The sequence below is a fragment of the Thalassovita sp. genome (assembly GCF_034670005.1).
Lineage (GTDB): Bacteria > Pseudomonadota > Alphaproteobacteria > Rhodobacterales > Rhodobacteraceae > Thalassobius.
This window is the reverse complement of the sequence record NZ_JAXMOH010000001.1, coordinates 387,601-445,271: the sequence shown is the minus strand read 5'-3', so window position 1 is coordinate 445,271 and position 57,671 is coordinate 387,601. Positions and strand designations below refer to the sequence as shown.

The window sequence follows — 57,671 nt, the reverse complement described above, 5'->3', positions numbered from 1 at the left end:
ACTCTTTGCCTGTACGCCCGCCGGTCCGGTCATGGTTGCAGGCTCGGCTGGGGCAGGGAGGGTTCACGCTGGGTTATTCCGTGCTGTCACTGGCCGTTCTTGCATGGCTGATCGAAGCGGCAGGGCGCGCACCCTATCTGCCGCTGTGGGGCTGGGCAGCTTGGCACGCGCTGGTGCCACTGGCGGTCATGCTGGCGGTCTGCCTGATCCTCTCGTTCAGTCTGGCGCGCCCTAATCCGTTCTCTTTCGGGGGAACGCAGAATGATCGTTTCGACCCGTCTCAGCCGGGGATTGTCCGTTTTACACGCCACCCGTTTCTGCTCGCGCTTGCTTTATGGGCCACGGCCCATATCGTGCCGAACGGGGATTTGGCACATGTGATCCTGTTCGGTAGCTTCGCAGGTTTTGCAGTGCTCGGCGGACGTCTCATCGACCGGCGCAAGCAGCGCGAAATGGGCGGAAACTGGCACGATTTTCGGAATTCTGTCGCAGGCGCACCAGTTTTTTCACACTCCATTTCGACGGGGGGTGTGCTGCGCCTTTTGGCAGGTCTGGCGCTCTACGCCATGCTACTCTGGGCACACCCTTATCTGTTCGGAGTCAGCCCGCTGCCCTGAGTGCCAAGCCTTGCTGTTTCGGTCAGGTCCTGAAGGACAGCGCCCTTTGGTCCTGTCGTCACGGTTATGCCAAGTTCCGATTAGCCTTTTCAAAGAACGCCGAAATACTGTTCGGGGATGCTTCTGCCGACATCTGACGATGATCCGTATTCTTCCCGTTCTTCAGGTTGAGAAGTCGTCGATCAATGAATTGGGCTTGGCAAACCGTTCCAGATCGGCCTGATCACCAATTGAAATCCGGGTGCCGTCCACTGTGACGCCGTAGGGTTGGAGGCCCTTGAAGGCCCGGCTCAGGTTTTCTGGCGTCATGCCAAGAATAGATGCAAGTCGACGCTTTTCGAAAGCAAGATCGAAGGCCGCCGCGTCACCTGCGTGCCGCTGTTGCCTAAGCAGATAATTCGCGAGCCGTTCAAGCGAGGTTCTGAGTTTGAGATCCTTCTGCGATTTGATCACCGAACGGTAGCATTGTGCGAGTTCCGTCACCATTGCGCGCGCAAAACCGCCATCAACGTCGAAGATGGCGCGAACATCCTGACTTGGAATGAGCACGATCCGGCTTTTCTCCAGCGTTCTGGCGGACATCAGATAAGGAGCGTTCTTGATCGTTGCGGCAAGAATGAAAGTTGAAATGGGCCGAACGGTCGCCATGCTGGTATCGCGGCCATTCCATGCAGAAAACAGATCGACCGATCCGGACAGGACAACGTGCAGGAAATCACTTGGTTCACCTTCGGTGATCAATTCGATCTGCGGAGGAAAATTTTGCACATAGGCACCACGCATGAGCGTTTGAAAATGCTCAGGCGTCATGTCCGAGAACAGGTCTAACCTTCGGATATCGGGGTAATCTGAATCGGGCATGCAAAGGCGCCCCCTCCGCAGCGCAGCCTAATGATCGTCAATACGATTGATATTTGTCAAGTCGCTGGTTGATTTACGTATGCATAGACTTGATCGATATGAGAAACCGAGGCGACAATTTTTGGTAAGTCATTTATTTTGTTAGTCTTTAATGCGTTTCGTGATCTAGATCAAACTTTTCGGGCCGCTAAGGCAGCAGGTCTGGTGTCGATCCCCCTTTGGGGATGAGCACACCAACTTTGCCGGAGGCCCTGCCATGCAGACCGAAGCCACAGTCTCACCCGCCGATCAGACGCGCGCCCTGAGCCTGAGCACTATCGCCTTCACCGCTTGTTTCGCGGTCTGGACGATCTTTTCCATCATCGGCGTCGCCATCAAGGCCGAACTGAGTCTGAATGATACCCAGTTCGGTCTGCTGGTGGCGACGCCAATTCTGACCGGATCTATTACCCGCCTGTTTCTGGGCGTCTGGACCGAAAAATACGGTGGGCGCCTTGTCTTCTCTTCCCAGATGATCCTGACTGCGCTGGCCACTTGGGCGCTGACGCTGGCGGACAGCTACGTCATGTACCTGATCGCGGCGCTTGGCATCGGGTTGGCTGGCGGATCCTTCATCATCGGTGTGGCTTATGTGAGCCGCTGGTATGATGCGGGCCGTCAAGGTACGGCGCTTGGCATTTTCGGAGCAGGCAATGTTGGTGCGGCGGTCACCAAGTTCGTCGCCCCCTTTGTCATGGTCGCCTTTGGCTGGCACGGGGTTGCCTATGTCTGGGCAGCCGCGCTGGGAACTATCGGCGTTCTGTTTTTCCTGCTGGCAAAGGACGACCCCGAACTGGTCGAACGGCGCAGAACAGGGGCAAAGGCCCCTTCGTTCGCGGAACAATTCGCGCCGCTGAAAAATCTGCAGGTCTGGCGCTTCTCGCTTTACTACTTCTTCGTCTTTGGTGCCTTTGTTGCGCTGGCGCTGTGGCTGCCGCATTACCTTATCGACGTCTATAAAGTCGACGTTCGTACTGCGGGTATGGCCGCCGCATCCTTCAGCCTGTCCGCATCGCTGTTCCGCGCCTATGGCGGGCATCTGGCGGATAAGTTCGGCGCGCGGGCGGTCATGTATTGGACCTTCGGTTTCTCGATGATCTTCCTTTTCATGCTGTCTTATCCGCCCACTAATTATGTCATCCAAGGCAAAGAAGGCCCGATCGCGTTCTCGACCAGCATGGGGCTGTGGCCCTTCGTGGGGACTCTCTTTGCGCTCGGCTTTTTCATGAGCCTTGGCAAGGCGGCCGTCTTCAAGCACATTCCGGTTTATTACCCCAATCATGTCGGTGCAGTTGGCGGTCTTGTCGGTATGATCGGCGGGTTTGGCGGCTTTGTCTTGCCGATCTCTTTCGGTGCGCTGCTGGATCTTACGGGGATTTACACCTCGTGCTTTGCTCTTCTCTTTGTGTTGGTCGGCGTTGCGCTGAGCTGGATGCACCTGTCCGTTCGTAATATGGAACGCGCCGCGCATGGTGAGGTGCTCGATAAGCTGCCGCAATTGCCCGAAATGCAGGCAATTCACCACCCCGACCGCACGGCCATGCCGCGTGTTCTGGAGGATTGGAAGCCTGAAGACGCTCAGTTCTGGGAACAAAAGGGCCGTGCCACCGCGCGCCGCAACCTCTGGATATCGATCCCGGCGCTGCTTCTGGCCTTCTCAGTCTGGATGGTCTGGTCGATGGTTGTGGCCCGTTTGCCCGCAATCGGCTTTGATTTCACATCCTCACAGCTGTTCTGGCTGGCTGCGTTGCCCGGTCTGTCGGGGGCTACCTTACGCATCTTCTATAGCTTCATGGTGCCGATCTTTGGCGGTCGGCTCTGGACGACGCTCTCGACGGCTTCGTTGCTGCTGCCCGCAATCGGCATCGGATATGCGGTGCAAAATCCCCAAACTCCCTATCTGATCTTCCTCACTCTCGCGCTTTTGTGCGGCTTTGGTGGGGGCAACTTCGCCTCTTCCATGGCTAACATTGCCTACTTCTACCCCAAGGCAGAAAAGGGCAACGCGCTCGCACTGAATGCCGGGCTGGGCAACCTCGGGGTGTCTGTCATGCAGTTCCTCGTTCCAATCGTCATTACGGCGGGCGTTTTCGGGGCCATGGGGGGAGATCCCGTCACTTTGGACAATGGTGGCCAGCTCTGGATGCAGAACGCGGGCTTTGTTTGGGTCCCATTTATCATTCTGGCGACAATAGCCGCATGGCTTGGCATGAATGACATTGCTGACGCCAAAGCCAGCTTCCGCGATCAGGCAATCATCTTCAGCAGGTTGCACAACTGGGTTATGTGCGTGCTGTATACAGGCACCTTTGGCAGCTTCATTGGCTACTCGGCGGGCTTCCCGCTTCTGACCAAGCTGATGTTCCCGGAAGTCAACGCATTGCAATACGTGTTCCTTGGCCCGCTTGTCGGGGCGCTGAGCCGCGCCGGGACCGGCTGGATCAGTGACCGGTTTGGAGGAGGGCGGGTCACGTTCTGGACGTTCCTCGGTATGATCGTTGCGGTCTTCGGCGTCATCACTTTCCTGCCTTCGGGTGGGGCCGGTGGCAGCTTCATGGGGTTCTTCGCCTGCTTCATGGCATTGTTCCTTCTGACCGGTATCGGCAACGCGTCAACTTTCCAGATGATCCCGGCGATCATGGGCCGTGAAATCCCGCGCCTGATGCCGGAACTGGACGCAGCGGCCAACCGCAAGCAGAGCGAACGCGAAAGTGCCGCGATCATCGCCTTCACCTCGGCCATCGCTGCCTATGGCGCGTTCTTCATCCCGAAAGCCTACGGAACCTCGATCTCGATGACCGGTTCTCCGGTGGGCGCGCTTTGGGGGTTCCTGATCTTCTATGCGGTTTGTCTTGTCCTGACCTGGGTCTTCTACACCCGGCCCGGTGGCCTGTTGCATGACATCGAACGTGGTCGCGGCAATACCCCTGTTTCCCAACCTGCTGAATAAGAAAGGAAATGACATGAGCCATCTGCTCGACAGATTGAACTTTCTCCGGTCGAAAGAATTGGAACAGTTCTCAGACGGTTGGGGTCAGACCACGCGCGAGAACCGTGATTGGGAAGATACTTACAGAAACCGGTGGCGCCACGACAAGATCGTGCGCTCGACTCACGGGGTGAACTGCACCGGGTCCTGTTCATGGAAAATCTACGTCAAATCCGGGATCGTCACATGGGAAACACAGCAGACCGACTATCCGCGCACCCGTGCGGGTCTGCCCAATCACGAACCACGAGGCTGTGCGCGGGGTGCTTCCTATAGCTGGTACCTTTATTCCGCGAACCGGGTAAAGAACCCGCTGATCCGGGGCAGCCTGATGCGGGCTTGGCGCAAGATGCGCAAGACGATGGCGCCGGTTGCAGCCTGGTCGGCAATCCAGAGCGACCCAGTGTTGCGCGCGTCCTATACCAAGACCCGCGGCAAGGGCGGGTTCGTTCGTGCGACATGGGACGAGGCGACCGAAATCGTGGCCGCAGCCAACGCTTACACCACCAAGACCTATGGCCCTGACCGAGTGTTCGGATTTTCGCCGATCCCGGCGATGTCGATGGTCAGCTATGCCGCAGGGTCGCGCTATCTCAGCCTGCTCGGCGGTACCTGCATGTCGTTCTACGACTGGTATTGCGACCTGCCTCCCGCCAGCCCGCAAACCTGGGGTGAACAGACCGACGTGCCGGAAAGTGCCGACTGGTACAACGCGGGTTTCCTGATGCTCTGGGGTTCGAACGTGCCGCAGACCCGTACGCCGGATGCCCATTTCTACACCGAGGTGCGCTATCGCGGCACCAAGTCTGCCGTGGTCAGCCCGGACTATTCCGAGGCCGCCAAATTCGGCGACATCTGGCTGAACCCGCAGGCGGGAACCGATGCCGCGCTCGCGATGGCGATGGGCCATGTGATCCTGCGTGAATACCACCTTGATCGTCAGGCCGAATATTTCGAGGACTACGCGCGCAAGTACACAGATATGCCAATGCTGGTCCGTCTTGATGAAAAGGACGGACATCTGGTGCCAGGCCGTATGCTGCGTGCCGAGGATTTCGACGACAAGCTGGGTGAGACCAACAATCCCGATTGGAAAACGGTCGCCTATGATGCCGCCTCCGGTCAGATCGTGGTGCCCAACGGTTCCATTGGTTTTCGCTGGGGTAACGAGGGCAAGTGGAACCTTGAATCGCAGGCGAATGGGGCACAGGCTGAGCTGCGTCTGAGCCAGATTCTTGACGAGGATCACGACGAAGTCGTGGGGGTTGATTTTCCCTATTTCGGTGGGGTTGCAACGGGCGATTTCGTAAAATGCGATCACCCTGAAGTGCTGACCCGCAGCATTCCGGCGCGGCGTATCAACCTGGCTGACGGTCAAGAAGCGTTGGTCGCAACCGTGTTCGATCTCTTCTGCGCCAACTATGGTCTTGATCGAGGTCTCGGCGGTGACTGGGTGTCGAAAGATTTCAACGATGACAGCCCCTATACGCCGGCATGGGCCGAAAAGATCACCGGCGTGGATCGTGAAAAGATCATCGCCGTGGCACGGGAATTCGCGGGCAATGCCGAAAAGACCCATGGCAAATCCATGGTCATCCTCGGGGCCGGCCTGAACCACTGGTATCACATGGATATGGCCTATCGCGGCATCATCAACATGCTGGTGATGTGTGGTTGTATCGGACAAGAAGGTGGCGGCTGGTCACATTACGTCGGTCAGGAAAAGCTGCGTCCGCAAACTGGCTGGCAACCGCTGGCCTTCGGGCTGGACTGGAGCCGCCCGCCGCGGCACATGAATTCGACCTCTGCCTGGTATGCCCATACCGACCAGTGGCGCTACGAGACATTGAGCGCGGGCGAGATCCTGTCGCCTACGGCGCCCAAGGGTGATTGGGACATTTCCCTGATCGATTATAATATCCGGGCCGAAAGGATGGGTTGGCTCCCGTCGGCGCCGCAGCTGAAAACCAACCCGCTGGAAGTTTCCAAGGCGGCGCAGAAAGCCGGAAAAGACATCAAGGACTACGTCGCCGAGCAATTGAAATCTGGCGATCTGCAAATGTCTTGCGAAGACCCGGATGCGCCGGAAAACTGGCCGCGCAACTTGTTTGTGTGGCGGTCCAATCTGCTGGGATCCAGCGGCAAGGGGCATGAGTATTTCCTCAAGCATCTTCTGGGCACCGATCACGGCGTGATGGGTAAGGATCTGGGCGAGGAAGGCGGTGTTATGCCAACCGAAGCCGCATGGCACGACGAGGCGCCGAAGGGAAAACTCGATCTGCTGGTGACCATTGATTTCCGCATGTCGACCACCTGCGTCTATTCCGACATCGTCCTGCCCACGGCCAGCTGGTACGAAAAGGACGACCTGAACACCAGTGACATGCACCCGTTCATCCACCCGCTGCAGGCAGCGGTGGACCCGGCCTATGAGAGCAAATCCGACTGGGAAATCTTCAAGTCAATCGCCCGGAAATTTTCGGAAGTGGCCCCCGAGGTGCTGGGGGTCGAGACCGATATCGTGCAGCTTCCGTTGCTGCACGACACACCCGGCGAATTGGCGCAGGCTGATGTGAAGGACTGGAAGAAAGGCGAATGCGACCTGATCCCGGGCAAAACCGCGCCGAACTACATCGCGGTCGAGCGGGATTACCCCAACCTCTACAAGAAGTTCACCTCAGTCGGTCCGCTTTTGGAAAAGCTGGGCAATGGCGGTAAGGGGATCAATTGGGACACCAAGGTCGAGGTCGGCCATCTGCGCGACCTCAACGGTGTCGTAGAGGACGAAGGCGTGTCCAAAGGACAGCCGAAACTCGACACCGCTATCAACGCGGCTGAAATGATCCTGATGCTTGCACCCGAAACCAACGGCGAGGTGGCCGTGAAAGCGTGGAAGGAACTGGAAAAACCGACTGGTCGCCATCATGCCCATCTGGCCGAAGGGGCCCATCATACCAAGATCAGGTTCCGCGATATCGCCGCGCAGCCGCGCAAGATCATATCTTCGCCGACCTGGTCGGGCATCGAAAGCGAAGAGGTCTGCTATAATGCGGGCTATACCAACGTACATGAACTGATCCCTTGGCGGACACTGACAGGCCGGCAGCAGCTGTATCAGGATCATCTGTGGATGCGTGCCTTTGGCGAAGGTTTTGTCAGCTACCGGCCGCCGGTGGACCTGAAAACCATCACCAAGGCCGTCAACAGCGACGCGGCCGAAGGCAGTCCGCATGTGGTGCTGAACTTTATCACGCCCCACCAGAAATGGGGTATCCACAGTACCTATACCGACAACCTGCTGATGCTGACGCTGAACAGGGGTGGGCCGGTGGTCTGGATGTCCGAGGTGGACGCGCAAAAGGCGGGGCTGGTCGATAACGACTGGGTCGAAGCCTATAACGTCAACGGCGCGCTGACAGCGCGGGTGGTGGTAAGCCAGCGGATCAAGCAAGGCACGCTGTTCATGTATCACGCGCAGGAAAAGATCGTGAACACACCCGGATCGGAAAAGACCGGCAATCGGGGTGGCATCCACAACTCGGTCACGCGGGCGACGCTCAAGCCGACACACATGATCGGTGGCTATGCGCAGCTGTCTTACGGTTTCAACTACTACGGCACCGTGGGCAGCAACCGCGATGAGTTCGTCATCGTCCGCAAGATGAAAAAGATCGATTGGCTGGATCAGCCTTCAACCGGAAAAGTGGAGGCCGCAGAATGAGAGTGCGCGCACAAATCGGCAAAGTTCTGAATCTCGATAAATGCATCGGGTGTCATACCTGCTCGGTCACCTGTAAGAACGTGTGGACCAGCCGCGACGGCGTTGAATACGCCTGGTTCAACAACGTCGAAACCAAGCCCGGTACAGGCTACCCTACCGACTGGGAAAACCAGAAACATTGGAACGGTGGTTGGGCGCGCTCGAAATCGGGTAAGTTGCATCCCAAGCAGGGCAGTAAATGGCGAATTCTGGCGAATATCTTTGCCAATCCCGACCTGCCAGAGATCGACGATTATTACGAACCGTTCGATTTCGACTATGACCATCTGAAATCGGCGCCTGACATGAGCGCCTTTCCCACCGCGCGTCCCCGGTCGAAGATTACCGGCGAGCGGATGGAAAAGATCGAGAAGGGTCCAAACTGGGAAGAAATCCTGGGTGGCGAGTTTGCCAAGCGGTCGAAAGATTACAACTTCGAGAATGTGCAGAAAGAAATCTATGGAGAGTATGAAAATACCTTCATGATGTATCTTCCCCGGCTCTGCGAACATTGCCTGAACCCGACCTGTGCGGCGTCATGCCCGTCTGGTGCGATTTACAAGCGCGAAGAAGACGGGATCGTGCTGATCGACCAGGAAAAATGCCGGGGCTGGCGGATGTGCATTTCGGGCTGCCCCTACAAGAAGGTCTATTACAACTGGGACACCGGGAAATCGGAAAAATGCACCTTCTGCTATCCGCGGATCGAATCCGGTCAGCCGACGGTCTGTTCGGAAACCTGTGTCGGGCGCATCCGTTATCTGGGCGTTATCCTGTACGATGCTGACAAGATCGAGGCCGCGGCGAGTTCGGAACGTGAAACCGACCTTTACGGTGCGCAGCTGGACGTGTTCCTTGACCCGAACGACCCCGAGGTGATCGCCGCGGCCCGCCGCGATGGTGTGCCGGAGGACTGGATCGAGGCGGCCAAGGTCAGCCCGATCTGGAAGATGGCGATGGACTGGAAGGTCGCCTTCCCACTGCACCCCGAATACCGCACCCTGCCGATGGTGTGGTACATCCCGCCGCTGTCACCGATCCAGAACGCGGCACAGGCCGGTCAGATTGCGATGAACGACCAGATGCCGGATGTGCGCAGTTTGCGCATTCCGGTTCAGTACCTGGCCAACATGTTGACGGCAGGCGATGAGGAACCGATCGTCCATGCGCTGGAACGAATGTCCGCGATGCGGCTCTACATGCGCGCGCTCAGCGTGGATGGTGTGCGTGACGAAGCCATCGCGGCCCGCGTCGGCATGTCGGGCCGGATGATCGAGGACATGTACAAGATCATGGCGCTTGCCGATTACGAGGATCGTTTCGCGATCCCCACGGCGCACCGCGAACAGAACGAACAAGGTGCCGATATCCGGGGCGGATGCGGGTTCACCGATGGCAATGGCTGTTCCAGCGGAGACACCGGCAAGTCGACCATGTTTGGCGGCAAGAAAAAATCCTTTGCCCTTCCGACGGAGACATTCTGATGCCGGACCGCACATTCAAGGCGCTGTCACTGATCCTGAGCTATCCTTCGTCAGAGCTTCAGGACGCGATGCCGCAAATCGGGGCCGTTCTGGCCGCCGATCCACGTATCAGTCCCGAAACAAAGGTCGCATTGTTGATGCTTGCCGACGAACTGGGGCGGGACGATCTATACGACCTGCAAGAAAGCTATGTGATGCTCTTTGACCGGTCGCGCACACTTTCTCTTAACCTTTTTGAGCATGTCCATGGCGAAAGCCGGGACAGGGGCGGCGCGATGGTCAGCCTGATCGAAACCTACCGGGAGGGCGGGTTCGAACCCGCCACTACCGAACTGCCCGATCACCTGCCGGTGCTGCTGGAATTCCTGTCGACGCGTCCCTTCGCTGAAGTACAGGAAACTTTGGCGGATGCGGCGCATATCCTTGATGCACTCGCGGCACGGCTTGTCCGGCGCGAAAGCGGATATGCCGCCGTGTTCGCCACCCTTTCACAGCTTGCCGATACCGAGGCGGATGCCGAAGTGGTCGCCGACATGCTGGCACAGCCCGACGATGACCCAACCGACCTCGCCGCGCTGGATGCCGTCTGGGAAGAAACCGAAGTCACATTCGGGCCTGATCCAAACGCCGGGTGTCCTCAGGTCCGCGACATGCTGGCCACGATGGACACACCTGTCACCCCCGCGCCAAACGCGCGGCACGTGGCCGAATGAAGGAGATAGAAATGCATGATTTTCTGTTTGGGATATACCCCTACATCGCCCTGTCAATTCTATTGATCGGATCGGTCGCGCGTTACGAACGTGACCCCTTCACCTGGAAATCTTCGTCGAGCCAGTTGTTAAGGCGCAAGCAATTGATCATTGGATCGGTGTTGTTCCATGTCGGTGTGCTGGTCATTTTCTTTGGACATCTGATTGGTCTTTTGACACCGATTGCGATCTTTGATGCCCTTGGCATCAGCCACGGCGCCAAACAGATTCTGGCGGTTGTTGCAGGCGGAATTGCCGGCGCCATGGCGCTGGCCGGCGGGGGGATGCTGTTTCATCGACGCTGGACCGACCCCAGAATTCGCAAGACCTCCAGCTTTGCCGACATCGCCATTCTGGCGCTGTTGCTGGCGCAGCTTGTTCTTGGATTGGGGACAATCTTCGTTTCTTTGAAACACCTCGATGGGCGCGAAATGACCAAGTTCATGTCCTGGGCGCAGATGATCTTTACCTTCCGGTCAGGAGCAGCGGATCAAATTGCGGATGTCGCGTTGGTGTTCAAGCTGCATCTGTTTCTTGGCTTGACCATTTTTCTGCTGTTCCCGTTCACCCGGCTGGTTCACATGCTGTCGGTGCCGATCCGCTATGTCACGCTGCGTCCCGGCTATCAGATCGTACGATCACGCCGCCGTCGTCCTCTAGAGGACCGCCGCAGCGCCCATGATGATCTGCAGGGCAAGCATCGGTCCTCGACCACCACAGCGGCGGAGTAGGAACGATGAACATGGCGCTTTTCCCCGATGTCGTCGTCAACGGCGAAGCCATTCCCTCGGCGGCGATTGCTGCCGAGGCCCAGAACCACACCGCCCCCAAGGACAAGCCGGGCATCGCCTGGCGAAAGGCAGCACAGGCGATGGCGATCCGCGCCTTGCTACTTCAGGAGGCGCGCCGCCGCGATCTTGATCCCGATCCCGAGGAACTTGCCCCAGAACGTTTCGAGACCGAGGACGAGGCCCTGATCCGTGCCCTTCTCGACGAGGCGCTGAGCATCATTCCGGTGACGGATGAGGCGGTTCGCGCCGAATGGGCGAAAGACCCGGGTCGCTACCGATCAGCACCACTGTGGGATGTGTCACATATCTTGTGTGCCTGCGATCCGCGCGATGACGCAGCCCGCGCAATGGCCGAAGCCCGCGCGCAGGGCATGTTAGCGCGGCTGGATGGCGATGCAAAAAGATTTGCCCTGACCGCCCGCGAAAGCGATTGCGGGTCAAAGGCATCAGGCGGTCATTTGGGGCAGCTTGGTCCGGGCGACACTGTGCCAGAGTTCGAGGCGGCGCTGCGGGCAATTGCCGAAGGAAGCATGACGCCAGCGCCGGTTTTGTCACGGCATGGCTGGCATATCATCCGCCTGAATGCCATCGCGCCGGGACAGGTGCTGCCTTATGAAACCGTCCGCCCCAAGATCGCGCAGGCACTGGAGAAAGCGGCCTGGGCCCGGGCATCGCGGGATTTTATCGAGTCACTTGCCAAGGGCGCAGAAATCAAGGGCGCAAGCCTTGCGCCGATCTGAAACACGCGAAAGGGCGTGTCATGAAACAGCCAGAGCCGACGCAGCGCGGAAGCGGCCTGTCCCCGACAGACCTTACCCTGCTTGCGGCACCGCTTGACTTCATCAGCGAAGACCATCTGCACGAACGGCAGATATGCGCGGTGATCGACGGGCTCGTGTCCGCCGCGTCTTTTGATCGATGGGCCACCCTCACGGTGCTGCGGTTTCTGAACGAGGAACTGAACGTGCATATGCGTGATGAAGCCGAGGATCTGTTTCCCCTTCTCGCCCAGCGTTGCACAGCCGAGGATGAGATCGAGCGCACGATCACCCGGATCAGAAGTGATCTGGACGAAGTCTCCTGCCTGCTGCCAGAAGTGCGCACTATCCTTGTACGGTGCCTCGATGAGGCCGCTGGTCCCACGGACAGGGAAAGCGAGACACTTTTGCGGTTTTCCGGTCACGCGCGCCGTCACCTTGCGGCCGAAAACGCGATCCTTCTGCCGATTGCACATGCCCGCCTGACGAAGCGGGATTTGCAGACGCTTTCGCAGCATATGCGTGAAAGACGTGGTCTGCCGTCAAATTCGGAGAAAATAGATGGTGCATGATCTTTGGGAACCTTTCCCACGGCAGGGCTGCGGGTGTGCCCGGCGCGACACCGCTGGCACGTTGATCAGCATCGACGAGGCATCAGTCAGAAAATTGACCGGTGAAACAGGCGGCGCCGCCCTCAGGAGGAATGTCGTCGCGGCGCGGGCCATATCCCGAAAGGCTGGAGGCTGTGAATTGCGCCCGGAGATCTACACGGGTTTCGATCTGCAGGGACGCGAAGTCGCTACCTTTGAGGCTGAAACCTATTCGGCGCATGTCAGGTCTCTGCCCGACGCGGACGGACTGATTTATTTGCCCACAGAGGCCGAAGCGCTGCCTGCGGGCGCATTTGTCGAATTCCAACCCTTTTAACCATTCTGAGGACGAGAGAGATGAACCTTGCTTACACCATGGCGCCCGGACGGGGCGATACTGACCTGATCCTTTTCAAGCTGGCCAGTGCGCTTGCCTCACGTGGTCTCAGATGCTGTGGCACCGTTCAGATCAATTCTGAACGCGAAGATGCCGGTCCATGTGACATGGATGTTCAGGTGCTGCCCGACGGGCCGATTCTGCGGGTAAGTCAGGATCTTGGTCGGTCATCACGCGGATGCAGGCTTGACCCGGCGGCATTGGAAACCGCCGTTGGCTTGGCCGCGGCACGTCTTTCGTGTGGTGCAGACGTGCTTATCATCAATAAATTTGGCAAACACGAAGCCGAGGGACGCGGATTCCGGGGGCTGATTGCCGACGCTCTGGTCATGGATATTCCCGTCATCGTCGGTATAAATGCACTGAATCTCCCGGCTTTCGAGGAATTCGCAGCAGGGTTGGCCATGTGTTTGCCCCCCGAAGGCGACGCGCTGGAAAAATGGGTGGCCGACGTGGTCGGGGCCGCTGTGGAAACGGCTTGATCCCGCGCTTGTCGACGCTCAGGATCAACTCTGCCTGACCGAAATACGTCCGTCCGATCATTTCAATCGTCACGGTGGCCAAAGTCGGGAATGCGCTCTTGAACACTGATTTCCAAGATACAAGGTGCCCGTTCGCGGCCCGGTCCACAGCTATCGACTTGACCAGCCCGGTCTCATGGCTTCACGTTCTGCCATAGGCTTTTTCCGAGGTGGGACCGTGGCATTCAAGTTTGTTCATACAGCCGACATTCACCTTGATTCTCCATTGAAATCGCTGGCGCTGCGTGACGCGAACTTGGCTGAAATGGTCGGTAGCGCCACCAGGATTACATTTTCGCGTATCGTAGATCTGTGTCTTGCCGAACAGGTCCAGGCGCTCGTGATCGCCGGCGACCTTTATGACGGCGGTCAGACATCGATGAAAACGGCCCGGTTTCTGTCACAAGAGATGGAGCGGCTGACAGTGGGGGGTGTTCAGGTTTTCATCATTCGCGGCAATCATGATGCTGCTTCGAAAATTACCCGTGAATTGGTTTTGCCAGATGCGGTCAAGGTGTTTTCCGGTCGTGCCGAGGTCGAGGAGGTCACGTGGAACGGTCACTCTGTTGCTGTGCATGGCATTTCATTCCGGCAGCCGCATGCGCCTGACAGCCTGCTGGACCAATTCCACCCGCCAGTGCCAGGGGCTTTCAACATTGGCCTGCTTCATACCAGCCTGGCCGGCGCATCGGGACATGACCCATACGCACCCTGTACGCTCGCTGATCTGCAAAACATGAGCTTCGACTATTGGGCGCTGGGACATATCCATAAACGCGCCGTTTATCCGGGGCCGACAACCGTCGTGATGCCCGGCATCCCGCAAGGCAGGGATATCGGAGAAGCCGGGCGGAAATCTGTTACCTTGGTTTCGGTGACTGACGCGGGCAGGGTGAACCTGCAAGAAAGGCATCTGGCCGTTGCACAGTTTGAGCGCCTAGCGGTTGAATGCAGCGCGATTGCAGATTGGAGTGACGTTGTGGAGACCCTGAAACATGGGCTGAGATCGGCCCGGCGGGACAACGAAGGCGAACATCTGATTGTCCGGCCCGTGCTGGAAGGAAAATCACCACTGACCTGGCGCGCGCACAGGGATGCGGACCTGTTGCGTTCCGAGGCGCAGGTCGTTGCTGAACAGATTGGGACGCTCTGGATAGACAAGGTCGAGATCGCGTTGGATGCCGAGGCAGCCAGCAAGGCTGGCGGCGCAGTCGGCGAAATGGCGGCCCTCGTGGCCGATGGGCCGCTTCGTGCGGACGATCCCCGGGTGCAGGCCGAGTTGGACCTAATGCTCAAACATCTGCCACGTGAATTGCGCGGGATCATTGGAGACAATGAAGAACAGGTTATCGAGGCGCTGGGCGATGCTATGCGACAAGGTGCGATGGACATACTTGCCCGTCTCGAAGAATCGGAGGGCTGAGCGATGCGCCTGACTTGTTTCGATCTGACGCGGTACGGCAAATTCACCGACCTGAGCCTGCCCTTTGGCACCGCAGTCAAAGGCAGCCCCGATTTGCATGTGATTTATGGTGCCAACGAGGCTGGAAAATCGACCTTTCTGTCGGCCTGGCTTGATCTGTTGTTTCAGATTCCGGTGCGTAGCCCGATGGGGTTTCTGCATCCTTACCCATCCATGCAGCTTGGTGCGGCGCTCGAGATTGACGGCCGTTCGCATAGCGTGACCCGGATCAAGAAACGCGACCATTCCCTGCTCGATGCCCAAGGGGCCCCGATTGGCGAAGCGCTGTTGAATGTTGGCCTGCGAGGGCTTGACCGGGCCTCCTATGCAGCGATGTTTTCGCTTAACCGGCAGACACTGGACGATGGCGGGGAAAGCATCCTTGCTAGCGAAGGCGACCTTGGAGAGCTGTTGTTTCAGGCCAGCGCCGGATTGACAGATATTGCCGCGCAGATTGACTCGCTGCGGGATGAATCAGCGGAATTTCTGAACGCAACGGGGCGCAAGGGGCGACTGCGGGACCTCAGAGCAGAGTTTGATGCGCTCGGCGAGCGGATGAAATCACTGGATACCGCTGCGCCAGAATATGCCCGGCTTGCCAAGGAACGGGACGTAAAACAGGCCGCCTGGCAGAGCGCCCGAAAAGAGGCCGAGGCCGCGCAAACCGCTCTTAATGAAACGGAACGTTTGTCGGGTGCATTGCCGCTTGCCTTACGGCTTGAACGCATTGAGGATCAGCTCTCCGAATTTGGCGACCTGCCCGTTCCGCCTGAAGGGTGGCTTGCCGAATTGCCTGCTCTGGATCGTGAAGAAACGGAAATGGCGACACGGCTTGAAGCTTCTGAAAAGTCTGTCGCAGCCCTCGAAGAAGAGCTGGGCAGAATTCCGCAGGACACAGAAATACTTGAAGCCCGCGATCGTATCGAAGCCGCTGGAAAGCTGAAATCAGCCTACGATACGGCATCGACTGACCTGCCCAAGCGCCTGAAGGAACGGGACATTGAAAATCAGGCGATCCGTGTCAGTCTGGCCCGTTTGGGGCAATCCGGTGCCGAGCCTGACGCGGTCCTGCCAGAAGTCGCGGTGTTGGGTCGACTTCGCGGGTTGGTCGAACAGCATTCTGGCATTGAAACCAGACATGCCGTTGCAACCTACGAACTGGAACGCGCCCGGACCGAAGCAGAGCGGACTGCGCAGCGTCTGAAGACAGCTGGTGGGAGCACTGCCGATTTGGGTGGGCTTGGCGGGCTGGTTCAAAGCATCCGCCGCGACGACCCTGTTGGGTCGCGCGACCGCGCGCAAGCGTCGCTGGACGACGCTGATGCTCTTTGGCAAGAAAAGCTTGCCGCGCTGGCCCCTTGGATCGGAGATGCCGCAGCGGTTGCGAACCTTGTTCTGCCTGAGCGCCCCGTCGTGGAACGATTGGCGGCAGAAATGGAGGACGCAACGCGCAAGATCGTATTGCAACGCGAAACGCTGGCGCGGCTTGAGGAAGAGGCAGCGCAGCGCCAAGCGCGTCTGCAGCAAACCTCTGCTGCGTCCACTGTGACGCTTGAAGATGCGGCAAAGGCCCGAGCCCGGCGCGAGGCGGAATGGGTTCACCACCGGGCCAATCTGAACAGCGAGACGGCGGATCGTTTCGAGGTGGCGATGCGTCTTGATGATCAGGTCGCGGCGACTATCGTTGATCAAAGAACGCAGGCGAAGATCGCCTTGGAGGCCGAACAGGCGCTGGCCGACGCCCGGCGCAGGGTCAATGACGCAAAAATCGGGGTGAAAGGGGCCGAGGCACTGCGCGAAAAGCTGGCGGAACGCTTGACCAGTATCGTGACCGGCGTGTCGCCTTTGCTGTCCGCGGATATGACAGCCGAGGCATTCTTCGCCTGGATGACACGAGCAGATGATGCCCGCGAAGCTTTGCGCAAATGCACTGAAGCCCGGCGCCGGGTGTCGCTTTGTGACAGTTCGTTGGAGCGCGCACGTTCCGGGCTCTTGTCAGCGATGGCGCAGGCCGGGCGAGGCATGGAAAAGGATACTGACCTGACCCATGCGCTGGAAACCGCGCAGTCCGTACTGGACCACGCGACGCAAATTCAGGCGCTCGCAGAAGCAGATGCGAATGCGCAGCAGGAGCTGGCGCGGCGGGAATCTGCGTTGGTCACAGCCGCCGATGTCATGTCCAAATGGCAATCTGATTGGGCCGCCGCCTGTGTAGATACCTGGATGGCCGACGCGCCCCCGACTGTGGCCGAGATGAGCGCCATTCTCGAAGAGCTGGACCAGTTGCGCCGCCACTTCGACCACGCGGCTGATCTGAATCGCCGTATTACCGCGATGGAAACCAACAGAGACCAGTTCGCGGCAGCAGTGAACACTTTGACAGCCCGCGTGGGCATGACAGCGGAAGACCTGCCGCATGAAGCATGGCACCATATCATCCAGCGTCAGCGCCGCGCCGAGACAAGTCATGAGCAGCGCATCGATCTGCAAAAACGGCTTGCATCAGCCCGGCGGACTCATTCGGAAATCGAAGGTAAGGCCAAGCTACACCGTACCCGGACGTCCGAGTTCATGCAGTTTTTTGGGGTGAAAAATTGGCAGCAGACGCGCGAGGCGCTGTCGCGTGCCGGGGACCGGGAAAAACTACAAGACAGCCATAACAACTGTGTCGAAGATCTGTGTGACCGGTTGCAAACCAGCACGGTACAGGATGCTTTGAAGCGTTTGGAAGGGGTGAGCAAGACCGAATTGGAAGCGCGTGCGGAAAGTCTGCGAACCGATCTGAAAACGTTGCGATCAAATCAGGAGGAGGCGCATACCAGTTTCCGCAAGACCGAAGATGATCTCGAAAAAGTCGGTGGGGATGATGCGGTCGCGCGACTTGAGGAACAGCGCCAGACTTTACTTCTGGAGATGGAGGAGAGTGCCCGCGAACACCTTCAGAAGCGGCTTGGTCTGCTTGCCGTCGACGCGGCACTCAGACAATATCGCGACACCCATCGCAGTGGAATGCTGGACCGCGCTTCGGAAGCCTTCCGCGCTATGTCTCTGGGGCGCTATTCCGGCCTTGCCGCGCAACCGGATGGCATGCGTGAAATTCTCGTGGCCTTGGCTGCGGAAGGCGGATCCAAACAGGCCGGGCAGTTGTCGGACGGAACGCGTGCGCAGCTTTACCTCGCCTTGCGGATCGCCGGATATCACGAATTTGTTCGCAACAATGGGCCAGTGCCATTTGTCGCCGACGATATAATGGAAAGCTTTGACGATGACCGCGCCGCCGAAGCATTCAGGTTGCTTGCCAAGATGAGTGAAACGGGACAGGTGATCTATCTGACACACCATGCACATGTCTGCGAAATAGCAAAGCAGACCTGTCCCGAAGTCAGTATTCACGAGCTTCCTGCCTAGAAAACAGAGTATTTCGCGCATTGGCAGGGCGGTTAGGTGGGGCGCGAAGATACTCCGGTTTGGCGTGCCGTCTCGCTTCGGCTGATCAGGCTGTCGGCGGGCACCTTAACCGGCGTGTAGGGGCGATTGGCGATGCGCATGGCTTCGGTCGTCGGATGTCCGAGCATTCGCAGCATCGCAGAAACGAAGGCTGTAATGTCGACCTTCTTACCCGCCATCAACCGCAGCAGAATCATGAGCGTGGACGCCTGAAGAATATCATTTGCCATACCCGGAGACAGCGTTTCCGCCACGTTTTCGTTGAGCGCGTTCGACAATTCCCCTTCGGGCGACACTGGGACAATGATCCCCCAAGCATCGAAGTAGCGCACCCCGAGGCGTGTGATGAATTCCAGCAGCAGCGGATGGCGCTGAACCAGATCGATAAACGCCTTGAGGCCTGCGGCCAGGCGCTGGGCAGGCGGTGCCGACGGATCGGTCGCTTCGCTGACCATGATAACCATTTCGGCAGCCAGCGCGTTTTTTGCTTCAATCAACAATTCGTCGGTCGATTGGAAGTAGTTGTAGAACGTGCCTCGCGAAACACCAGCCTGCTGGATCACGTGGTCGATCTGTGCCGCATCGGGGCCGTGTTCAGCAAAAACCAGCGTGGCGGCTTCGATCAGACGGGCGCGCATTCGTTCGCGGCGCTGCCGCCCAACTCGGGTGCGATGGTTGCTGGGCTCGGCGTCAGTCATGAAGCCTCCTTATCGGTTGGCCGGACTCTGTAGACCGCCACATAGAGCGCCGGGGCGAAGATCAGGGTGATCAGCGTGCCGGCGATGATCCCGCCCATCATCGCATAGGCCATCGGTCCCCAGAATACCTGGCGCGAAATTGGGATCAGCGCGAGAGAGGCGGCGGCGGCTGTCAACAGGATCGGGCGCGCCCGCTGATCCGAGGCAAGGAACACGGCGTCCCAGCGGCTTTTACCTTCGGCGATCAGATCGTTGATAGCTTGCGCAAGGATGATCGAGTTGCGGATCAGGATACCTATCAGCGCGAGAACCCCGAGGAAAGCGACAAAGCCCAACGGCGCCCCTGAGATCAACAACGACGCGACCACGCCGATCAGCCCCAGCGGCGCCACCGCCATCACCACGAACATGGTGCGGAAGCTTTGCACCTGCATCATGGTCAGCAGCAGAATGATGAACACCATGATCGGCACGGCGGCCATTATCGGGGCCTGGCTGTCAGCGCTTTCCGCCACGGTGCCACCGACAGCCACGTTATAGCCGCGGGGCAGGCTGGCCTGGAATGCAGCAATGTCGTTTTCCAGCGCCGACACGATAGTGGCTGGCTGATCCTTGGTCAGGATCGCGGCGCTGACTGTAATCACAGGTTTGCGGTTGCGTTGATAGAGGATAGGCTGTTCGGTCACCCATTCCAGCGTTGCAATCGACGATAGCGGGATCGGCACGCCTTGGGCGCTGGCGAATTGAAGGTTCTGAAGTGCCTTCAGAGACGTCCTGTCCTTAGCTTCGCCGCGCATCAGCACGTCGATCAAATCGCGGTTCTGACGTAGCTGGGTGACCTGACTGCCCTCGAATAGGCTGGCGAGCACTCCCGACACGTCCGATTGGGTCAGCCCAAGCTGGCGCAGTCGGGCTTGATCGAGATTGACCCGCACGACGCGCACCGGTTCGTTCCAGTCGAGACCGACAGCGTGCAGTCGCGAGTCCCGGGCCAGCACCGCAGCCAATTCCCGCCCACTGTCGCGCAGGATGTCTGCATTGGGTCCGGTGATACGATATTGCACCGGTTTGCCAACAGGCGGGCCGAGTTCGACATATTTTGCGAAGAATTCGACACCGACCCGCTGTTCAGAATAGTCGGCAATCGCCTTTGCCAGCCGGTCGCGCGCTTGCGATCCGGTGGTCATGATCACCACCTGACCGACATGCGGTCCGGCGGTCGGACCTTGCAGAGTCAGTACAAAGCGCGGGGCACCGTCGCCGACATAAGTCGTCCAGAATTCCACGCCCTCCTGCTGGCTGAGCCAGTCTTCGAACGTCGCTATTTCGGTATCGGTGGCAAAGAAGCTGACATTCTGGCGCAGCGAAACGTCGACCACGATTTCGGGGCGGTCCGAGGTCGGGAAGAACTGTTGCTCGACCTTGCCAAGACCGACCACGGAGACCGCGAAAATACCCATCGTCAACAGGATCGTGAGATAGCGGAACCGCATCGAAAAGCGCAGCATTACGTGGAACAGACGTCGCAGCGGTCCGGGGGCTGGATCATGATGTTTCCATTTCTTCGGCAGGAACGTAGCGCCAAGCACCGGCGCGAACATCACTGCGACGAACCAGCTGATCAGTAGCGAAATTCCGATGACATAGAACAGCGAAATCGTGTATTCGCCTGCCGACGATCCGTTCAACCCGATCGGAATAAAGCCCGCCGCGGTGATCAGCGTCCCGCTGAGCATCGGCCAGGCGATTGAGGTCCACGCGTGTGACGCGGCCCTGGCGCGGCTTTCGCCCTTTTCAAGACGCGATATCATCGTTTCAATGGTGATCATCGCGTCATCGACAAGCAGGCCGAGCGCGATGATCAAAGCCCCAAGAGATATCCGTTGGAGCGTGACTCCCATGGCATCGAGAACCACGAAGGTCAGTGCCAAAACCAGCGGGATAGTCAGCGACACGATAAAGCCAGCGCGTGCACCGAGGGATACGAAGCTGACCGCGAGCACGATCACCACGGCCTCGGCCAATGCCCTGAGGAAATGGCCGACGCTTTCTTCCACGACGCGTGGCTGATCGGCGACTTTGTGTATCTCTATGCCGATCGGCAAATCTGCTTCGAGCTGATCCATCAGAGTGTCCAGCTCTGTCCCAAAAGCTAAGATGTTTTCACCTTCGCGCATACCTACGATCAATCCGATGGCTTCTTGGCCATTATACCGCACCAAAGATTTCGGCGGATCGGCATAACCCTCGGTTACTTTGGCAACATCGGCCAGCGTGAAGAAAACACCGCCAATTCTGAGCGGGGCATCAGCGAGCGCTTCGACGTCGTCGAACTGGCCGCTGACACGGATCAGGATACGTTCATCTGCGGTCTGGATTGATCCGGACGGCACGATCTGGTTCTGCGCGGCGATCGCGTGCAACACGCTTTGACCATCAAGGCCGAGCGCGGCAAGCCGGGTGGTGGAAAACTCGATATGGGCGACCCGTTCACGGGTGCCGATCAGGTCGACTTTGCCAGCCGCGTCGAGGGTCTGAACCTGATCGCGGATGTGTTCGGCATAGGTTTTGACCTCATCGGGCGAATACCCGTCGGAGGTGAAGGCATAGACGTTCCCAAACACGTCGCCGAAATCGTCGTTAAAGGAAAACCCCTTGAATTCCTGCGGGAATTCCCCTCGGATATCCGACATCAGATTGCGTACGCGCAGCCAGCGGGCGTCAATTTCATCCCCTGACACGCCATCGCCGAGATCGACATAAACGACTGTCTGACCGGGATAGGTGACCGAGCGGGTGATATCGAGCCCGTCGAGTTCCTGTAATTTTTGCTCGATCCGGTCGGTGACCTGACTTAGCATTTCTTCGGCGGTGGCGCCGGGCATGGAGGCCGCCACAACCATGGTCGGAATCGTGAACGAAGGGTCTTCTTCACGCCCCATCGAGGTATAGCTGATCGCGCCTGCGATCATTGAGACGATCATCAGGAACCATGTGAACGAGCGGTGGTTCAGTGCCCAGTCTGATAGATTGAAGCGTGTCATTCCAGACGCCCCCCCACGGTTTGGTTTTCAGTCAGGCTGTGCACCCCACGGGTGACGATTTCGTCCCCCACGGCAATGCCCTCGCGGACGATGACCCTGTCGTTGATGTCTGCGCCAAGAGTGATGTTGGTGAAATGCACACGACGGTCCTGACCTTCGACGCGCCAGACGCCGGGATCACCGTCCGGGCTGTGGGTGATGGCGACGCGGGGCAGGGTCATTAGCGGTGCGCGTGCCTCGGCATAAGTGGCTTCGATCAGGCTACCGATGCGGTAATCCTCGGGCGGTTCGTCGAGGGTAAGGCGCAGGCGTCGAGTGCCGAGGCTGGTATCGGACATTGGTTCGGTGACCGAGAGCCGGGCACTGGTGGTTTCGGTGTCGTTTGAATGGCGGCGCAGACTGAAGGCTGCATCGGGTGGAAGCACCACTGCAAAGGCCTCGGGCACGTCAATGATGGCTTCCCGACCTTTCGGATCGGCGAGTTTGGTGACCGCAGACCCCGCCGACACTGTGGCGCCGGGTTCGACCATCACGGCAAGAACGATTCCGTCGCGCGGTGCAGTCAGAGTGCCGTATTGCGCGGCGTCTTCCGCCCGGGTCAGGCTGGCCCGGGCATTTTCGGTATCAGCAGCCATAGCATCCCGATTGGCGCGCGCACTGTCCAGCATGGCATTACTGGCCACGCCACGTTCGCTCAGCGTTTGGGTGCGCTCGAATTGCTGCTGGGCCAACGTTGCCCTTGCCTGTGCAGAGGCCAACGCGGCGCGCGCTGTTGCCATATCCTGATCCAGTGTGACCTCGTCAAGCGTGGCCAAGGTGGTACCCTTGGTGACCTGATCGCCAGCCGTAACCGAAACAGAAGCGATCCGCCCGCCGGTTAGAAATCCCAACGTCGCTACATCTTCACCAGCGATTACGCCTGGGAAGCTGCGGGCGCGGGCCGGATCGGCTGTGACGATTTCGGATATCACAGGGCGCGGCGAGGCCGCCGCAATCGGAGTGTCTTCTGCAACAGCTACCAAGGGAAGCAACGCAAAGACCATTGTCGCGATGACTGGTTTCATTTGGGTTCTCCTGCCCGGGCTACGATTTTTCCCTCATAGAGCGATTGCGACCCGGCCCCGACCACAAGCATGCCCTCGGCCAGCCCTTCTGAAACGGTGATGCCGAAGTCGCTATAGCTTTCGATTACGATCTGGTTTTGGTGCACCGTCATCGACTTGGGATCGACAATCCAGACCGCTGGGCCATTGCGGGTGACCGATAGCGCTGTCCAGGGGATGGTATGAAACGGCGCTGTTTCCCGGCGAACATGGCCTTCGACCGTATCTCCGATGGTGAAGCCTGTTGCGGCAGCGGATGGAATTTCGGCCCGGACTTCAACTGTACCGCTCGAGGTTAAAACAGGAGAGATTTTCGTGATTTTCGTTTTGATCGACAGACCGGTCCGCCGCTGGAGTTCGACCTCTACGCCCTGCATTTCTTCGAGACCTGCCATATCGGGAGACAGAAACAGGACTTCCAGGTGGCCATCGGTTGCGAGTGTCAGAACTTCCTGTCCGGGCCCGACGATTTCGCCGGCTTGGGCAAGCTTGTCGAGCACGATCAGCGCGTTTTTCGTGCGAATAACTGTATCTTCGACGGCTTGCATCGCCGTTTCAAGTCCGGCCTGCGACTGACTTTCAAAAGCCTGGGCGGTCAAGAACGCTTGTTCGGCGGCATCGAGCTGCGATTGCGTGCCTGCACCCCGATCAAGCAGGTTGCGCGCGCGGTCGCGGGCCTGTTCTGCCTGGCGCATAGACGCCTCTGCAGCCGCGAGCCCCGCTCGAGCACCTGCAACCGCTGCCTGGGCTTGTGTCGCATCAAGACGTGCGATGACCGATCCGGCAGGAACGTGGTCTCCGGTTTCGACGGTGATTTCGGCGATACGTCCGCTGGCGCGGAATGCGCCGGGAAAGGAATCGGCGGCCTCTATCTTACCGACGAGCTGATAGTCGATGAGGCTGGGCGTTGCGTGTACCGCGATGATTTCGACGGGCAGCGCGGTCTCTGCTACCGCCGCGAGAGGCAGGAAAGCGACAGCAATGGCCGTGAGAAATGAAGATCGGTTCATGAATCTCTCTTTGGCTTATTCGAAGTGGCAAATATGTCAAAATGACAGATGTGTCAATATAGGTTGAGCACAAGTCAGCAGACTGTTGAGGCGCTCTTTTTCTCGCCGCTGTCTGTTCTGGGGGTGCCTGATCGTGGTTCAGGATTGTCCACATCCCCCGTCTAAACGCCGGGCATCTCGGCCCGCACCTCGTCGAAATGAGGCAGCAGCGGGCTGCGCCACAGTCGCGCAGGTAAGGCAGCGGTAAGGCAGTTCGCTTGCTCTTTGCCGTGACGACGTCGCGCCAGTGCTGTTGGTTGGGTGCCGATCACTCAGCAGGTTTTTTTGGTTATTTGTTATGTTGCGGTCAGGCTGTTGACCAATGCATCGACGAGCTGTGTTTCTGACTGCTTCAGCGGATCGTTCAAGGACTCACCAAGCGCGACCATAAGGATCAGGCCAAGAACAGCAGCATGGATAGCCACCGCTTGTGCGCGCGCGGCGACGGGATCTGTACCAAGATGATCTGCCAGCGCAGCATAGAGGCGGGTCGTAACCGGATGGACCTGATTGACTACAGCCGCGTTGCCCGGCTCTTGCGGGCGGGTGCTGGTTGTCTGCGGTACCAGATACATCATGCGAAAGCGGTCGAGGTCTTCAAGGTGGAACTGCGCTACTGCGCGTATGAACAGACCGATTGCTTCGGTCCTGTTGGTGGCGCCTGACAATGCGGAGATAGCAGATTCGGTTTCGGCTTCCAGCCATGGCAGAAACATCGCTGCCAGCAGGTCGTGCTTGGTTGGAAACCAGTAGAGAACCGCTTGCTTTGACTTCCCCAAGCGACGGGCGATGGCATCAAACGAAACCGCAGAAAAACCTTCCTTAGCAAGGATTTCGCGGGCGATCGCAAGGATCTGTACGCTGGTTTTTGTTTTCGACATCGATCTGGCCCGTTGACTTCTTACCGTTGGTAAAATATCTAACTTACCAATGGTAAGTAAAGGGGCAATCCAGCGGGCTGGCAATTTAGGCCGGTTGTAAGGGGCCCTGGGTTTCAAAGGAACACACAATTATGACCGCGACATTGACTTTCAGCACTGCCACCAAAGTCGGCATCGACCTGGATTTCCTGATGGCAGCCATGGCGGACGGGATGTTCTTGCTGGATGCGTCCAGCCCCAAATCTGCGCTGTTCACAATGGACGCGTCCGGCACCGAGATACTGCCTGGAGCCCCGCAGGTGACGGCGATCATGCAGTTTACACAGACCAATCACGGTCTCAGTTTTTCTTTCTATGACGATGGTGATCTGCTGGGCACCGGCACGTTCAAAGGCATCGACATCGGCTTCACCGAAAATCAGATCGCCGATTTGCCAAAGATTCTGGCGAACCTGACCGAAACGCAGGTTGCGCTGAATTTCAAAGGGCATCGCGGCGATGACCTGGCGCATGGTTCGGTGTTGAATGACCGGCTTGCCGGTCGCCACGGCGACGACGTGCTGTTCGGCGACGATGGCGATGACCGGGTCTTTGGCGGTTCGGGAAACGATTACTTGTCGGGCGATGACGGGCGCGACATACTGAACGGCGGCCGCGGCCACGACATGCTGCGCGGCGGAACTGGTAACGACCGGCTGAGCGGCGGCCGGGGCAACGATGTGATCGACGCCGGCAGCGGTGAAAACAGGTCCACCGGCGGGACGGGGGCCGACGTGTTCGTATTCGATACCGGATCGGCGCAAAGGACCGTCGTGCAGGATTTTTCGGCTGACGATCTGCTTTTGTTCACGGGTGTTGCGTCAACGGCAGGCGGCACCCCGGACGGGTATACTACCGGTGACACCCTGGCCGACGTGTCAGCAGCGGACCTGCCGCTGTTTTCCGGCGTGTCGACCACGGCAAGTGGCACCCCGGACGGGTTCACCTTCCGCGAGACTGGCAATGGGTATCTCATCATTACAATGGAAAACCTGACCGTGGCTCTGCGCGATACCACTCGAGAAGACGTTGATCTGGAACAGCTTTATTTCAGTTCGCAAACGACGGATGATGCATTGACCGCGTATGGTACGCCTGGGTCCAGCGTGATCGGGACCGCGCTTACTGGCAGTGAAATGGTGGTTAGCCACAGCGGGACCACCACGCAGCTCGGCTATGGCAGCTCCGGCATCATGTTCGAGACCTATATGGGCGATGTAGCAAGCTATATCGAATCCGGTGCGGACCTGTTGGTCTGACACATGGCGCAATCGGCGGAGAAGCGCGGAGCCTGACATCCCAATGCCATACCCTCAGGCGTCACCGGCAGGTCCGCTTTGTTCAGCTTCGGACGCGTTCCATTTTGGTATCGAACAGCGGTTTGAGTGACGCTTCAGCCTTGAATTTTTTGCCCGCTATTTCGATTTCCCAACTGCCGGTTTTGATGATGTCGATGGTCAGGGGCGTGTCCAGTTCGGCAAACCCGATACCCACAGCACCGCCAAGCGTGTGCCCGTAGGCGCCGACTTGGATATAGCCGACTGACTGACCGTTCAGGTAAATCATTTCGTTGCCGTGCAGCAATGGCGCGGGATCCTGTAAAAGGAATTGCAGCATCCGCCGCTTCGGCGTGCCCGCGCTTTTAATCGCCGCCAGCGCATCACGACCGATGAAACCGTCCGGTTTGTCCAGTTGCACAGCAAACCCCAGCCCCGCCTCGATCGGGTTGTCGGTGTTGTCCACATCGACCCCGAAATCGCGATAGGCTTTTTCCAGCCGGAGTGATGACAGTGTCTGCATGCCCGCGTTGCGCAGGCCCAGATCGCGACCCGCTTCGATCAGCAGGTCGTAGACCTGAACTGCATGCAGGGTCGGCACGTGTAATTCCCAGCCAAGTTCACCGACATAGGTCACCCGAAGCGCCAGTATGTTAAAGAAACCCACGTCGATATGCCGGGCGGTCATGAAGGGGAAGTTGTCATTGGACAGGTCTGCATCGCTCAGTTTCTGTAACAATGTCCGCGCTTTCGGGCCATGCACGTTGATCTGAGTAATGCCGGGTGTGACGTCGGTGATGGTGACGAATTCGCCCGCCCTGATATGACGGCGCATCCAGGTTTCGGTATGGCCTTGAGAATTTTCGCCCACCACGACGAGGAAGCGGTCATCGGCCAATCGTGTCACCGTCAGGTCGGCTTCAAAGCAGCCCGTTTCATTGGCCCAGGCGGTATAAACGACACGGCCCGGGTCCACGTCCACGTTGTTGCAGCTGATCCGGTTGAGCAGAGCGCAGGCATCGCGTCCCTGCACCATGAACTTGGCCATCGAAGACATGTCCATGACGATCACGTCTTCGCGCGCGGCGCGGTGTTCTTCGGCGTGCCAGTCCCACCAATTCTGACGGCCCCAGCTGTAGGTGTCTATTTTGGCCTGCTCCGGTGTTGGTGCAAACCAGTCGGGCAGTTCCCAGCCGTGACTTTCGCTGTAATAAGCGCCCGCTGCGGCGAGACGATCATGCAGGGCAGATTGTTTGAGGCCGCGCGCGGTCTTGAAGCTTTCATTCGGGAAATGCGCGCCAAAGCTCTTGGCCAGCAATTCCGGCGTTCGGGCGCGGCGGAACGCGGGTGTGTTGTGGCTGCCATCGGCAAAACGGTCAGCGTTAAAGGCGGTGTGATCGACCGGGCAGTGTCCGTCTATGATCCAATGCGCCAGAGCCATACCGATACCGGGCCCGTTCAGGATGCCCAGCGAATTGAGGCCTGCCGCCACCCAGCAATTGCGCAACTCCGGCGTTTCACCCACCAGTGGGGAAAGGTCGGGGGTGAAGCTTTCTGGGCCGCAGAACAATTTGCGCAGACCCGCATTGGCTGCAGAAGGTACCCGTTGGAACGCTCTTTCCAAATGCGGCGTCAACCGGTCCCAATCGGGTTCGATTTCTCCGAATGTGAAATTTTCGGGGATCGCGTCGATATGCCAGGGTGCGGCATCCGGTTCAAACAGACCGATCAGTAATCCGCCGGTCTCTTCGCGGAAATAGGCCCAGCTGTGGGGGTCTTCGACCAGCGGCAGATCGCGGGTTATCCCCTGCATCGGTTCGGTGATCAGGTAATAATGTTCGGCGGCTTGTAGCGGCAGGTTGAGACCGGCGCGGCCGCCGATCTGGCGCGACCACATACCGGCGCAAATCACCACATGTTCGGCGGCGATTTCACCCTTGTCGGTGCGCACCCCGACCGCGCGACCATCGCGGGTCAGGATGTCGTCTACTCTCGTATCTTCGAATATCCGGGCACCACGGTTGCGGGCCCCCCGGGCCAGCGCCATTGTGGTATCGACCGGATTGGTGCGGCCCTCTTGCGGATACCAGAACGCGGCGATGGTTTTTGAAAAATCGCCGATGGGAAAACGTTCGGCAGCTTCTGCCGGAGTGATTTCATGCACTTCGATGCCAAATCGGTTCATGAAGGCCGCGCCGCGCCGCATTTCTTCCAGCCGTTCGACCGTATCCGCCGGTTGGATATAACCCGGTTGACGGAAGCCGGTGGCTTGCCCGGTTTCGGCCTCTAGCCCGGCAATCAGGTTTCGGCCATAGGTGTAGAGTTCGCATTCCCATTCAGTGCTGAGGATGGCAGGCACGATTTCCCCAGCTGCATGCCACGTCGTACCCGACGTCAGCTTGTCACGTTCGATCACCACGACATCGGTCATGCCGAGCTTGGTCAGATGATAGGCCAGGTTACAGCCAATCGAACCGCCCCCGATGATAACAACCTGGGCCTGATTGGGGAAAGTGGTGGTCATGGACGGGCTCCGCATGCTGGATTCTGATTTTGATCAAATTAATGAATTGACGCGGTGGAAAAATCAAGAAATTGATTGAAAGACCATTCAGTGAGTTTGCCATGGCCGACGCAACATCCACCAAATCTGCCCGTACCGCCCCGGCGAAAACCCGGCGACGGCAATTGATAGACGCGACCATGATTTCGATCAGCAGGCACGGGATTTCGGGTGCGACCTTGACTGCGATTACCAAGGAAGCGGGGTTATCGCTGGGCCTGGTCAATTTTCATTTCAAGAGCAAAGACGCGTTGCTTGCCGAGACGCTGAAATTTCTGGCGGAGGAACACCGAGACCTTTGGATGCAGAAACTGGATCGCGCCGATTTCACCCCCGCCGACAAGCTGTGTGCAATTGTCGATGCCCAGTTCCACCCTCGTGTCTGCAACCGTAAAAAATTGTCGGTCTGGTTCGCCTTTTTTGGCGAGGGGGCGTATCGTAAATCCTATCGCTCGACCTCGTCAGAGATCGACTTGGAACGGCAGGAAGTCTGCATAGAGTTGTGCCGCGACATCATCGCTGAGGGTGACTATGCAGGCCCGTCGGCTGAGGATGTGGTGCAAACGCTCGAAGGGCTTTTCGACGGGTTATGGCTGAACATTCTGATGTATCCCGACCTGTTCACGCGCAAAAAAGCACTTGGCCAGGTGATGTCATATCTGTCGTTGGTCTTCCCGAAACATTTTGATTGAAGCGCTAGGCGTCAAGCCCGAGCTTATCGAAGACTTCCAATGCGGTTTCGGCAAAGGCGGGATCGTTGATATGGGCGTCCAGAGAGATGAGTTGCACATTTGCGGGGCAATGCGCCTTGATCTCTTCAACGAAGGCGGCAAGCGCTTCGGGGTCGCTGAGCGGGCCGCCTTCGCGGTCCCATTCGTTGCAGCCCTGTACCGGCAGGATCAAAATGCAAGGCGCGGTGGCAAGCGCCAGCTTTTCGCACATCGTCCGGGCCATTTCGCGGCGCTGCTCGGCGGTCATCACGACGGAAGACAACAGGCGGTTATGGGCATGCACCTCTTGCCCGGCCAGTTTTGAGGGCACGTCTTGCCAGCCGACAAAATCGACAAGGTCATAACAACCGGGGGCTACGATCTGCGGAATGCCAGCGCGCCCCGCATTGGTCATCCGGTCCGCGCCCGCACTGATTGACGACCCCATCAGGTGGTTGCCGACTTCCTGCGGTGCGAAATCCATCACTGCGGCAAAGGCCCCTTCAGCGGCGAGGCTTTCAAACGCCCGCCCGCCCATGCCGGTGGCGTGGAAAACGGCCACTTCATAGCCGCGTTCTTCGAGTGCTGGTTTCAGCGCCACCATGTAGCGTAACACGGTCTTGCCAAAAGAGGTCATGCCGATCAGCGGGCGGTCGCGCCGGGGTTTTTCCACCGCGCGGGCAGCTCCCAACACCGCGCCTGCGGCCTGACTCAGCGACGCCTTGCAGACCGAGTTGAGTCCGAACAGCCCACCGGCCCAGAGGATCATCTGGATGTCGGCAGGCAGGCGTTCGGACGGGATCAGCGGCGAAAAAGACACTGTCGAAACGATATATTTCGGAACTCCGATGGGCAGCGCCGCACAGACATCCAGCGCCAGATCGGTACCCATCGTGCCGCCGAGCACGAGCACCCCGTCAAAACGTCCTTCATGGTAGAGCCGCAGCGCCAGCGCCGCCGCACCCTTGGCCATGATTTGCATGGCAAGGTTTTCGTCACCGCCGTCGATCGCTTCTTGAATCGTATGCCCGCCCTCGGCGGCCACGTCGTGCTTGGACAGATCGGTGGGCGCGCTCGGGTCACCCAAAACGCTGACATCCATGGTCAGGACATTGCCGCCCTGACCCCGGATCACATTGGCGATATAGATCAGTTCGTCGTCCTTGGTGTCATAGGTGCCGACAACCAGAATGGTACGGTCGCTCATGGGCTCTGTCCCCCCGTTATGCTGATTTTTCAGAGTTTGAACCAAGCGGTTTTCAAATCGAGGTATTTGTCGAAAGCATGCAGCGATTTGTCATGCCCGTTGCCCGATTGGCCAACCCCGCCCAGCGGTACCGTCAGGTCCGATCCGCCATAGGTGTTCACGTGAACGATCCCGGCCCGGATGCGCCGCACCATGCGATGCGCCCGCGACAGGTTCGACGTCCAGACCGCTGCGGCAAGACCGTAATCTGTGCCATTGGCAAGCGTGACCGCTTCGTCTTCGGTCTCAAAGGATTGCACAGCCAGAACCGGGCCAAAGACCTCTTGCTGAGCCAGCCGATCGGTGGGGCGTACGCCGGTGACGATGGTGGGGGACATGTAATAACCACCAGTGTCCTGCAATATCTGCTGGCCTCCGGTGACAATCTCGCGCCCTGCGACGCGGGCCTCTTCGACGAAATCCAGATTTTGCTGCAACTGCCGCCGTGAGTTCACTGCACCTGCGACTGTGGCCGGGTCGAGCGGATCACCGACTTTCATGCTCTCGCTGAACGCCTTAAGCTTTTCGACAAAACTGTCGTGGATAGAGCGTTCCACCAGCAACCGGGTGCCCGCAATACAAACCTGCCCCGAATTGCGGAAAATGCCATTGGCAGTGACCTTCACCGCTTCATCGAGATCCGGCGCATCGGCAAAAATCACGTTGGGCGACTTGCCCCCCAGTTCGAGATAGACACGCTTGAGATTCGAACGCGCCGACGCCTCCAGCAGCCGCCGCCCGGTGGCACCCGAGCCGGTGAAGACCAGCACGTCCACCTCCATCGATTCGGCGATCGCGGCACCCACGGTTCCACCTTCGCCGGTGACGACGTTCAAAACTCCCGGCGGCAGTCCCGCTTCCAGCGCAAGTTCGGCGATGCGCAGCAATGTCAACGAAGCGGTTTCGGCGGGTTTGAGAACCACTGAACACCCTGCTGCCAAGGCTGGCCCCAGTTTCCATGCCCCGATCATCAGTGGGAAATTCCACGGTACGATAGCACCGACGACGCCCGCCGGTTCACGGTGGACCAGCCCAAGAGTGCCAGGCGCAGTGGGGGCGATTTCACCATAGAGCTTGTCGATTGCCTCGGCGTAATATCGGATCGTGGCGACGGCTGAAAGAGGTTCGGCCTTGAACGCCATGGCAATTTCGGTGCCGTTTTCGCGCACACCGAGCACTGCCAGTTCCAGCGCTTGCGCTTCGATCAGGTCGGCCCATTTCAGCAGCACTTTCTTGCGCTCTGCAGGGTTGCGGCCGGACCAGCGACCATCGTCAAAGGCGCGGCGGGCGGCTGTGATCGCGGACTGAGCATCGACGATCGTGCCACGGGGCAGGGTGGTTACGGTCTGCCCGTCGATGGGCGATGTCACCTGCATCACCTGCCCGTCGGAGGCGTCGTGCAGTTCCCCGTCGATCACGTGGCGGGCCGGTGCAACCGGCAGGCGTCGCAGGGTCTCTATTTGGGATATGTCCACCGAAAGTCTCCTGATCGGTTCAATATGTGAACCTTAAGTTTCACAAATTGTGCAGCGCCGGAAAGCGCCTGTCAACGCTGCATCCTTAACAAATTAATCATTGACAGGTCGCGGCTGGATCGCGAAGCTAAAAAGAATACCACAGGTTCAAATAATGAACCGATCAACAGGGAGTCCGAAATGAAATCCGTACTGACCGCCACAATCGCCGCCCTGACGCTTGGCCTTGCCGGCCCTGCCCTGGCCGAATACCCCGAAAAACCCGTCAGCTTCGTCGTTCCATGGCCGCCGGGGGATCTGGAAGATGTGCTGACCCGCATGATTGCCGAAGATTTCCAAACCGAATATGGAGTCGCCGCCGCAGTTGTGAACAAACCCGGTGGCGGCGGTGGTCCGTTCCCCGGTGCCATAGACGTCGCGACCGCGCCTGCCGATGGATACACTATCGGGTCTTTCGTGCCTGCGGTGGCGCTGATCGGCCACGAGATCGGCATTCCCGAACTTGCGCCGGAAAAGTTCGACCCCATTGGCATATTCCTGACGTATCCCTTCGTCATCGCGACGTCGGGCAATGCGCCCTATTCCAACATGGAAGAACTGGCCGCCTATGCCAAAGACAATGACGTGGTGCTGGGCCATTTCGGCGACGTTCTGACCCCGACGCAGGTGACCAAGGCGTTGGCCGCGAATATGGACTTCGAATGGGCGGCGGATGCGGCTTTTGATGCGCTGGATTGCAATACCTTGGCGTCGGGTGATGCGGATGTGATCAACACCACGCTTCAGCTTATCCTGCCCTGTCTCGATCAGGTCAAGGTGTTGGTGGCGATCACCGGTGAACGCATTACCAAGATCCCTGAAACGCCGACCATCGGTGAGGTGGACCCGACGCTGAATATCGCGCTGTGGAACGGGCTGTTCGTGACTAAGGACACGCCAGCGGACGTGCGCGCCAAGATCGCCGCCGTTGCCGAAAAGACAATGAAGAGCGATCGCGCCCAGAAGGTCGCGGCGGAAACCGGCGCTCTGGTCTATTGGAAGAACGCCGAAGAAAGCACCGCTGTAATCGAGGCTGACAAGGCCACGCTGGCGACCGTTGGTGCGGCGCTCGAGTAATCTTTTGACGGAGGGGCCCCGCGGCCCCTCCGCTGCTGCTTTTCCGAAATCAGAACAAAGACCTTATTATGAGCGACGAAATCGACACTCAGATCAGAACCCGAAGCGCCGGACAGCTTGGATTCGTGGTGGCTGCGCTGCTGCTGTCGTTGCTGTTGCTGGTCAACCTGCCGGGGCAAACGCTTTGGCTGGAAAATTCCAAGTCTTTCGCTGCACAGCCACGTTTCTGGCCCGCCGTGGCGATCGTTGTAATGGTGATCTGCTTTGCCTTGCACCTTGCGCGCATGCGCCGCCGGCGTTTTACCAAACTGGATATGGCGGAACTGCGCCGCTGGGCTGAACCTTTGGAATATGCGCTCTGGTTCATGGCCTATGTCATCGCTGTGCCGTTTCTGGGCTTTCTGCCGATGAGCCTTCTGCTGGCCTGTGCGCTGACATGGCGGCTGGGCTACCGGTCGACGGCTTATTTGGGGCTGGCAGCACTGTTTGCCGTGGTGACCGTGATTCTGTTCAAGGGCCTGCTGGGTGTCAAAATCCCCGGTGCGGTGATTTATGAACTGCTGCCCGGCGGTTTTCGCAACTTCGCGATATTGTATCTGTGATGGATATTCTTTTTGCAGCCATCGAAGTCTTGTCACGCTGGGATGTCGTCCTGGCGCTGATCGCAGGTTCCATCGGTGGGGTGGCAATCGGTGCCATTCCGGGCGTCGGTCCCGCAGTTGCCATCGCGATCCTGTTGCCCGCCACGTTCTCGATGGACCCGATCGTCGGGCTGACCGTGTTGCTGGGCATCTATGGATCGTCCATGTATGGCGGCGCGATCCCGGCGATCCTGATCAACACACCCGGCACGGCGGTCAATGCGCTGACCACCTATGATGGCTATCCCATGACCCTGCGGGGCGAGGCGCGGCGGGCGCTGTCGCTGGCCTATTCGGCCAGCTTCTTTGGCGGGGTTTTTTCGGTTGTCTGCCTGATCTTGCTCTCACCGGTGCTGGCCAAGGTCGCGCCCATGTTCGGGTCGCGCGAAATCTTCCTTGCCGCGTTGCTTGGGGTGATCCTTGTCATCGTGGCGCATCGAGGCCAGATGCTGATTGCTGCGGCACTGACCGGTTTTGGCATCTTCCTCAGCACCGTTGGGCTGGAACCGGTGAAATATTCGCGCCGCTTCACTTTTGAACAAAGCTGGCTGGCCAGCGGTGTCGATCTGATCGTGGTGGTGCTGGGGCTTTTCGCGCTGAGCCAGGCTTTTGTCCTGTTGACGATGGATGACGAAAAGGTGCGTATCACCAAGTCGCGCGGGTCGCTTTTCCAGGGGTTCCGGGAATTGGCGCGTCACCCGCGTGTGGCCGGGGTTTCGGCCGGTTTCGGGGTGTTGATGGGGATGATCCCGGGGGTTGGCGAATTCACTGCGCAGTTCATGTCCTACACGTCGGCACGCAAGCTGTCGAAGACGCCGCAAGCGTTCGGTCGCGGGTCTTCCGAAGGGTTGATCGCCTCGGAAACGGCCAATAACGCGGTGCCAGCGGCGGCGATGATCCCGCTTTTGGCGCTGGGTATCCCGGGCGAGGCGCTGACCGCCATGATGCTGTCGGTATTTTATGTGCATAACGTCGTGCCGGGGCCGGGGTTGTTCCAGTTTCAGATGGATTTCGTGGTCGCACTCTACCTTGCGCTGTTGTTGCTGAACGTGTTGGTGGTGGGCTTCTTGCTGGTCTCTACCGGCTGGCTTGTCTATCTCACCAAGATCCCCAATCGTTTCCTTGGCATGTGCATCCTTCTGTTGAGCTTCGTCGGCGTCTACTCGATCCGCAACTCGGCAGTGGATTGCGGCGTGGCGGCGGTTTTCGGGCTCATCGGCTTTGTCCTGAAACGGTTGAACCTGCCAATTGTGCCGATTGTCCTTGGCATGGTGCTAGGCGGTATCATGGAGGTCAAACTGCGGGCGTCGATGAACCGGGTCAAGACGCCGCTGGATTTCATCGACCGACCGATCGCCTTGCTGTTGTTCTGCGTGATTATCGTGGTTCTAGGGTCGACGTTGTGGCGGGTCTGGCGCGAATGGACCCCGGTGGATCGGCGCAGCAATGCCAAGAAGGCGTCGACCCATTTTACCAAACGCATTGCCGGGCGCAAAACGCGGCATTTTGAAACACGTACCAAGAAACAAAGACGGAAGCGTAGCTATGACCATTTGGGTTCCTGAAGACGACGGTTTTGCCGATCTCGGTTCACACGACGCCTTTGCCGGCGGTGCGCCTTACAACACCTTTGCGCGGTTACGCCAAGAAGACCCGTGCCATTGGTCCGATTTCGATCAGGGCAAGGGATATTGGTCGATCACACGGCACGAGGACATCGTGAAGATGATCCGCGACGTCGAAACCTTTTCTTCGGCGCGCGGCATCCGGATGGAAGACCAGAGCTACGAGGAATACATGGCCCGCCGCACCTTTCAGGAAACCGACGGGCAAGAGCATCGCAAGGTCCGCATGAAGGTGGCCAAAGCATTTTCGCCGCAAGTGGTGGCCGGGTTCGAGGATCAAATCCGCGATCTTTGCGATCCGATCCTAGATGCGGCTCTGGAAAAGGGCGAATTCTGCGCCACGCGTGAAATCGCCCGTGAGCTGCCGATGCGGATGCTTGGGCAGATCCTGGGCACGCCGGACGAAGACTTGCCGTGGCTGGTCGACAAGGGCGATGCGCTGATGGCGAATACCGACCCGGATTTCACCGACCATGTGGCTGATAAGCTGGAAACCGACGCTTATCGGTTGATGCCGTTCAATTCGCCCGCCGGGGCTGAACTGTATGAATATGCCCATGACCTTATGGCAAAGAAAAACGCCAGCGGCGACACCAGCGGTATTTTGCATCTGATTATGCAACCGGACGAAAATGGTGAAACCATATCCGAGACGGAGTTCCGCAATTTTTTCTGTCTGCTGGTAGCAGCGGGTAACGACACCACCCGCTATTCCATTGCTGCGGGTATTCAGGCGCTGGCGCGTCAGCCGGGGCTGCTGGAAGAAATGCAATCGGGCGAAGTCTGGGGCACCGGTCCGGATGAAATCGTGCGTTGGGCGTCGCCAGCGACCTATTTCCGGCGCACCGCGATGCGCGATGTCGAAGTGCATGGCAAGCAGATCAAGGAAGGCGACAAGGTGCTTTACTGGTTCGTTTCGGCCAACCGCGATGACGAGATGTTCGAAGACCCATATCGCCTGACGCTATCGCGCAAACCCAACCGGCAGCTGGCATGGGGACAAGGCGGGCCGCATGTGTGTCTGGGGATGCATCTGGCGCGGCTGGAAGTGCGGGTTCTGTTCCAAGAACTGCTCAAGCGCATCAAATCCATCGAACCCACCGGACAGGAATCCTTTGTCCGCTCAAATTTCGTCAACGGGATCAAACATCTTCCCGTTCGCGTCACCCTGAACTGAGGCCCTCATGTCAGATCGTCTTCGCGCTCTTTTCATCGACCATCTTTCCATCCCGCGCGGGAAATACCTGCCCGGTTCCAAGATTGGCGACGATGCTTCGCGCTTTGCCCGCGCCACCTTTGGCGTGCATTATGACCGCGACCTGTTGTTGGATGCCCCGCATGCAAAGGTGCGCGATGGGATGCCGGATATGGAGCTGCGCTGGCAGGCCGCTGATATCCGCGATAGCTGGGAACCCGCGACCAAGGTGGTTCTGGGCGATCTGTATGACACCGAAGGCGCGCCGATGGGGCTTTGTCCGCGCGGGGCGTTGAAACGCGCTATCGCGGATTGGCAGGCGCATGGGCTGAACCCCAAGGTCGGTATCGAACTCGAAGCCTATGCGCTGCAAGGCGACGAAAGCGGCAGGCTCAGACCCTATGACGCCCCCGGCGGCGTGGTCTATGGGACCGGCCCATTCTCGGACCCGATGCGGGTCAACGATCTGATCTGGCGCAAGGCCGAGGAAATGGGATTCCGGCTGGACATGATCACGGCGGAATATGACAGCCCGCAATTCGAATATACGCTGTCCTTCGATGATGCTCTGAAGGCGGTGGACGATATCGTGCTGTTTCGCCTGATGGCGCGCGAGGTCGCGCTGGATCACGGTATGATCCTGACCTTCATGCCGAAACCGATCGCTGAAATGGGCGGGTCGGGCATGCATATCAACTTTTCCTTCACCGATGGCAACGGCCAGAACGCACTGGCCAGTGGTCCTTTGGGCGGACCGGACCATCTGAACGATCTTGCCCGCGGCTGTCTTGGCGGGCTGGTACATCACCACAAGGGGCTGGCAGGCCTGATTGCGCCGACCGCCACATCCTATTTGCGGCTGCAACCCGGATCATTGTCCGGCTATTGGCAGAACTGGGGCGGGGATCACCGGGCAGTGACAACCCGGGTGTCCTGCGAAGGTGGGGTCAAGGCGCGGCTTGAACATCGGATGGCCGATGCCAGCGCCAACCCGTATACCGCCACGGCCGCCGTGTTGCAGGCCGCACGGCTGGGCTATGAAGGTAAGCTGCCCCTGCCTCCGATCGAAACCGGCGATGGGTTCGACACCACCGATGCACGTCAGGGCGTGGCCGCAAACTTGCGCGCCGCAGTGCGCGATTTGCAGGCCGATACCGCGTTGGTGCAGGCGGTGGGCCCTGAACTGGTTGAGAACCACGCTTTCATGAAGGAACGTGAATACCGCAAGACCCGCGATCTGGAACCCGATGCATTGTTGGATTTTTATGTGTGGTTTGTCTGATATGCGGCTTGCCACTCTCATCACCAATACCGACGATAGCGCCTTTTCCCGCGCCCGCCCCGATGATGGCGAAAAATTCGCGGCTTTGATTGCAAAGGCGCGACCAGACTGGAGCACTGTGCCGTTCTGGGTCTGCCGCGAGGAATTTCCATCGGATATCGGATCGTTCGACGGTGTCATGATTACCGGCAGCCCGGCTTCGGTTCTGGCCGGTTTGCCGTGGATGCTGCGGCTGGAAGAGTTGATCCGCCAGATGATTGCCGCTGGGCAACCTCTCTTCGGGGCCTGTTTCGGGCACCAGATGATTGCCAAGGTGCTGGGCGCTTCGATCATTCCCAATCCGCTTGGATGGGGCCATGGCCGACTGGAGCTGAGCCGGGTCGCGCAGGCACCGTGGTCCGGGCCGGAGCCACAGTTTTCGCTTTACGGTTCGCATAGTGAGCAGGTCGGGGATGTTCCCCAAGGCGCGCGCGTGTTGTTCGAAGGGCCGGGCTGCCCCATCGCCGGATTTGAATTGAACGAAACGGTTTTTTCCGTGCAGCACCATCCGGAGATGACCCGTGACTTCATCACCGATCTGGTCGAGGAATATGCCGATGAGGTCGGGCAGGCTGTTACCGCGTCTGCTCGGGCGTCTCTGACGCAGCCTGCTGATAGCGGCCTTTTTGCCGGTGAACTCGCCCGCTTCTTCGACTATGCGTCGGCGCGTCGGGCAGAGTAGGGGGCAGACATGGGAACCATCACCAAGGCATTGGAGCTGCTTAATCAGTTCTCCTCAACCCGGTCCGAGATCGGTCTGGGCGAATTCGTGCGCCTTAGCGGACGCGACAAAGCCACAGTGCATCGCCATCTGAGCGAGCTGGAGGAAAACGGATTTCTCGAACAGGATCCGTCCAGCCGCGCCTATCGTCTGGGGCCGGCGCTGCTGCGGCTGTCGGCGGTGCGAGAGGCGGCCTTCCCGGTGCGCGCCTTGTTGCGCCCCATCGTGTTCGAACTGGCCGAAGCAGTGGGGGAACTTGCCCATGCTTCGCTGTTGCAGGGGGACCTGCTGTCGCCCGTTTTTCATTCCGACCCGCGGCTGCACGGGACGCAGGTACATTTCGACGAATCCGAGACCTTGCCTTTGCACGCCACGTCCAGCGGGCTTGCTGCGCTGTCCTTTTTGCCTGAGGCGCTGCGCGATCAGTTGCTGAGCCAGCCGCTCAAGGCGTTGACCAGCAAGACGATCACCAACCCGGCCGTCCTGCGACATATGATAGAGCAGGTTCGCCGAACCGGCTGGAGCCAGCTCGACAGCACCTTCGATCAGGAGGTCGCATCGCAGGCCGCACCGTTGTTTGGCGAAAACGGGCAGGTGGTTGGCGCGATTGCCGTTGCCGTGCCTCTGGTCCGTGCCGATTTCGACCGTATGCGCACGATCACGCCCAAGCTAAGCGAGGCCGCCCGCTCGGCCACCCGCTCTCTGGGCGGACAATACCCGGATTTCCCCAGTGCCCACCGGCCAATGTTTGAGCCGACGCATATCGAATAGAAGGTGACCGATATGAAAGATGCAAATTTCCTCAAAGAGCATAACGCCCGCAATCTGTGGCACCCGATGGCGCATCCCGGCGACAGCATCGCCAATCCGCCCGACATCATCGTCGAAGGCGAAGGGGTCGAGATTACCGATGTCGACGGCAAGCGTACGGTGGACGCGGTCGGCGGCCTGTGGAACGTCAATCTTGGGTATTCATGCACGCCGGTGAAACAGGCCATTGCAGCGCAGCTCGACAAGTTGCCCTATTATTCGATCTTCCGCGGCACGTCGAACGATGCCGTGATCGAACTGAGCCAGATGCTGAAGGATTTCTTTGAACCCGAAGGGCTGAGCCGCGCATTCTTTACCTCGGGTGGATCGGATTCCGTCGAAATTGCACTGCGTCTGGCGCGGCAGTATCACAAGATCCGAGGCGAAGCAGGGCGGGTAAAGTACCTTTCGCTCAAGAAAGGCTACCACGGCACTCATACTCTGGGCGCCAGCGTCAATGGCAACGCCAATTTCCGCACTCAGTATGAACCGCTCATGCCCGGCTGTTATCATATCCCGGCGCCTTATACCTATCGAAACCCGTTCAATGAAACCGATCCGGAACGGCTGGCGCAGCTTTGCCTGGCCGCGCTGGAGGATGAGATTGCCTTTCAGGGGGCAGGCACCATTGCGGCCTTCATCATGGAACCGGTGCTGGGCGCAGGCGGGGTGATCCCGCCGCATCATAGCTTCATGCCCGGCGTGCGCGAAATTTGTTCGAAACACGGTATCCTGCTGATCGCGGACGAGGTCATCACCGCCTTCGGTCGCACCGGCGATTGGACCGGGTCACGTCATTGGGGCGTGCAGCCGGATCTGATGTGCACCGCCAAGGCCATCACCAACGGATATTTTCCCTTCGGCGCGGTCATGGTTTCGGATGCGGTGGCCGAGGTGTTCGAAAAAGACAGCACCGGCAAGGCCGCTATCGGATCGGGTTATACCTATTCCGGCCATCCGGTTGGCGCTGCGGCCGCCATTGCCTGCCTGAAGGAAACCGAACGCTTGCAGGTCAAGGACAACGCTGCTGTCCGGGGTAAGCAGCTTTATGATGGGCTGCTGCAGCTTGGCGAAAAATATGACCTGATAGGCGATGTTCGTGGCGGTCACGGGCTGATGTGCGCGCTGGAACTGGTGGCGGACCGCGAAACGAAAACGCCGATTGATAAAAAGACCATCGCGACGTTGCACAACGTGACCTATGAGGCGGGCGCGATGGTTCGGATTTCGGGCAATAACGTGATCCTGTCGCCGCCGCTGATCCTGTCCGAAACGAATGTGAACACAATCCTGGGCGCCTTGGATCAAGGTTTCGCAGCTGTATCTTAAACCAGCGCTGTCACAATACGCGCCGGAGCCCGGCCTGCACTTTTTGCAGGGCGGGCAAGTAATTGCGCACCAGCGAGTCGGTACTGTCCGCGGTGGCCGCCATGCCGGTGTTCAGTGCTGCTACCACCGCGCCTCGGGCGTCAATCACCGGCACCGCGATCGACCGCAATCCGGATTCGACTTCCTGATCGATCAAAGCATAGCCCTGCTGACGCACCTCAGCTATGCGCGCCATGATATCATCCGGATCGGTCAGGCTAAACGCGGTGCGTGGACTCAGATCTGAATTTTCGATCACCTGCCGCGCCTGCGGTTCGGGTAACGCGGCCAGCAGAACCCGTCCCATCGAGGTGCAATGGGCCGGCAACCGCGACCCCGGCATCAGCCCGATGGACATCACCCGCCGCTGTGCCGCCCGTGCAAGATATACGATTTCCGTTCCGTCCAGAATCGACACGGAACAGGATTGCCCGATTTGTTCGGTAAGCTGGTCGAGCCAGGGCTGTACCACTTGCGGCAACGGCAACGCGGCCAGCGCCCCCATGCCCAGACGCAGCGTGCGCGGGGTCAGGGTAAAGAACTTGCCGTCATAATCCGCATAGCCCTCGGCGTGCAGCGTAAGCAGGCAGCGCCGCGCTGTCGCCCGGTCCAGCCCGGTCGCTGCGGCTACGTCGGCTACCGACAGCCGCGACTGTTCAGCGCCGAAACTTTCCAGCACGCGCAGTCCCTTTGCGAAAGAAGCGATGGTGTCGGTTTTGTTCGCCATGCGCACAGTTTTTTGCACAAATCGAACAAAGGTCAAGATGCGCACAAAATCGCTGGCCCAACTTCGTCCTTCTCGTTTACCGATGGGATAAGATCCGGGCTGCCTGCGCGGTGAATATGGAAGGATATGTCATGGACAAGAGATTGGCCTCAGTCACCGAGGCCGTGTCGCGCATTCCCGACGGCGCCACGGTGATGATCGGCGGTTTCGGCGGATCGGGCGCGCCGATCGAACTGATTCACGCACTGGTCGATCACGGAGCCAAGGGCCTGACCGTGGTGAATAACAACGCTGGCAATGGCCATGTGGGGCTTGCCGCGCTGATCGAGCAGGGGCAGGTGGACAAGCTGATCTGTTCTTTCCCGCGCGGCGCCAATACGGAGGTTTTCACCGAACGCTATCGCGCCGGTACAATCGCTTTGGAACTGGTGCCGCAGGGCACCTTGGCCGAACGTATTCGCGCGGGCGGCTCTGGTATCCCGGCCTTTTATACGCCGACCAGTTACGGCACCGATCTGGCAGAGGGCAAACCTGTCGCGGAATTCGATGGGCGAATGTATGTGCAGGAACGTTGGCTCAAGGCCGATTTCGCGCTGATCAAGGCGAACGCAGCCGATCCGCATGGTAACCTGACGTATCGGATGGCAGCGCGAAATTTCAATCCGATCATGGCCATGGCAGCCAATACAACCATTGTGCAGGCGACCGAAGTCGTCGGTCTGGGCGGAATCGATCCTGAACAGGTTATCACCCCGGGGATATTTGTGGATCACGTGGTCGAAGTGCCCGCGCCGCAGCAGGAAGAAGTGCTTAACCGGGCGGAGGCCGTTTACCCATGATCGATATTTCACAAATCAAACTGTCTAACGCTCAAATCGCGTGGCGCGCGGCACAGGACATTGCAGATGGCGCCTATGTCAATCTCGGTATCGGCTTTCCGGAAATGGTGGCGCAGTTTCAGCCCGAGGGGCGGCAGGCAATTTTCCACAGCGAAAATGGGGTGTTGGATTTCGGCCCTGCCCCGGCACCGGGCGAAGAAGACTGGGATTGCATCAACGCCGGCAAGAAGGCGGTCACCACCCGTCCCGGATCGTCATTTTTCCATCACGCCGACAGCTTTTCCATGGTGCGCGGCGGCCATCTGGATGTGGCGATCCTTGGAGCCTACGAAGTCGCCCAGAACGGGGATTTGGCGAACTGGTCAACCGGCAAGGGTGGCATTCCTGCGGTCGGCGGCGCGATGGATCTGGTCCATGGGGCCAAGCGGGTCGCAGTTCTGACCGATCATGTCACCAGAAAGGGCGCACCCAAACTGGTTGAAGGCTGTAGCCTGCCGCTGACCGGTGTGGGATGCGTGACGCGGGTCTATACCTCGCTTGCTGTGGTGGATATCGACGGGGGCCGTTTCGTGTTGCGAGAAAAACTATCCGAAATTTCGGTGCAGGATTTGCAGGCGGTCACCGGCGCGAAATTGCATCTGGACGGCCTTGTCGCGGAGCTGATCGCGCCCGAACTTTGATCAAGTCGGCGCGGCTTGTCCTGCCAGGCGATTAAGCGGCATCGGCAATGGTGTCACTATGGTCTCCGCCGGTTTTGCAATCCGCGGTCAGCCGTTCGCCCATAGACAGCAGTTCCTGCAACCCGCAATTCCCGCGTACCAGATCATCCAGCGTGACCATGTCGAGTTCATGATAAAAGGCATCCAGCGCCCGCTGGATGAAACCGCGCAACCTGCAACCTTCTGTCAGTGGGCAGGTATTCGTGGCGGTGTCAAAGCATTCCGCGAACGGGATCGTGGTTTCAAACAGGCGGAACACCTCCCCGATCGAAATGGTTTCCGGCGGCTTGGCCAAGCGCAGCCCCCCGGACCGGCCGCGTAGCGTTTCGACGAAGCCATCCGATTGGAGCTGTTGAACCACATGGGCCACATGGTTGGAGGAACTGTTACACTGTTCCGCGATATCTGATGTTCGTACGGTCCGGTCAGGGTTCGTCGCGCAGAACATCAAAACCCGTGCCGCCAGATTTGTTCTTGTTGTCAGTCGCATTCCGGCCTCCCAGCTATGACCAATTGTCGTATCAGCTATGCAAGTTTTCGTTGATGCAGATCAAGACGCGAATGCGCACGCCGCTATAAATACGCACCGGAAATACAGCTATAATCCCGGCATGGCGCAATCCAATTCGGTAGAGGTAGTTTCCACAGGCCCGCAACGGTCAGTGAGATCAAAGTTGTCGTTGGCGGCGGCGCTGATCTGACCGTTACAGGCGGCTGTGATTGCCAGCGCTCTCGCCGCACTCTTGCAGGGGCGAGGAATGTCGCCCTTTCTTGCGGCTGCTGCATTTCTTGCGCTGGCGATATTGCGCGCCGCGCTTCACGCGTTTTCACAGCGGCGACTGTTCGAGGATGCCGAAGCCACCCTGACCCGCCTGAGCGGCGAACTGGTCGATGGCGAAACGGCAGTGACGGGCGCGTCTGTCATCGGTGGGTCCGGGGCTGTTGCCGTGCTGGCAAGTGAAAAGCTAGAGGCATTGCGGCCTTATCTAATGCGCTATAGCCCGGCGCGGATGCGGGTTTCCGTGATGCCGGTGATCATCCTTTTGATCACCCTTTGATACAGTTGGGCCTGTGCGGTGGATTTGGTGATGGCGGGTCCGTCGATCCCGCTTTTCATGGCGCTGGTCGGTTGGGCCGCGCGGAATGCAAGCAAGCGTCAGATGGTTGAAATCGGTGCGCTGAGCGATTTGTTGGTTGACCGGCTTGCCGGTCTTTACGACCTGCGTTTGATCGGTGCAGGGGACCCGGTGGTACAAAGTTTCGAACGCGCCTCTGAAACGTTGCGCGAACGTACCATGGCGGTGCTGCGCATTGCCCTTTTGTCATCAACAGTGTTGGAGCTTTTTTCAGCCCTGGGCGTTGCCATGATCGCGGTCTGGGTCGGGTTTACGTTGCTGGATCAAATCGCTTGGGGCACATGGGGGCGGGGGCTGGACCCGTTTGCCGGTTTCTTCCTTTTACTTCTGGCCCCAGATTATTTTCAGCCGTTGCGCGATCTGGCTGCGGCTTGGCATGACAAGGCCGCTGGCGAAGCCGTACTGGAAGAGATGCAGACATGGCGCGAAGACTGCCGCCCGCGATTGATCGGGAACGGCGGTGCAGCGCGGGCATTGACGGGGCCGGTCGATGTGATCGTGCTGCTTGGGATTGGTACCGCTGGCGCGGTCGGGTTTGCGGTGCTGGTTTATACCGCTCAATCCTTGTTCCGGCCGATCGCGAAGGAAGGCTAAGAACCTGTGTCATTGACCCTCAAAGCGGTTGCTGTATCCAGTCGATCAGCTTCTTGAGGGTATCGCTGGCGGCTATGGATTTGGGCCAGACCAGATAATAAGTGCCCTCGACATCAATGTAGCCCGAACTTGCTGGCACCAGCCGACCTCGGGACAGTTCGGTTCTGGCCAGAAACTCGGGCAGGAGCGCGACACCAAATCCCAGCGCGGCGGCCTCGGCCAGATTGGTGAACTGATCAAACAGCATCCCCCGCAGCCGATCTGCTTCAAGTCCATGGCTGGCGAACCACGCTTCCCATGCGCCGGGTCGGCTGTCGAGATGCAGCAGCGGGAGGTCGAGCAGGCGTTCGGGCGGCACAGGCAGGTCTTTGACTAAGTCAGGCGCACAGACCGCAATGACCCGTTCGCTGGCCAGCGGCAGGTAATTTACGCCGACCCAGTCCTTGGTTCCGAAATGCAGCGCGGCGTCAAAATTTTCCCGTTCGAAATCCAGCTGGGTCAACCGCGTGCTCTGGTTGACCTGGATATCGGGATAGAGTTTTGAGAAGGCGCGCAGCCTGGGGTTCAGCCAATACATGCCGAAAGTCGGCAGGATTGCGATATTGAGACTGCTGCGCCCGCCCGTCGCTTTGAGTTTCAGGCTGGCCCGCGCGAGGCTTTGCAACAGATCCCTGACCGAGTTGGCATAGGCTTCGCCCGCAGGTGTCAGGCGCAGGACCTTGCCGTCGCGGACAAACATCGTCACGCCGATCTGTTCCTCCAGCACTTTCAATTGCCGACTGACCGCCGAATGGGTCAATGCCAGTTCCTGCGCAGCAGCGGTTGCAGTGCCAAGGCGATCAACGGCTTCCAGCGCCAGCAGAGAATTGATTGAAGGCAGGAAGCGGCGCGGCGCAATCATATGAGTTTTTCTCCAATGTTTGGGACATTTTATCGTTTCTAGTAGGGCCATTGAAGAGATAGCCTGACCGTAAATGAAAGTAATTCAAGGTGGTGTCTGATGGAAATCGCAGATTTCGCTGTGACCTGCTCCGACTGCGGCACTACTGTCAAAGCCGAACTGGGCAATCTGGCATGCAAATTTCACGACTCTGACCTGCTGAGCAAATTGGACACTGGGCGGAGCGATTGCACAATTGCTGATCCGCGCTGGCTGGCGCGGGATGAACGAAAAAACCGCATTCAGGCAACAACAGAAATCCGGCAGCTGCAAATATTCACGCGGATGGACAATCAGCGCCCGAGAGCAATTTGAGGAAACATCATGACACCCGCAGAGATTCTTATCGCATCCGGCCTGACCGAAGCTGACCTGACCGGCGGGACGCTGGTCGTTTCCACCCCGGTCGATGGTTCGGAAATCGCCCATTTGAAACCCCATAGTATCGCCGAAGCGAACGTTGCGATTGCCAAGGCGCATGATGCTTTTCTGGACTGGCGCAAAGTACCCGCGCCGCGTCGGGGTGAATTTGTCCGCCTGCTGGGTGAAGAGCTGCGCCGCGAGAAAGACGCGTTGGGTGCGTTGGTGACGCTGGAATGCGGCAAAATCCTGCAGGAAGGCCTGGGTGAGGTGCAGGAGATGATCGACATCTGCGATTTCGCCGTTGGTCTGTCGCGCCAACTTTATGGTTTGACCATTGCGTCGGAACGTCCCGGCCATGCGATGCGCGAAACCTGGCATCCGATGGGCGTTTGCGGTGTGATCACCGCGTTTAACTTCCCGGTCGCACCGTGGTGCTGGAACGCCGCGCTGGCTCTGGTCTGTGGCGATCCGGTGATCTGGAAGCCATCGGAAAAAACGCCGTTGACCGCGTTGGCAGTGCAAAAGATCTGCGACCGGGTCTGCAAGGCATTTGGTAACGATGCGCCCGAGGGGCTGACACAGGTTTTGATCGGGGACCGCGACCTGGGCGAAGCGCTGACCGCCAATCCCAAGGTCGCGATCATCTCGGCCACCGGGTCTGTGCCGATGGGGCGCGCCGTGGCGGCGAATATGTCCAAACGCCTTGGCCGCACCATTCTGGAATTGGGCGGCAACAACGCGATGATCGTCGCGCCGTCGGCCGATCTGGAAATGGCGCTGCGTGCGATTGTGTTTTCGGCTGTGGGCACCGCTGGTCAGCGCTGTACCTCGCTGCGCCGTCTGATTGTGCATGAAGACGTCTATGACGCGCTGATCCCGCGCCTGATCAAGGCCTACGAGGGATTGCCGATCGGTGACCCGTTGGTCGCTGGCACGTTGGTTGGACCGCTGATTGATCAGGGCGCAAGCGCGGCCATGATGGCGTCGCTTGAGCAAGCCAAGGCAGAGGGCGGCGTGGTTCATGGTGGAGACAGGGCATTGACTGAAACACATGGGGGCGCGGCCTATGTCCACCCGGCTATCGTCGAACTGCCCGCGCAGACCACGATCATGCATCACGAAACCTTTGCACCGATCCTTTATGTGGTGAAATACCGTGACCTCGATGAAGCGATCGGGATGCAAAATGCGGTGCCGCAGGGCCTGTCTTCCTGTATCTTTTCGACGGATCTGCGCGAAACCGAAGAATTCCTGTCCGCATCGGGGTCCGACTGCGGTATCGCCAACGTCAATATCGGGCCCTCGGGGGCCGAAATCGGCGGCGCGTTCGGTGGTGAAAAGGATACTGGCGGCGGGCGTGAAAGTGGGTCGGATGCGTGGAAAGGCTATATGCGCCGGCAGACCAATACGATTAACTATTCGCGTGAGCTGCCATTGGCACAGGGAATCAAATTTGAGATCTGAGACAGAAAACGGGCTTTGGGGGGCGAGCCTGACTCATCGGGCAGAGACCGCAATTCTAAGCGAGGACCTCAGCGCTGATCTGGTTGTTATCGGCGGTGGCTTCACCGGATGCGCAGCCGCGTTGGAAGCTGCGCGTCTGGGGGCTTCGGTGGTGGTGCTTGAGGCGCAAACCATTGGTTTTGGCGGATCAGGGCGCAATGTTGGGTTGGTCAATGCCGGGCTGTGGCTGCCGCCGGAAACCATCGTGGCCCAGATCGGCGACAGCGCCGGTCGGCGGCTGATCGCAGCGCTTGCGGATGCGCCCGACCGGGTTTTCAATATCATTGACCGCGAAGGCATATCCTGTGAAGCGACGCGTGCCGGAACGCTGCATTTGGCCCATGCCCCGAGCGGGATGAAAGACCTGCGTGATCGGTATCGGCAATCAGCCGCCTTTGGCATGGATCTGCATCTGCTGGATGCCGAGGAAACCCGCAAACGCACCGGGTCCGCAGCGTTTCACGGCGCATTGTTCAATCCCGCAGCGGGTACTGTGCAGCCGCTGGCCTATTGTCATGGGCTGGCCCGAGCGGCGCAAACCGCTGGTGCGCGTCTGTTCGAAAACAGCCCGGCACAGAGCGTCGCGCACGATGGTGATGTTTGGGTGGTCTCAGCGCAGGGGCGAAAGGTGCGGGCCGCAGGATTGTTGATGGCAACCAACGCCTATCCGGCAGCGGGTACGAAAGTCAGGGCACCGCGTTGCGCGCCGGTAAGCTTTAGCCAGTTCGCAACCGAACCATTGCCGCAGGATGCGCTAGACCACGTGCTTCCCGGGCAAGAGGGCTGTTGGGATACCGGGGTGGTGATGTCCTCGATCCGGCGCGACTTTGCAGGACGGTTGATCATAGGCGGGATGGGAAACAGCAACGGGCTGGGCGGTGTCATTCATGCCCAATGGGCCCGCCGCAAGTTGCGCACGCTTTATCCCGAACTGGCAGACTTGCCCTTTGAACATAACTGGAGCGGACGCATTGCGATGACAGGGGATCATATCCTCAGGGTGCTTTCGCTTGGTCCCTCGGCCTATTCAATCTTTGGCTATTCCGGGCGCGGCATTGCGCCGGGCACTGTTTTTGGCACCTTGGCGGCGCAAGCGATCCTGCACGATGCGCCCGACCTGTTGCCGGTGCCCGTGGTTGCGCAGTACAGGGAATCTCTGACCGCCGCCAAGGGGGCCTATTACGAATTTGGCGCGACCATGGTTCATGCTGTTCAGGCACGTTTTGGCGGGCGCCGCTGATCCACAGCAGGCGGTAAACCTGCTGGGGCCTTGTCAGGGTTTGCAGCGATGTGGCCGATCATGACGGCTGATCATAACCCCGAAACGCTTTTCAGCACTCTGACGACGTGGCTATTTCGTCATGATCGCGATCCGTCGCGTCGGCATCGCGGAATAACGGGCGGCTGATATGGTTAGGGCGTGGGTTTTACGACCTTGTCCTGATGCTTGACCGCTCTGAGAACGACATTGCTTTGGGCGCTGGCGACGGCGGGCAGGCGGAACAGGAAATCCTCCAGAAACCGGTTATAGGCGTTCAGGTCGCTACAGCAGACGAACAGGTGGTAATCCGATTGTCCCGTTGTGGCGTAACAATCACGCACCTCTTCCTTGCGTCCGACGGCGCTGATGAATTCCCGCAATTTTTCGGGGTCATGACGGGTCAGTTGAACATGCACGAGAACCTGAAAACCAAGACCGGTCTTTTCGTCATCCAACACCACGCTGTAATTGCGGATCGCGCCGCTATCTTCCAGCGCCCGGACCCGGCGCCAACAGGACGAGGTGGATAACCCCACCTGTTCGGCTAGATCGGCATTGGAAATCCGGCTGTCCTGTTTCAGCAGTCGCAGAATCCTGTGATCGGTTTCGTCAAGCATGTTGGTTATTATATCCGTGTTACTTCCATATTTGAAAAAAACTACCACATTTAGTCAATAGTTCATAGTAATTTGACCGAATTTTCCAGAGGTGTTCAGATACTTTCCCGGCAGGAGGTTCCTGAAATGACCCAATCGATCCATAAATTCGACACCTACCAGCTGTCCGACCGCTATGACCGCAATACCGGGCGTGTGTTCCTAACCGGCACGCAGGCTTTGGTCCGGGTGTTGTTCGATCAGGCACGGCGGGACCGCGACGCGGGACGCAATACGGCAGGGTTTGTGTCGGGCTATCGCGGATCGCCTTTGGGCGGGCTGGACCTGGAAATGTGGCGCAGCCGGAACAAGCTGAAGCAGGACCGGATCGAATTTCTGCCTGCGGTGAACGAAGATCTGGGTGCAACTGCGGTTCTGGGCGCGCAGCAGGCGTCGCTTAATCCCTCCTGTGACGTCGAAGGCGTATTTTCCATGTGGTATGGCAAAGGGCCAGGAGTTGACCGGTCAGGTGATGCCCTAAAACACGGTAACGCCTATGGTTCGGCGCCCAATGGCGGCGTTTTGGTCGTAGCGGGCGACGATCACGGTTGCGTGTCGTCTTCGATGCCGCACCAGTCCGATGTCGCCTTCATGGCGTGGTTCATGCCGACACTGGCCCCGGCCTCGGTCGCTGAATATCTGGCTTTTGGCGAATACGGTTACGCGCTGTCGCGGTTTTCCGGCACCTGGGTGGGTTTCAAGGCGATCTCGGAAACCGTGGAAAGCGGTCAGTCGGTTGAATTGCAGCCCGACCGCGCCTTCGTGCAGCCCGATTTCACCGCGCCGCCGGGCGGTCTGCATGTGCGCACCGCTGACCTGCCCAGCCCCGAAATAGAAACCCGGCTTGCGCATAAGCTGGCTGCGGTCGAAGCGTTCGTCGAGGCCAACCCGATTGACCGCCATATCTATGACATCCCCGACGCCAAATTCGGCATCGTGACGGCGGGCAAGGCGCATCTGGACCTGATGGAGGCACTGCGGCTGCTGGGCGTGGACGAAGCCAAATGCCGTGAACTGGGCATCGACATCTACAAAGTCGGGATGGTCTGGCCGCTGGCGCGCCGCGATGCTTTGGCCTTTGTACGTGGTAAGAAAGAAGTGCTGGTGGTCGAAGAAAAGCGCGGCATCATCGAAAGCCAGTTCAAGGAATATTTCTATGACTGGCCCGGTGACAAACCGGAAAAGATGGTGGGAAAGTACCGCGCGGCTGGCGATCCGCTGATCCCCTGGACCGGCGAATTGAGTCCGCTGAAACTGGTCGGCGTGGTGGCTGAACGGCTGGACCGTTTTTTCCCCGAAGAAAGATTTGTTGAAAAGGCACGGGGGCTGACCAAGGTCAAGCCGCCGGTGTTGCAAATCCCGGGTGCGGTTCGCACCCCTTATTTCTGTTCCGGCTGTCCGCATAATACCTCGACCAAGGTGCCAGACGGCAGTATCGCCGCCTCTGGCATCGGCTGTCATGTGATGGCCAGCTGGATGGACCGCAATACGGTCGGCTACGCCCAGATGGGCGGTGAAGGTGTGCCTTGGGTGGCGGCGTCGAAATTTACTGGCAATGGCCATATCTTCCAGAACCTGGGCGAAGGGACATGGTACCATTCCGGGTCGCTGGCGATCCGCCAGGCGGTCGCGGCGGGGACCAATATCACCTACAAGATCCTGTATAACGATGCGGTCGCAATGACTGGCGGACAGCCGGTCGATGGTCCGGTTTCTGTACAGGGCATTGCCCAGACCTGCCGCGCCGAAGGGGTGGACCGGATCGCGCTGGCCTCGGACGATATCGGCAAGTTCGATCCTGCCGGTTTCCCGCCCGGCACCACTTTCCACCCGCGCGAAGACATGGATCGCCTGCAACGCGAACTGCGCGACATCCAAGGCACCACCGTCCTGATCTATGAACAGACCTGTGCCACTGAAAAGCGCCGGCGCCGCAAGCGCGGCACGATGGAGGACCCCAAGCGCTTTGCCTTTATCAACGATCTTGTCTGTGAAGGCTGCGGCGATTGTTCGGTAGAAAGCAACTGCCTGAGCGTTGAACCGAAGGAAACCGAATTCGGCCGAAAGCGCAAAATCAACCTATCGAGCTGCAACAAGGATTTTTCCTGCCTGAACGGATTCTGTCCTAGTTTCGTTACGCTGGAAGGGGCTGAAAGGCGCAAACGAAAGCCGGTCGAGCTGGACATCAAGGGATATCTGCAAAGCCTGCCTCACCCTGCGCTGCCCGATCTGGGTACGCCCTTCGACCTGTTGGTCGCAGGGGTTGGCGGCACCGGGGTGGTGACGGTTGGCGCGCTGATCACGATGGCGGCGCATCTGGAAGGCAAGGGCGCGAGCGTTCTGGATTTCACCGGATTTGCACAGAAGTTCGGCACCGTGATTGGCTATGTCCGACTCGCTGCGACCCCTGACGCGATCAATCAGGTGCGGATCGAAGAAGGTTCGGCCGATGCGTTGATCGGTTGCGATGCGGTGGTAGCGTCTTCGCCCAAGGCATCGGTGCATTATCGGCACGGTACCCGTGCGGTCCTTAATTTGGCTGAAATGCCCACCGGCGATCTGGTGCTGCACCGCGATGCGCAGTTGAAAATCGACGAGCGTGACCAATTGCTGCGCGCGACTGTTGGGTCGGAAAACGTTTTGGCGCTGGATGCCAACCGGATGTCGGAGCAACTGATGGGGGATAGCGTTTTTGCCAATATCATCCTGTTGGGCGCGGCTTGGCAGCAGGGTCTGGTGCCAGTGTCGGAGCTGACCATGAAACAAGCGATCCTGCTGAACGGGGTTGCGGTGGAAAAGAATGCGATGGCCTTCGATCTGGGGCGGATTTACGCCGCGCAGCCCGAAATGCTGTTGCCGTTGATGCAGCAGGACGAAAAGGCCGCAGAGGATTTGACAGCGGTGATCGCGCGGCGCGCCGATTTCCTGCGTGATTATCAGGATGCCGGCTATGCAACGCGCTACAGCGCGCGGATTGACGCGCTACGGGCACATTTGCCGGATGATCTGGTCGAGCAGGCAGCGCGTTCGCTGTTCAAGCTGATGGCCTACAAGGATGAATACGAAGTGGCCCGGCTGATGACGCTGCCAGGCTTCGCCGCGCAGCTGGAGCAGGAATTCGAAGGCGATTACAAAGTCGCCTATCACTTCGCGCCGCCGTTGTTGCCCGGTGCCAAGGACGCGCGGGGGCGTCCGGTGAAGCGCCAGTTTGGGGCATGGATGAAGCCTGCCTTGAAAACTCTGGCCCGCATGAAGCGCCTGCGCGGCACGGCGTTCGATCCCTTCGGACGCAGCCATGACCGGCGGTTGGATCGCGATTTGCTGGCCTGGTTCGAAACGGTTCTGGATCGTGCGCCCGAGGTCTATTCCGATGAGACGCGGGATCGGCTGGGCACTGTTTTGGCCTCACCGATGGATATTCGCGGCTATGGTCCGGTGCGCGAACAGGCCGCGCAAAAGGTGCAGCAGAAGGTAGCGGAGATCGGACTCTTCTGAGGATTGATCCGCCCGAACCGGTGTGTCGTGCTTCCAATCGGTCGCGCCGGTTCACCAGATTTTTATGTCCTGATTTGCGCACAAGGCCAAGCTACGTGAACTGACAATCGGCGCAGGTGGCGGACGGCCCGGCCTCGTTTTCGTGGATGATGGCTTTCCCTCACTGGGCAGATCAGGCAAATTAGTAATTTGTTCTGAAACCGCTCGGCTACCGACAGGCTTTCCACTATCCCATGTCCAGAAACCTGACCGACATCACCGCACCGAAACCCGGCTATATCCGTTTTCAACTGGCCAAGTGGACAGGCGACGAAGCCGTTTTGGCGGCCTTTTCCGCGCCGTACGATGCGCTGGCCGAAGTCGTCAAAGGAAAGTCAGTTGCGCTCGTTGGCAATGCCCGCACACTGGCCGATGCCGCACAGGGTGCTCAGATCGACGCCGCCGACATCGTGGTGCGTTTGAACACCGCCCCCGGCCAGGAGGCGATCAGCCACGGGGCACGGACCGATTGGCTGTTTACCTCGGTCCGGTTGCCGCGGGATGTGTTGCGTGATCTTGACCCTGCTCATGTGTTCTGGGCCAGCGGTAAGCGCAAGCGGTTGGATTACGGTCTGGTAAAACGCCCCGGTTTCGTGCTGACGCCGGCGTCGATCTTGGCCGACCTGATTATGGTTCTGGATGCGCGGCCCTCGGCGGGCATGATCGCAACGGCAACGCTATGCGCGTTGCCGTTCGCGCAGATCCGGATGCACGGGTTCGAATTTTTCAGCAGCCTGTCATTGTCGGGTCATCGTGCAGAAAAGAATGTGCCGCATGATTTCGATGCCGAACGTGACCTGATCATGGAAATGGTGCAGGCCGACAAGCGTCTGAGAATAATTAGGCCGCGCGCCTGACCATCCCGAACAAATCGCGCGGATCATCCGGGTCGGCCAGAATGTCCAGCAGATCGAAAAACGTGGTGTCGCGGATTCTGTCATGGATGAAACGCAAGGCGCTGAAGTCTTCGATCGCAAAGCCAACGCTGTCGAACAGTGTGATCTGGCGCGGATCGCTTCGGCCCGGTGCTTCGCCACGCATCACCTGCCATAACTCGGTGACCGGGTGATTGTCCTCAAGTTGCTGAATCTCGCCCTCGATCCGGGTCTGTGGTGGATATTCCACGAAAATGTCCGACCGCAGCAGGATATCGCGGTGCAGTTCGGTTTTACCCGGACAGTCGCCGCCAATGGCGTTGATATGCACGCCTGACCCGATCATGTTGTCGGTCAGGATCGTAGCGTATTGTTTATCTGCGGTGCATGTGGTGATGATCTGGGCGCCCTCAATGGCGTCTTCGCCCGACCGGCAGGGAATGACAGTCAGCCCACTACCTGCCAGATTGCACAGGGCCTTTTCCGTGGCCTTGGGATCAACATCGTAAAGCCGCACCGTGTCTATGCCGCAGATCGCCTTGAACGCCAATGCCTGAAATTCGCATTGCGCGCCATTCCCGATCATTGCCATCACCCGCGCCCCTTTGGGGGCCAGATATTTGCCGACCAGTGCCGATGTCGCGGCGGTGCGCAACGCGGTCAGCACCGTCATTTCGGTCAACAGGATCGGATAGCCGTTGGCCACGCTCGACAACACCCCAAAGGCGGTGACGGTCTGATACCCCTCTTTCATGTTCTTGGGGTGGCCATTGACATATTTGAAGCCATAATTGTCGGCATCCGCCGTTGGCATCAGTTCAATCACCCCGTCGGCGGAATGTGATGCGACGCGCGGGGTCTTGTCGAAATCAGGCCAGCGTTTGAAATCAGCCTCGATATAGCCCGCCAGATCACGCAGCACGGGTTCAATGCCAGCGGTATTGACCAGTGCCATCATGTTGGCGACGGAAACGAAGGGGACGAGTGCCTTTTGCGAAGGTAGATTCATGCGAAGCTCCGGGTCATCCGATCCAAAACGCGCCGCCCGAACAGGCTGGCGGTCAGATCGGTCATTAGCAGCGCTGTGCGGCCGCGTTCATCGAGGAAGGGGTTCAGTTCCACCAGGTCGAGCGATCCTACCAAGCCGCTGTCATGCAGCATTTCCATAATCAGATGCGCTTCTCGGAAGGTGGCGCCACCGGGTACGGTGGTGCCCACTGCGGGCGCGATGGCAGGGTCAAGGAAATCGACATCAAGACTGACATGCAGCAAACCGTTGACCGCGCTCACCCGGGCCAGGAATTCGGCCAGCGGCGCCGCGACACCACGTTCGTCAAGGGTGCGCATGTCATGCACGGTAACACCGAGTTCCTTGATCCGGGCATGTTCAGCCGGGTCAACAGAGCGGATACCCATCATGCAGATATTGCCCGGATCGACCGGTGCGGCCAAGGGGGGGAACATGTCAAATCCCGGCTGCCCGGTGAAGTAGGCAACCGGAGTACCATGCAGGTTACCGCTGCCGGTGCTGTCGAGTGTATGCAGATCGGGATGGGCATCCAGCCACAGTACGAATAGCGGGCGGTTCTGCTCGGCGGCAAATCGGGAAACGCCACTGACGGTGCCTGCGGCCATCGAATGATCGCCGCCCATGAAAATGGGCATGTCGCTGGCGGTCATCGCGTCATAGGCCGCCTGAGACAAAACCCGGGTCCAGCTGACCATTTCGGCTAGGTTATGGACCGCTTCATTGGCATGGGCGATAGGGGTGGTTTCGGGTAGGGCGGCGTCGCCGCAGTCCACCACGTCCCAACCCAGTTGTCGCAATTTTTCCGGAAGACCAGCAGTGCGAAACGCCGCCGGACCCATCAGGCATCCGGGTTGTGACGCGCCGGTCTGAACCGGGGCACCGATAAGGTGGCAACATTGAGTCATCAAAGGTCCTGCACATATTTGTTTCCTCCATTTTGTTGAATTTATTGACCTGTTTCAGTCGAATAATTGCTCAATTTGATCGCTCGACTTTCCAATCCGAAAGGGTATCTTGCAAATTGGATAAATCTTGAGAGGTATCTATGTCAGAGCTCAACACCACCGACCGCCGCTTGATTGCCGCTTTGCGGGACAATTCCCGCGCTTCGATCACCGAATTGGCGCATATCGCCGGGGTGTCTCGAACAACGGTGAAAACCCGCATCGATGCCTTGGTTTCAGACGGACGGATTCGCAAATTCACCATCGAAACCGATGCCGACCAGCAAGATCAGGTTCGCGCCATCACCACGATCGAATTGCAGGGCAGCATGTCGCGCACGGTGATCCGTACCCTGCGGGCGATCCCAGAAGTATCATCAATCCATTCCACCAACGGGGCCTGGGATCTGGTAGTAGAAGTCCGCGCCGAAACCCTGCCCCAATTCGACCGGATTTTGCGCGAAATCCGCGAAGTTAAAGGCGTGCTCAACAGCGAAACAAGCCTGTTGCTGAGCAGCGTGATGGAGTAGCCGGGCCAGATCTGACAAACGGAGTGACGCCAATACTTAACGGTTGCGACGCCGGGCATGGTCCTTGCAGCATTTCCGGCAGATGCGGCGAAATCGTTCGATTGTGGCTTCGCTGCACTAGAATTCACTCCGCCTGTCGTTTACCAAGTTGGGACGCTGGGGGGCGTTTGATTAGGGTGATCGTATGATCCGTTTCTTGACCGCTGCCGCCCTTGGGCTGCTTTTGCTGACATCTCAGGCTTTTGCCGAAGAACGGGTCCGGTTGGGCTATGGCCGCCTGATAACCAACGATTTTATCGGCGATACACAGGATCGCTGGCACAGCGGATCGGTCGCTTCCAGCCGCATCTACGGTTACAGCTGGGATGGCGCCTTGCCCGAAAAATTCGGTGAGTTGCTGGAATTCCGCATTAACGGAGAAATCATTGCCCCGGATAATCTGGTATCGCCTGCCGCTGGCGATCGGCCCTATGCGGGCAGCCTGTCCTTTGGGCTTCACACCCACTATCAGCGCAGAGAGACCGACATTTCCATGGGGATGGATATGGTTCTGACGGGCCCGATGACAGGGCTGGACGATTTTCAGGGCGCGCTGCATGACGCTTTGGGCGTGGATTCGGCATCGGCTGCCACACTGTCCGGACAGATCGGTAATGGGGTGCATCCGACA

At 58.9% G+C, this 57,671-nt stretch carries 48 protein-coding genes and 1 pseudogene (2 of these 49 only partly in view); 34 read left to right on the top strand and 15 right to left on the bottom strand.

Going from position 1 to position 57,671, the window contains the following annotated elements:
- Window positions 1-617, top strand: the 3' portion of a protein-coding gene (locus tag VOI23_RS02335) for an NnrU family protein (protein ID WP_323780951.1). 52 nt of this gene lie to the left of the window's left edge; 617 of the gene's 669 nt are visible here — the last part of the coding sequence; its start codon lies off the left edge, out of view; the stop codon is at window positions 615-617.
- 162 nt (window positions 618-779) lie between these two features.
- Here VOI23_RS02335 and VOI23_RS02330 read toward each other — a convergent pair whose 3' ends face one another.
- Entirely contained in the window at window positions 780-1,478 is a 699-nt protein-coding gene (locus VOI23_RS02330; protein WP_323780948.1) for a cyclic nucleotide-binding domain-containing protein, read from the bottom strand.
- A gap of 256 nt (window positions 1,479-1,734) precedes the next feature.
- On the opposite strand from VOI23_RS02330, the gene VOI23_RS02325 reads away from it, so the two are divergent.
- From VOI23_RS02325 to VOI23_RS02275, 11 genes are all read left to right on the top strand, one after another.
- The gene (locus VOI23_RS02325) at window positions 1,735-4,467 is read left to right on the top strand and encodes an MFS transporter (protein WP_323780944.1); all 2,733 of its coding nucleotides are present in this window, start codon (window positions 1,735-1,737) and stop codon (window positions 4,465-4,467) included.
- Window positions 4,468-4,480: 13 nt separating this feature from the next.
- Entirely contained in the window at window positions 4,481-8,227 is a 3,747-nt protein-coding gene (locus VOI23_RS02320) for a nitrate reductase subunit alpha (RefSeq protein WP_323780941.1), read from the top strand.
- On the top strand, window positions 8,224-9,750 hold the full coding sequence (narH, locus tag VOI23_RS02315) for a nitrate reductase subunit beta (protein WP_323780938.1): 1,527 nt from the start codon (window positions 8,224-8,226) through the stop codon (window positions 9,748-9,750). The genes VOI23_RS02320 and narH overlap by 4 nt, the downstream gene beginning before the upstream one ends.
- Window positions 9,750-10,463 carry a nitrate reductase molybdenum cofactor assembly chaperone gene (narJ, locus tag VOI23_RS02310; RefSeq protein WP_323780935.1) on the top strand — a complete coding sequence of 238 codons (714 nt, stop codon included), beginning with the start codon at window positions 9,750-9,752 and terminating at the stop codon, window positions 10,461-10,463. The genes narH and narJ overlap by 1 nt, the downstream gene beginning before the upstream one ends.
- Before the next feature lie 11 nt (window positions 10,464-10,474).
- On the top strand, window positions 10,475-11,233 hold the full coding sequence (gene narI, locus VOI23_RS02305; protein WP_323780932.1) for a respiratory nitrate reductase subunit gamma: 759 nt from the start codon (window positions 10,475-10,477) through the stop codon (window positions 11,231-11,233).
- Window positions 11,234-11,238: 5 nt separating this feature from the next.
- Window positions 11,239-12,033: a peptidylprolyl isomerase gene (locus tag VOI23_RS02300; protein WP_323780929.1), complete on the top strand. Its 795-nt coding sequence runs from the start codon at window positions 11,239-11,241 to the stop codon at window positions 12,031-12,033.
- A 20-nt stretch (window positions 12,034-12,053) separates the two neighbouring features.
- Window positions 12,054-12,623 (top strand): hemerythrin domain-containing protein, encoded by a 570-nt coding sequence (locus VOI23_RS02295; protein ID WP_323780927.1) that lies wholly within the window; start codon window positions 12,054-12,056, stop codon window positions 12,621-12,623.
- Window positions 12,613-12,978: a hypothetical protein gene (locus tag VOI23_RS02290; RefSeq protein WP_323780924.1), complete on the top strand. Its 366-nt coding sequence runs from the start codon at window positions 12,613-12,615 to the stop codon at window positions 12,976-12,978. The genes VOI23_RS02295 and VOI23_RS02290 overlap by 11 nt, the downstream gene beginning before the upstream one ends.
- 20 nt (window positions 12,979-12,998) lie before the next feature.
- Window positions 12,999-13,520, top strand: a complete 522-nt coding sequence (locus VOI23_RS02285) for a DUF2478 domain-containing protein (protein ID WP_323780922.1) — start codon at window positions 12,999-13,001, stop codon at window positions 13,518-13,520.
- Between the two features lie 217 nt (window positions 13,521-13,737).
- Window positions 13,738-14,982: a DNA repair exonuclease gene (locus VOI23_RS02280; protein WP_323780919.1), complete on the top strand. Its 1,245-nt coding sequence runs from the start codon at window positions 13,738-13,740 to the stop codon at window positions 14,980-14,982.
- Between the two features lie 3 nt (window positions 14,983-14,985).
- On the top strand, window positions 14,986-18,429 hold the full coding sequence (locus VOI23_RS02275; RefSeq protein ID WP_323780917.1) for an ATP-binding protein: 3,444 nt from the start codon (window positions 14,986-14,988) through the stop codon (window positions 18,427-18,429).
- Between the two features lie 32 nt (window positions 18,430-18,461).
- On the opposite strand, the gene VOI23_RS02270 is transcribed toward VOI23_RS02275, so the two are convergent.
- From VOI23_RS02270 to VOI23_RS02250, 5 genes are all read right to left on the bottom strand, one after another.
- Window positions 18,462-19,166: a helix-turn-helix domain-containing protein gene (locus VOI23_RS02270; RefSeq protein ID WP_323780914.1), complete on the bottom strand. Its 705-nt coding sequence runs from the start codon at window positions 19,164-19,166 to the stop codon at window positions 18,462-18,464.
- On the bottom strand, window positions 19,163-22,210 hold the full coding sequence (locus tag VOI23_RS02265; protein ID WP_323780911.1) for an efflux RND transporter permease subunit: 3,048 nt from the start codon (window positions 22,208-22,210) through the stop codon (window positions 19,163-19,165). The genes VOI23_RS02270 and VOI23_RS02265 overlap by 4 nt, the downstream gene beginning before the upstream one ends.
- Window positions 22,207-23,274, bottom strand: a complete 1,068-nt coding sequence (locus VOI23_RS02260) for an efflux RND transporter periplasmic adaptor subunit (protein ID WP_323780908.1) — start codon at window positions 23,272-23,274, stop codon at window positions 22,207-22,209. The genes VOI23_RS02265 and VOI23_RS02260 overlap by 4 nt, the downstream gene beginning before the upstream one ends.
- Window positions 23,271-24,323 (bottom strand): efflux RND transporter periplasmic adaptor subunit, encoded by a 1,053-nt coding sequence (locus tag VOI23_RS02255; protein WP_323780905.1) that lies wholly within the window; start codon window positions 24,321-24,323, stop codon window positions 23,271-23,273. The genes VOI23_RS02260 and VOI23_RS02255 overlap by 4 nt, the downstream gene beginning before the upstream one ends.
- A gap of 335 nt (window positions 24,324-24,658) precedes the next feature.
- The gene (locus VOI23_RS02250; RefSeq protein ID WP_323780903.1) at window positions 24,659-25,243 is read right to left on the bottom strand and encodes a TetR/AcrR family transcriptional regulator; all 585 of its coding nucleotides are present in this window, start codon (window positions 25,241-25,243) and stop codon (window positions 24,659-24,661) included.
- Window positions 25,244-25,374: 131 nt separating this feature from the next.
- Here VOI23_RS02250 and VOI23_RS02245 point away from each other — a divergent pair, with 131 nt between their 5' ends.
- Complete coding sequence (locus VOI23_RS02245; RefSeq protein WP_323780899.1) at window positions 25,375-26,541, top strand: calcium-binding protein; 1,167 nt, start codon at window positions 25,375-25,377, stop codon at window positions 26,539-26,541.
- 82 nt (window positions 26,542-26,623) lie between these two features.
- Here the strand turns inward: VOI23_RS02245 and VOI23_RS02240 are convergent, their stop codons facing one another.
- Window positions 26,624-29,083: an FAD-dependent oxidoreductase gene (locus VOI23_RS02240; RefSeq protein ID WP_323780896.1), complete on the bottom strand. Its 2,460-nt coding sequence runs from the start codon at window positions 29,081-29,083 to the stop codon at window positions 26,624-26,626.
- Between the two features lie 101 nt (window positions 29,084-29,184).
- Between VOI23_RS02240 and VOI23_RS02235 the strand changes: the two genes are divergently transcribed.
- Window positions 29,185-29,814 carry a TetR/AcrR family transcriptional regulator gene (locus VOI23_RS02235; protein ID WP_323780893.1) on the top strand — a complete coding sequence of 210 codons (630 nt, stop codon included), beginning with the start codon at window positions 29,185-29,187 and terminating at the stop codon, window positions 29,812-29,814.
- A 4-nt stretch (window positions 29,815-29,818) separates the two neighbouring features.
- Here VOI23_RS02235 and VOI23_RS02230 read toward each other — a convergent pair whose 3' ends face one another.
- Entirely contained in the window at window positions 29,819-31,039 is a 1,221-nt protein-coding gene (locus VOI23_RS02230; protein WP_323780891.1) for a Tm-1-like ATP-binding domain-containing protein, read from the bottom strand.
- Window positions 31,040-31,068: 29 nt separating this feature from the next.
- The gene (locus VOI23_RS02225) at window positions 31,069-32,553 is read right to left on the bottom strand and encodes an aldehyde dehydrogenase (protein WP_323780887.1); all 1,485 of its coding nucleotides are present in this window, start codon (window positions 32,551-32,553) and stop codon (window positions 31,069-31,071) included.
- Window positions 32,554-32,733: 180 nt separating this feature from the next.
- Here VOI23_RS02225 and VOI23_RS02220 point away from each other — a divergent pair, with 180 nt between their 5' ends.
- From VOI23_RS02220 to VOI23_RS02185, 8 genes are all read left to right on the top strand, one after another.
- Entirely contained in the window at window positions 32,734-33,669 is a 936-nt protein-coding gene (locus VOI23_RS02220; protein WP_323780884.1) for a tripartite tricarboxylate transporter substrate-binding protein, read from the top strand.
- A 68-nt stretch (window positions 33,670-33,737) separates the two neighbouring features.
- Window positions 33,738-34,271, top strand: a complete 534-nt coding sequence (locus tag VOI23_RS02215; protein WP_323780882.1) for a tripartite tricarboxylate transporter TctB family protein — start codon at window positions 33,738-33,740, stop codon at window positions 34,269-34,271.
- A complete protein-coding gene (locus tag VOI23_RS02210) occupies window positions 34,271-35,875 on the top strand; it encodes a tripartite tricarboxylate transporter permease (RefSeq protein ID WP_323780880.1) in 1,605 nt (534 codons plus the stop codon). Before VOI23_RS02215 ends, VOI23_RS02210 begins: the two co-directional genes overlap by 1 nt.
- Window positions 35,856-37,112: a cytochrome P450 gene (locus VOI23_RS02205; protein ID WP_323780876.1), complete on the top strand. Its 1,257-nt coding sequence runs from the start codon at window positions 35,856-35,858 to the stop codon at window positions 37,110-37,112. The genes VOI23_RS02210 and VOI23_RS02205 overlap by 20 nt, the downstream gene beginning before the upstream one ends.
- 7 nt (window positions 37,113-37,119) lie before the next feature.
- On the top strand, window positions 37,120-38,412 hold the full coding sequence (locus tag VOI23_RS02200; protein ID WP_323780873.1) for a glutamine synthetase family protein: 1,293 nt from the start codon (window positions 37,120-37,122) through the stop codon (window positions 38,410-38,412).
- A 1-nt stretch (window position 38,413) separates the two neighbouring features.
- Entirely contained in the window at window positions 38,414-39,133 is a 720-nt protein-coding gene (locus VOI23_RS02195) for a type 1 glutamine amidotransferase (protein WP_323780871.1), read from the top strand.
- Between the two features lie 9 nt (window positions 39,134-39,142).
- Window positions 39,143-39,943: an IclR family transcriptional regulator gene (locus VOI23_RS02190; protein ID WP_323780867.1), complete on the top strand. Its 801-nt coding sequence runs from the start codon at window positions 39,143-39,145 to the stop codon at window positions 39,941-39,943.
- Window positions 39,944-39,955: 12 nt separating this feature from the next.
- Entirely contained in the window at window positions 39,956-41,311 is a 1,356-nt protein-coding gene (locus VOI23_RS02185) for an aspartate aminotransferase family protein (protein ID WP_323780864.1), read from the top strand.
- A 10-nt stretch (window positions 41,312-41,321) separates the two neighbouring features.
- On the opposite strand, the gene VOI23_RS02180 is transcribed toward VOI23_RS02185, so the two are convergent.
- The gene (locus tag VOI23_RS02180) at window positions 41,322-42,077 is read right to left on the bottom strand and encodes an IclR family transcriptional regulator domain-containing protein (RefSeq protein WP_323780861.1); all 756 of its coding nucleotides are present in this window, start codon (window positions 42,075-42,077) and stop codon (window positions 41,322-41,324) included.
- Between the two features lie 131 nt (window positions 42,078-42,208).
- Between VOI23_RS02180 and VOI23_RS02175 the strand changes: the two genes are divergently transcribed.
- Together VOI23_RS02175 and VOI23_RS02170 are read left to right on the top strand one after the other, a co-directional pair.
- The gene (locus tag VOI23_RS02175; protein ID WP_323780859.1) at window positions 42,209-42,916 is read left to right on the top strand and encodes a 3-oxoacid CoA-transferase subunit A; all 708 of its coding nucleotides are present in this window, start codon (window positions 42,209-42,211) and stop codon (window positions 42,914-42,916) included.
- Window positions 42,913-43,596 carry a 3-oxoacid CoA-transferase subunit B gene (locus VOI23_RS02170; RefSeq protein WP_323780856.1) on the top strand — a complete coding sequence of 228 codons (684 nt, stop codon included), beginning with the start codon at window positions 42,913-42,915 and terminating at the stop codon, window positions 43,594-43,596. Before VOI23_RS02175 ends, VOI23_RS02170 begins: the two co-directional genes overlap by 4 nt.
- Before the next feature lie 31 nt (window positions 43,597-43,627).
- Here the strand turns inward: VOI23_RS02170 and VOI23_RS02165 are convergent, their stop codons facing one another.
- Window positions 43,628-44,125 carry an Rrf2 family transcriptional regulator gene (locus VOI23_RS02165; protein WP_323780854.1) on the bottom strand — a complete coding sequence of 166 codons (498 nt, stop codon included), beginning with the start codon at window positions 44,123-44,125 and terminating at the stop codon, window positions 43,628-43,630.
- Between the two features lie 268 nt (window positions 44,126-44,393).
- On the opposite strand from VOI23_RS02165, the gene VOI23_RS02160 reads away from it, so the two are divergent.
- The 3 genes and pseudogenes from VOI23_RS02160 (at window position 44,394) to VOI23_RS02150 (ending at window position 45,365) form a co-directional block, all read left to right on the top strand.
- Entirely contained in the window at window positions 44,394-44,693 is a 300-nt protein-coding gene (locus VOI23_RS02160) for a hypothetical protein (protein ID WP_323780852.1), read from the top strand.
- 12 nt (window positions 44,694-44,705) lie between these two features.
- Window positions 44,706-45,026, top strand: a pseudogene (locus VOI23_RS02155) (ABC transporter transmembrane domain-containing protein); the annotation flags it as partial.
- The gene (locus VOI23_RS02150) at window positions 45,000-45,365 is read left to right on the top strand and encodes a DUF5368 family protein (protein ID WP_323781835.1); all 366 of its coding nucleotides are present in this window, start codon (window positions 45,000-45,002) and stop codon (window positions 45,363-45,365) included. The pseudogene VOI23_RS02155 and the gene VOI23_RS02150, both read left to right, overlap by 27 nt.
- Before the next feature lie 19 nt (window positions 45,366-45,384).
- Here VOI23_RS02150 and VOI23_RS02145 read toward each other — a convergent pair whose 3' ends face one another.
- On the bottom strand, window positions 45,385-46,266 hold the full coding sequence (locus VOI23_RS02145) for a LysR substrate-binding domain-containing protein (RefSeq protein ID WP_323780849.1): 882 nt from the start codon (window positions 46,264-46,266) through the stop codon (window positions 45,385-45,387).
- A 99-nt stretch (window positions 46,267-46,365) separates the two neighbouring features.
- Here VOI23_RS02145 and VOI23_RS02140 point away from each other — a divergent pair, with 99 nt between their 5' ends.
- From VOI23_RS02140 to VOI23_RS02130, 3 genes are read left to right on the top strand one after another with little or no spacing between them, the layout of a single operon-like run.
- Entirely contained in the window at window positions 46,366-46,620 is a 255-nt protein-coding gene (locus tag VOI23_RS02140) for a hypothetical protein (RefSeq protein ID WP_323780847.1), read from the top strand.
- 9 nt (window positions 46,621-46,629) lie between these two features.
- The gene (locus VOI23_RS02135; protein WP_323780844.1) at window positions 46,630-48,132 is read left to right on the top strand and encodes an aldehyde dehydrogenase family protein; all 1,503 of its coding nucleotides are present in this window, start codon (window positions 46,630-46,632) and stop codon (window positions 48,130-48,132) included.
- Complete coding sequence (locus tag VOI23_RS02130; protein ID WP_323780841.1) at window positions 48,122-49,411, top strand: FAD-binding oxidoreductase; 1,290 nt, start codon at window positions 48,122-48,124, stop codon at window positions 49,409-49,411. Before VOI23_RS02135 ends, VOI23_RS02130 begins: the two co-directional genes overlap by 11 nt.
- A 173-nt stretch (window positions 49,412-49,584) precedes the next feature.
- Here VOI23_RS02130 and VOI23_RS02125 read toward each other — a convergent pair whose 3' ends face one another.
- Window positions 49,585-50,049 carry an Lrp/AsnC family transcriptional regulator gene (locus VOI23_RS02125; protein ID WP_323780838.1) on the bottom strand — a complete coding sequence of 155 codons (465 nt, stop codon included), beginning with the start codon at window positions 50,047-50,049 and terminating at the stop codon, window positions 49,585-49,587.
- A gap of 126 nt (window positions 50,050-50,175) precedes the next feature.
- Between VOI23_RS02125 and VOI23_RS02120 the strand changes: the two genes are divergently transcribed.
- Both VOI23_RS02120 and VOI23_RS02115 read left to right on the top strand, forming a co-directional pair.
- Window positions 50,176-53,583, top strand: coding sequence for an indolepyruvate ferredoxin oxidoreductase family protein (locus tag VOI23_RS02120; RefSeq protein ID WP_323780836.1), 3,408 nt, complete (start codon window positions 50,176-50,178; stop codon window positions 53,581-53,583).
- Window positions 53,584-53,816: 233 nt separating this feature from the next.
- Window positions 53,817-54,479 carry a glycosyltransferase family 29 protein gene (locus VOI23_RS02115; protein WP_323780833.1) on the top strand — a complete coding sequence of 221 codons (663 nt, stop codon included), beginning with the start codon at window positions 53,817-53,819 and terminating at the stop codon, window positions 54,477-54,479.
- Here the strand turns inward: VOI23_RS02115 and VOI23_RS02110 are convergent.
- On the bottom strand, window positions 54,463-55,506 hold the full coding sequence (locus tag VOI23_RS02110) for an ornithine cyclodeaminase (protein WP_323780830.1): 1,044 nt from the start codon (window positions 55,504-55,506) through the stop codon (window positions 54,463-54,465). The two genes, VOI23_RS02115 and VOI23_RS02110, sit on opposite strands and share 17 nt — an antisense overlap.
- The gene (gene rocF, locus VOI23_RS02105) at window positions 55,503-56,432 is read right to left on the bottom strand and encodes an arginase (RefSeq protein ID WP_323780826.1); all 930 of its coding nucleotides are present in this window, start codon (window positions 56,430-56,432) and stop codon (window positions 55,503-55,505) included. The genes VOI23_RS02110 and rocF overlap by 4 nt, the downstream gene beginning before the upstream one ends.
- Window positions 56,433-56,572: 140 nt before the next feature.
- Between rocF and VOI23_RS02100 the strand changes: the two genes are divergently transcribed.
- Window positions 56,573-57,001, top strand: coding sequence for an Lrp/AsnC family transcriptional regulator (locus VOI23_RS02100; RefSeq protein ID WP_323780824.1), 429 nt, complete (start codon window positions 56,573-56,575; stop codon window positions 56,999-57,001).
- A 184-nt stretch (window positions 57,002-57,185) separates the two neighbouring features.
- Window positions 57,186-57,671, top strand: the 5' portion of a protein-coding gene (locus tag VOI23_RS02095; protein ID WP_323780821.1) for a lipid A-modifier LpxR family protein. 429 nt of this gene lie beyond the right edge of the window; 486 of the gene's 915 nt are visible here — the first part of the coding sequence; its start codon is at window positions 57,186-57,188; its stop codon lies off the right edge, out of view.

Bases quoted from the DNA above. Each gene is read 5' to 3' on its own strand.
- VOI23_RS02330 (WP_323780948.1), bottom strand. From the start codon at position 1,478: ATGCCCGATTCAGATTACCCCGATATCCGAAGGTTAGACCTGTTCTCG.
- VOI23_RS02325 (WP_323780944.1), top strand. From the start codon at position 1,735: ATGCAGACCGAAGCCACAGTCTCACCCGCCGATCAGACGCGCGCCCTG.
- VOI23_RS02320 (WP_323780941.1), top strand. From the start codon at position 4,481: ATGAGCCATCTGCTCGACAGATTGAACTTTCTCCGGTCGAAAGAATTG.
- narH (WP_323780938.1), top strand. From the start codon at position 8,224: ATGAGAGTGCGCGCACAAATCGGCAAAGTTCTGAATCTCGATAAATGC.
- narJ (WP_323780935.1), top strand. From the start codon at position 9,750: ATGCCGGACCGCACATTCAAGGCGCTGTCACTGATCCTGAGCTATCCT.
- narI (WP_323780932.1), top strand. From the start codon at position 10,475: ATGCATGATTTTCTGTTTGGGATATACCCCTACATCGCCCTGTCAATT.
- VOI23_RS02300 (WP_323780929.1), top strand. From the start codon at position 11,239: ATGAACATGGCGCTTTTCCCCGATGTCGTCGTCAACGGCGAAGCCATT.
- VOI23_RS02295 (WP_323780927.1), top strand. From the start codon at position 12,054: ATGAAACAGCCAGAGCCGACGCAGCGCGGAAGCGGCCTGTCCCCGACA.
- VOI23_RS02290 (WP_323780924.1), top strand. From the start codon at position 12,613: ATGGTGCATGATCTTTGGGAACCTTTCCCACGGCAGGGCTGCGGGTGT.
- VOI23_RS02285 (WP_323780922.1), top strand. From the start codon at position 12,999: ATGAACCTTGCTTACACCATGGCGCCCGGACGGGGCGATACTGACCTG.
- VOI23_RS02275 (WP_323780917.1), top strand. From the start codon at position 14,986: ATGCGCCTGACTTGTTTCGATCTGACGCGGTACGGCAAATTCACCGAC.
- VOI23_RS02270 (WP_323780914.1), bottom strand. From the start codon at position 19,166: ATGACTGACGCCGAGCCCAGCAACCATCGCACCCGAGTTGGGCGGCAG.
- VOI23_RS02265 (WP_323780911.1), bottom strand. From the start codon at position 22,210: ATGACACGCTTCAATCTATCAGACTGGGCACTGAACCACCGCTCGTTC.
- VOI23_RS02260 (WP_323780908.1), bottom strand. From the start codon at position 23,274: ATGAAACCAGTCATCGCGACAATGGTCTTTGCGTTGCTTCCCTTGGTA.
- VOI23_RS02255 (WP_323780905.1), bottom strand. From the start codon at position 24,323: ATGAACCGATCTTCATTTCTCACGGCCATTGCTGTCGCTTTCCTGCCT.
- VOI23_RS02250 (WP_323780903.1), bottom strand. From the start codon at position 25,243: ATGTCGAAAACAAAAACCAGCGTACAGATCCTTGCGATCGCCCGCGAA.
- VOI23_RS02245 (WP_323780899.1), top strand. From the start codon at position 25,375: ATGACCGCGACATTGACTTTCAGCACTGCCACCAAAGTCGGCATCGAC.
- VOI23_RS02240 (WP_323780896.1), bottom strand. From the start codon at position 29,083: ATGACCACCACTTTCCCCAATCAGGCCCAGGTTGTTATCATCGGGGGC.
- VOI23_RS02235 (WP_323780893.1), top strand. From the start codon at position 29,185: ATGGCCGACGCAACATCCACCAAATCTGCCCGTACCGCCCCGGCGAAA.
- VOI23_RS02230 (WP_323780891.1), bottom strand. From the start codon at position 31,039: ATGAGCGACCGTACCATTCTGGTTGTCGGCACCTATGACACCAAGGAC.
- VOI23_RS02220 (WP_323780884.1), top strand. From the start codon at position 32,734: ATGAAATCCGTACTGACCGCCACAATCGCCGCCCTGACGCTTGGCCTT.
- VOI23_RS02215 (WP_323780882.1), top strand. From the start codon at position 33,738: ATGAGCGACGAAATCGACACTCAGATCAGAACCCGAAGCGCCGGACAG.
- VOI23_RS02210 (WP_323780880.1), top strand. From the start codon at position 34,271: ATGGATATTCTTTTTGCAGCCATCGAAGTCTTGTCACGCTGGGATGTC.
- VOI23_RS02205 (WP_323780876.1), top strand. From the start codon at position 35,856: ATGACCATTTGGGTTCCTGAAGACGACGGTTTTGCCGATCTCGGTTCA.
- VOI23_RS02200 (WP_323780873.1), top strand. From the start codon at position 37,120: ATGTCAGATCGTCTTCGCGCTCTTTTCATCGACCATCTTTCCATCCCG.
- VOI23_RS02195 (WP_323780871.1), top strand. From the start codon at position 38,414: ATGCGGCTTGCCACTCTCATCACCAATACCGACGATAGCGCCTTTTCC.
- VOI23_RS02190 (WP_323780867.1), top strand. From the start codon at position 39,143: ATGGGAACCATCACCAAGGCATTGGAGCTGCTTAATCAGTTCTCCTCA.
- VOI23_RS02185 (WP_323780864.1), top strand. From the start codon at position 39,956: ATGAAAGATGCAAATTTCCTCAAAGAGCATAACGCCCGCAATCTGTGG.
- VOI23_RS02180 (WP_323780861.1), bottom strand. From the start codon at position 42,077: ATGGCGAACAAAACCGACACCATCGCTTCTTTCGCAAAGGGACTGCGC.
- VOI23_RS02175 (WP_323780859.1), top strand. From the start codon at position 42,209: ATGGACAAGAGATTGGCCTCAGTCACCGAGGCCGTGTCGCGCATTCCC.
- VOI23_RS02170 (WP_323780856.1), top strand. From the start codon at position 42,913: ATGATCGATATTTCACAAATCAAACTGTCTAACGCTCAAATCGCGTGG.
- VOI23_RS02165 (WP_323780854.1), bottom strand. From the start codon at position 44,125: ATGCGACTGACAACAAGAACAAATCTGGCGGCACGGGTTTTGATGTTC.
- VOI23_RS02160 (WP_323780852.1), top strand. From the start codon at position 44,394: ATGTCGCCCTTTCTTGCGGCTGCTGCATTTCTTGCGCTGGCGATATTG.
- VOI23_RS02150 (WP_323781835.1), top strand. From the start codon at position 45,000: ATGATCGCGGTCTGGGTCGGGTTTACGTTGCTGGATCAAATCGCTTGG.
- VOI23_RS02145 (WP_323780849.1), bottom strand. From the start codon at position 46,266: ATGATTGCGCCGCGCCGCTTCCTGCCTTCAATCAATTCTCTGCTGGCG.
- VOI23_RS02140 (WP_323780847.1), top strand. From the start codon at position 46,366: ATGGAAATCGCAGATTTCGCTGTGACCTGCTCCGACTGCGGCACTACT.
- VOI23_RS02135 (WP_323780844.1), top strand. From the start codon at position 46,630: ATGACACCCGCAGAGATTCTTATCGCATCCGGCCTGACCGAAGCTGAC.
- VOI23_RS02125 (WP_323780838.1), bottom strand. From the start codon at position 50,049: ATGCTTGACGAAACCGATCACAGGATTCTGCGACTGCTGAAACAGGAC.
- VOI23_RS02120 (WP_323780836.1), top strand. From the start codon at position 50,176: ATGACCCAATCGATCCATAAATTCGACACCTACCAGCTGTCCGACCGC.
- VOI23_RS02115 (WP_323780833.1), top strand. From the start codon at position 53,817: ATGTCCAGAAACCTGACCGACATCACCGCACCGAAACCCGGCTATATC.
- VOI23_RS02110 (WP_323780830.1), bottom strand. From the start codon at position 55,506: ATGAATCTACCTTCGCAAAAGGCACTCGTCCCCTTCGTTTCCGTCGCC.
- rocF (WP_323780826.1), bottom strand. From the start codon at position 56,432: ATGACTCAATGTTGCCACCTTATCGGTGCCCCGGTTCAGACCGGCGCG.
- VOI23_RS02100 (WP_323780824.1), top strand. From the start codon at position 56,573: ATGTCAGAGCTCAACACCACCGACCGCCGCTTGATTGCCGCTTTGCGG.